General features: G+C 74.3%; 47 protein-coding genes (1 of these 47 only partly in view). 17 read left to right on the top strand and 30 right to left on the bottom strand.

Annotated elements, in window-relative coordinates:
- From ACZ6EJ_RS18085 to eccB, 3 genes are all read right to left on the bottom strand, one after another.
- Positions 1-128, bottom strand: the 5' portion of a protein-coding gene (locus ACZ6EJ_RS18085; protein WP_469268185.1) for a hypothetical protein. 205 nt of this gene lie to the left of the window's left edge; only the first 128 of its 333 coding nucleotides appear in the window; it begins with the start codon at positions 126-128; its stop codon lies off the left edge, out of view.
- Positions 129-378: 250 nt separating this feature from the next.
- Complete coding sequence (gene mycP / locus ACZ6EJ_RS18080) at positions 379-1,608, bottom strand: type VII secretion-associated serine protease mycosin (RefSeq protein ID WP_469268183.1); 1,230 nt, start codon at positions 1,606-1,608, stop codon at positions 379-381.
- Between the two features lie 72 nt (positions 1,609-1,680).
- Positions 1,681-3,228, bottom strand: coding sequence for a type VII secretion protein EccB (gene eccB, locus ACZ6EJ_RS18075; RefSeq protein WP_469268182.1), 1,548 nt, complete (start codon positions 3,226-3,228; stop codon positions 1,681-1,683).
- Positions 3,229-3,455: 227 nt separating this feature from the next.
- Between eccB and eccE the strand changes: the two genes are divergently transcribed.
- From eccE to ACZ6EJ_RS18035, 8 genes are all read left to right on the top strand, one after another.
- The gene (eccE, locus tag ACZ6EJ_RS18070; protein WP_469268180.1) at positions 3,456-4,805 is read left to right on the top strand and encodes a type VII secretion protein EccE; all 1,350 of its coding nucleotides are present in this window, start codon (positions 3,456-3,458) and stop codon (positions 4,803-4,805) included.
- Between the two features lie 88 nt (positions 4,806-4,893).
- Positions 4,894-5,631 carry a hypothetical protein gene (locus tag ACZ6EJ_RS18065; RefSeq protein WP_469268178.1) on the top strand — a complete coding sequence of 246 codons (738 nt, stop codon included), beginning with the start codon at positions 4,894-4,896 and terminating at the stop codon, positions 5,629-5,631.
- A gap of 348 nt (positions 5,632-5,979) precedes the next feature.
- Positions 5,980-8,577 carry an SCO5717 family growth-regulating ATPase gene (locus ACZ6EJ_RS18060; RefSeq protein WP_469268177.1) on the top strand — a complete coding sequence of 866 codons (2,598 nt, stop codon included), beginning with the start codon at positions 5,980-5,982 and terminating at the stop codon, positions 8,575-8,577.
- Positions 8,578-8,773: 196 nt separating this feature from the next.
- Positions 8,774-10,645: an ABC transporter substrate-binding protein gene (locus tag ACZ6EJ_RS18055; protein WP_469268175.1), complete on the top strand. Its 1,872-nt coding sequence runs from the start codon at positions 8,774-8,776 to the stop codon at positions 10,643-10,645.
- 3 nt (positions 10,646-10,648) lie between these two features.
- Positions 10,649-11,740 (top strand): ABC transporter permease, encoded by a 1,092-nt coding sequence (locus ACZ6EJ_RS18050; protein WP_469268173.1) that lies wholly within the window; start codon positions 10,649-10,651, stop codon positions 11,738-11,740.
- Complete coding sequence (locus tag ACZ6EJ_RS18045) at positions 11,737-12,729, top strand: ABC transporter permease (RefSeq protein ID WP_469268172.1); 993 nt, start codon at positions 11,737-11,739, stop codon at positions 12,727-12,729. The genes ACZ6EJ_RS18050 and ACZ6EJ_RS18045 overlap by 4 nt, the downstream gene beginning before the upstream one ends.
- Positions 12,726-13,781 (top strand): ABC transporter ATP-binding protein, encoded by a 1,056-nt coding sequence (locus tag ACZ6EJ_RS18040; protein ID WP_469268170.1) that lies wholly within the window; start codon positions 12,726-12,728, stop codon positions 13,779-13,781. The genes ACZ6EJ_RS18045 and ACZ6EJ_RS18040 overlap by 4 nt, the downstream gene beginning before the upstream one ends.
- Positions 13,778-14,791 carry an ABC transporter ATP-binding protein gene (locus ACZ6EJ_RS18035; RefSeq protein ID WP_469268168.1) on the top strand — a complete coding sequence of 338 codons (1,014 nt, stop codon included), beginning with the start codon at positions 13,778-13,780 and terminating at the stop codon, positions 14,789-14,791. Before ACZ6EJ_RS18040 ends, ACZ6EJ_RS18035 begins: the two co-directional genes overlap by 4 nt.
- Positions 14,792-14,801: 10 nt before the next feature.
- On the opposite strand, the gene ACZ6EJ_RS18030 is transcribed toward ACZ6EJ_RS18035, so the two are convergent.
- The 8 genes from ACZ6EJ_RS18030 to rimP all read right to left on the bottom strand — a co-directional run bounded on the left by ACZ6EJ_RS18030 (position 14,802) and on the right by rimP (position 23,702).
- Positions 14,802-15,758: a bifunctional riboflavin kinase/FAD synthetase gene (locus ACZ6EJ_RS18030; protein ID WP_469268167.1), complete on the bottom strand. Its 957-nt coding sequence runs from the start codon at positions 15,756-15,758 to the stop codon at positions 14,802-14,804.
- An 868-nt stretch (positions 15,759-16,626) separates the two neighbouring features.
- Entirely contained in the window at positions 16,627-17,526 is a 900-nt protein-coding gene (gene truB, locus ACZ6EJ_RS18025; RefSeq protein ID WP_469268166.1) for a tRNA pseudouridine(55) synthase TruB, read from the bottom strand.
- On the bottom strand, positions 17,523-17,999 hold the full coding sequence (gene rbfA / locus ACZ6EJ_RS18020; protein ID WP_469268164.1) for a 30S ribosome-binding factor RbfA: 477 nt from the start codon (positions 17,997-17,999) through the stop codon (positions 17,523-17,525). Before rbfA ends, truB begins: the two co-directional genes overlap by 4 nt.
- A gap of 37 nt (positions 18,000-18,036) precedes the next feature.
- The gene (locus ACZ6EJ_RS18015; protein ID WP_469268163.1) at positions 18,037-18,330 is read right to left on the bottom strand and encodes a DUF503 domain-containing protein; all 294 of its coding nucleotides are present in this window, start codon (positions 18,328-18,330) and stop codon (positions 18,037-18,039) included.
- 166 nt (positions 18,331-18,496) lie between these two features.
- Positions 18,497-21,610, bottom strand: coding sequence for a translation initiation factor IF-2 (gene infB / locus ACZ6EJ_RS18010; protein WP_469268161.1), 3,114 nt, complete (start codon positions 21,608-21,610; stop codon positions 18,497-18,499).
- 153 nt (positions 21,611-21,763) lie between these two features.
- Positions 21,764-22,042, bottom strand: coding sequence for a YlxR family protein (locus tag ACZ6EJ_RS18005; RefSeq protein WP_469268159.1), 279 nt, complete (start codon positions 22,040-22,042; stop codon positions 21,764-21,766).
- Between the two features lie 113 nt (positions 22,043-22,155).
- Positions 22,156-23,196, bottom strand: coding sequence for a transcription termination factor NusA (gene nusA / locus ACZ6EJ_RS18000; protein WP_469268158.1), 1,041 nt, complete (start codon positions 23,194-23,196; stop codon positions 22,156-22,158).
- A 2-nt stretch (positions 23,197-23,198) separates the two neighbouring features.
- On the bottom strand, positions 23,199-23,702 hold the full coding sequence (gene rimP / locus ACZ6EJ_RS17995; protein WP_469268156.1) for a ribosome maturation factor RimP: 504 nt from the start codon (positions 23,700-23,702) through the stop codon (positions 23,199-23,201).
- Between the two features lie 176 nt (positions 23,703-23,878).
- On the opposite strand from rimP, the gene ACZ6EJ_RS17990 reads away from it, so the two are divergent.
- The 3 genes from ACZ6EJ_RS17990 to ACZ6EJ_RS17980 are packed head-to-tail and all read left to right on the top strand — an operon-like array spanning position 23,879 to position 25,884.
- On the top strand, positions 23,879-24,424 hold the full coding sequence (locus ACZ6EJ_RS17990) for a hypothetical protein (RefSeq protein ID WP_469268155.1): 546 nt from the start codon (positions 23,879-23,881) through the stop codon (positions 24,422-24,424).
- Entirely contained in the window at positions 24,421-24,930 is a 510-nt protein-coding gene (locus ACZ6EJ_RS17985) for a ferritin-like domain-containing protein (RefSeq protein WP_469268154.1), read from the top strand. The genes ACZ6EJ_RS17990 and ACZ6EJ_RS17985 overlap by 4 nt, the downstream gene beginning before the upstream one ends.
- A 30-nt stretch (positions 24,931-24,960) precedes the next feature.
- On the top strand, positions 24,961-25,884 hold the full coding sequence (locus ACZ6EJ_RS17980; protein ID WP_469268152.1) for an aminoglycoside phosphotransferase family protein: 924 nt from the start codon (positions 24,961-24,963) through the stop codon (positions 25,882-25,884).
- 64 nt (positions 25,885-25,948) lie between these two features.
- On the opposite strand, the gene ACZ6EJ_RS17975 is transcribed toward ACZ6EJ_RS17980, so the two are convergent.
- The 11 genes from ACZ6EJ_RS17975 to ACZ6EJ_RS17925 form a co-directional block, all read right to left on the bottom strand.
- A complete protein-coding gene (locus tag ACZ6EJ_RS17975; RefSeq protein WP_469268150.1) occupies positions 25,949-27,652 on the bottom strand; it encodes a proline--tRNA ligase in 1,704 nt (567 codons plus the stop codon).
- A gap of 69 nt (positions 27,653-27,721) precedes the next feature.
- Positions 27,722-28,291 (bottom strand): GNAT family N-acetyltransferase, encoded by a 570-nt coding sequence (locus tag ACZ6EJ_RS17970; protein ID WP_469268148.1) that lies wholly within the window; start codon positions 28,289-28,291, stop codon positions 27,722-27,724.
- Positions 28,292-28,375: 84 nt separating this feature from the next.
- Complete coding sequence (locus ACZ6EJ_RS17965) at positions 28,376-29,221, bottom strand: GNAT family N-acetyltransferase (protein ID WP_469268147.1); 846 nt, start codon at positions 29,219-29,221, stop codon at positions 28,376-28,378.
- 151 nt (positions 29,222-29,372) lie between these two features.
- Complete coding sequence (gene ispG, locus ACZ6EJ_RS17960) at positions 29,373-30,527, bottom strand: flavodoxin-dependent (E)-4-hydroxy-3-methylbut-2-enyl-diphosphate synthase (RefSeq protein WP_469268145.1); 1,155 nt, start codon at positions 30,525-30,527, stop codon at positions 29,373-29,375.
- Between the two features lie 172 nt (positions 30,528-30,699).
- Positions 30,700-32,010, bottom strand: a complete 1,311-nt coding sequence (locus tag ACZ6EJ_RS17955; protein WP_469268144.1) for a M50 family metallopeptidase — start codon at positions 32,008-32,010, stop codon at positions 30,700-30,702.
- Positions 32,007-33,260, bottom strand: coding sequence for a 1-deoxy-D-xylulose-5-phosphate reductoisomerase (gene dxr / locus ACZ6EJ_RS17950; RefSeq protein WP_469268143.1), 1,254 nt, complete (start codon positions 33,258-33,260; stop codon positions 32,007-32,009). The genes ACZ6EJ_RS17955 and dxr overlap by 4 nt, the downstream gene beginning before the upstream one ends.
- A 283-nt stretch (positions 33,261-33,543) precedes the next feature.
- Entirely contained in the window at positions 33,544-34,989 is a 1,446-nt protein-coding gene (locus ACZ6EJ_RS17945) for an aldehyde dehydrogenase family protein (protein ID WP_469268141.1), read from the bottom strand.
- A gap of 134 nt (positions 34,990-35,123) precedes the next feature.
- Positions 35,124-36,314, bottom strand: coding sequence for an MFS transporter (locus ACZ6EJ_RS17940; RefSeq protein ID WP_469268140.1), 1,191 nt, complete (start codon positions 36,312-36,314; stop codon positions 35,124-35,126).
- Between the two features lie 99 nt (positions 36,315-36,413).
- Entirely contained in the window at positions 36,414-37,010 is a 597-nt protein-coding gene (locus ACZ6EJ_RS17935) for a TetR/AcrR family transcriptional regulator (RefSeq protein ID WP_469268138.1), read from the bottom strand.
- Between the two features lie 9 nt (positions 37,011-37,019).
- Positions 37,020-38,639: a PucR family transcriptional regulator gene (locus tag ACZ6EJ_RS17930; protein WP_469268136.1), complete on the bottom strand. Its 1,620-nt coding sequence runs from the start codon at positions 38,637-38,639 to the stop codon at positions 37,020-37,022.
- Between the two features lie 166 nt (positions 38,640-38,805).
- Positions 38,806-41,223 (bottom strand): ATP/GTP-binding protein, encoded by a 2,418-nt coding sequence (locus ACZ6EJ_RS17925; protein ID WP_469268134.1) that lies wholly within the window; start codon positions 41,221-41,223, stop codon positions 38,806-38,808.
- A gap of 266 nt (positions 41,224-41,489) precedes the next feature.
- On the opposite strand from ACZ6EJ_RS17925, the gene gabT reads away from it, so the two are divergent.
- Positions 41,490-42,830, top strand: a complete 1,341-nt coding sequence (gene gabT / locus ACZ6EJ_RS17920; protein WP_469268131.1) for a 4-aminobutyrate--2-oxoglutarate transaminase — start codon at positions 41,490-41,492, stop codon at positions 42,828-42,830.
- A 148-nt stretch (positions 42,831-42,978) separates the two neighbouring features.
- Positions 42,979-43,827, top strand: a complete 849-nt coding sequence (locus tag ACZ6EJ_RS17915; RefSeq protein WP_469268129.1) for a phosphatase PAP2 family protein — start codon at positions 42,979-42,981, stop codon at positions 43,825-43,827.
- Here ACZ6EJ_RS17915 and ACZ6EJ_RS17910 read toward each other — a convergent pair.
- The 7 genes from ACZ6EJ_RS17910 to ACZ6EJ_RS17880 all read right to left on the bottom strand — a co-directional run bounded on the left by ACZ6EJ_RS17910 (position 43,778) and on the right by ACZ6EJ_RS17880 (position 53,015).
- Positions 43,778-45,595 (bottom strand): chitinase, encoded by a 1,818-nt coding sequence (locus ACZ6EJ_RS17910; RefSeq protein ID WP_469268127.1) that lies wholly within the window; start codon positions 45,593-45,595, stop codon positions 43,778-43,780. The two genes, ACZ6EJ_RS17915 and ACZ6EJ_RS17910, sit on opposite strands and share 50 nt — an antisense overlap.
- Positions 45,596-45,755: 160 nt before the next feature.
- Positions 45,756-47,171, bottom strand: coding sequence for an NAD(P)/FAD-dependent oxidoreductase (locus ACZ6EJ_RS17905; RefSeq protein WP_469268125.1), 1,416 nt, complete (start codon positions 47,169-47,171; stop codon positions 45,756-45,758).
- Positions 47,172-47,235: 64 nt separating this feature from the next.
- A complete protein-coding gene (locus tag ACZ6EJ_RS17900; RefSeq protein WP_469268123.1) occupies positions 47,236-48,054 on the bottom strand; it encodes an ABC transporter permease in 819 nt (272 codons plus the stop codon).
- Positions 48,054-48,995, bottom strand: coding sequence for an ABC transporter permease (locus ACZ6EJ_RS17895; protein ID WP_469268121.1), 942 nt, complete (start codon positions 48,993-48,995; stop codon positions 48,054-48,056). Before ACZ6EJ_RS17895 ends, ACZ6EJ_RS17900 begins: the two co-directional genes overlap by 1 nt.
- Positions 48,992-50,143, bottom strand: coding sequence for an ABC transporter ATP-binding protein (locus ACZ6EJ_RS17890; protein ID WP_469268119.1), 1,152 nt, complete (start codon positions 50,141-50,143; stop codon positions 48,992-48,994). The genes ACZ6EJ_RS17895 and ACZ6EJ_RS17890 overlap by 4 nt, the downstream gene beginning before the upstream one ends.
- Positions 50,144-50,207: 64 nt before the next feature.
- A complete protein-coding gene (locus tag ACZ6EJ_RS17885) occupies positions 50,208-51,455 on the bottom strand; it encodes a polyamine ABC transporter substrate-binding protein (RefSeq protein ID WP_469268117.1) in 1,248 nt (415 codons plus the stop codon).
- Between the two features lie 45 nt (positions 51,456-51,500).
- Positions 51,501-53,015 carry a gamma-aminobutyraldehyde dehydrogenase gene (locus ACZ6EJ_RS17880; protein ID WP_469268115.1) on the bottom strand — a complete coding sequence of 505 codons (1,515 nt, stop codon included), beginning with the start codon at positions 53,013-53,015 and terminating at the stop codon, positions 51,501-51,503.
- Between the two features lie 204 nt (positions 53,016-53,219).
- On the opposite strand from ACZ6EJ_RS17880, the gene ACZ6EJ_RS17875 reads away from it, so the two are divergent.
- Positions 53,220-53,777 carry an NADAR family protein gene (locus tag ACZ6EJ_RS17875; RefSeq protein ID WP_469268113.1) on the top strand — a complete coding sequence of 186 codons (558 nt, stop codon included), beginning with the start codon at positions 53,220-53,222 and terminating at the stop codon, positions 53,775-53,777.
- 85 nt (positions 53,778-53,862) lie between these two features.
- On the opposite strand, the gene ACZ6EJ_RS17870 is transcribed toward ACZ6EJ_RS17875, so the two are convergent.
- Positions 53,863-54,543, bottom strand: coding sequence for a DUF4190 domain-containing protein (locus ACZ6EJ_RS17870; protein ID WP_469268110.1), 681 nt, complete (start codon positions 54,541-54,543; stop codon positions 53,863-53,865).
- A 183-nt stretch (positions 54,544-54,726) separates the two neighbouring features.
- Here ACZ6EJ_RS17870 and ACZ6EJ_RS17865 point away from each other — a divergent pair, with 183 nt between their 5' ends.
- The 3 genes from ACZ6EJ_RS17865 to ACZ6EJ_RS17855 all read left to right on the top strand — a co-directional run bounded on the left by ACZ6EJ_RS17865 (position 54,727) and on the right by ACZ6EJ_RS17855 (position 57,376).
- A complete protein-coding gene (locus tag ACZ6EJ_RS17865) occupies positions 54,727-55,761 on the top strand; it encodes an adenosine deaminase (RefSeq protein ID WP_469268109.1) in 1,035 nt (344 codons plus the stop codon).
- 22 nt (positions 55,762-55,783) lie between these two features.
- Positions 55,784-56,497: a glycerophosphodiester phosphodiesterase gene (locus ACZ6EJ_RS17860; protein WP_469268108.1), complete on the top strand. Its 714-nt coding sequence runs from the start codon at positions 55,784-55,786 to the stop codon at positions 56,495-56,497.
- A 78-nt stretch (positions 56,498-56,575) separates the two neighbouring features.
- Entirely contained in the window at positions 56,576-57,376 is an 801-nt protein-coding gene (locus ACZ6EJ_RS17855; RefSeq protein WP_469268106.1) for an SAM-dependent methyltransferase, read from the top strand.
- The last annotated feature ends 98 nt before the right edge of the window (positions 57,377-57,474 follow it).

The following is a 57,474-nucleotide window of genomic DNA, read 5'->3' as shown; positions in this document are numbered from 1 at the left end:
GCCGTGGCGAGGATGTCGGCGAGCTCACGGGACTGCCGGGAGACGGCGTTGGCCGTTTCGATGATCTTGTTCTGCGCCTTGACGACCGGATCGTCGGCCAGTCCGAATCCACCGTTGGGGCTGCTCATCCGAGGGTCCTCTCGATCACTTTCCGGACCTGTCCGCGCTGCGCGGCAGGTCTTCCCTGTCCCCCGTGTGATCCGGATCAGGAGTGGGGTCCGGGAGCGGTCCCGCGGTGCGCGGCACCGCTCCCGGAGGCGGACTCGGCCACTTCTCGTTCCCCCGTCACACACGTGAAGTCTGCTACCACCCTAGCCACTTCGCCCTCCCGCCCCAACCGCCTTCGCGCCAAGAGAGCTACCTCACCCGGCGGCTGTCTCAGCGCGGGGTGCGCCGCCGCCGGACGTCGCGGAGGACCGTGGCGACGCCCGCGACGACCGAGACGAGCACGGCCGCGAGGGCGAGCGCGTAGGTGGCGTACCGCTCGTCGCGCTCCTGGGGGGTCTCGGACAGGGCCAGGTGGGCGGGTTCGGGGGCGGGCGGCTTCGGCAGGGGCGGGTCGGGGCGCGGGGACGGGATCGGGGCGTCGTCCTCGTCGCCGGCGAGGGCGCGGACCGGGTCGACGACGCCCCAGCCGACGAACGGGTCGTGGCCGGTGATGGAGCGCTCGGCGGTCTGCTCGATGCGCGCGATGATCTCGGCGGGCTTCCAGGCGGGGTACTTGGCGACGAGGAGGGCGGCGACCCCGGCGACGTACGGGGCGGAGAAGCTGGTGCCGTTGTCGGTGCACTGGCCGAAGCCGGGGACGGTGGAGACGATGTCGACGCCCGGCGCGGCGACCCCGACGAACGCGCCGGCCTGGGAGAAGGGCGCCCGCTCGTTGTTGCGGTCGGAGGAGGCGACGGCGAGGACGCCGTCGAAGGCCGCCGGATAGGTGTTCTTCTGCCTGCCGTCCATGCCGTCGTTGCCGGCCGAGGCGACGACCACGACGCCCGCGGCGATCGCGCGGGCCACGGCCCGGCCCAGGGCGGAGTCGGGCGAGAGCGGTTCGGCGGTGTCCTGGGAGATGTTGATGACGTCGGCCTTCTGGGCGATCGCGTGGTCGATCGCGGTGGCCATGGTGGTGTCCTTGCCGCTGTTCCTCTCGTCGTTCTGCCGGATCGGGATGATGGTCGCTCCGGGGGCGAGGCCGACGAACCCGGTGCCCCTGGCGGGCCGCGCGGCGATGATGCCGGCGACCTTGGTGCCGTGGCCGATCTCGTCGGTGGTGCCGTCCGCCTCGCCGCCCTTGAGGAGGTTGCGGCCGGCGCGGGTGTCGACGGCGGTGCGGAGCTGCGGGTTGGCGTCGTCCACGCCGGTGTCGATGACGGCGACCCTGACGCCCTCGCCCCTGGTGTCCTGCCAGAGTTCGTCCAGCAGCACGCGCTGGAGCGACCAGGGGCGCCCCTCGAACTGCTTCTTCATGGGGAAGGTGCACTCGCCGCCGCCGTCGATGCCCAGCTCCGCGGCGGCGGGATCCCCGCTCGCGTGGGCGGCGTGCGGAGCGGCCAGCACCGCGAGCGCTGCGGCGGCCGCCACCGGGAGGCGTGCGGTCTTCCGGTACGCCATGTGTTCCTCTCCCCCGAGTCGTACGTCGGTCCGGCGCGCGTCGTCCCGACGGCCCGCCGGGGCGGTCAGTGGTCAGGAGCCCTGCGGCTGCCGGGCGCTGTTGGTGTCGAGCCGGGGGCCCTTGGCCAGCCAGTCGGACCACTCGATGGGGACGAGCGCGGGCGTCACCTTCTCGTAGCCGAGGCGTATCTGGGCCTGGCTGGGCTCGGGCCTTCCGTCCTGGCTCTTCTGCTGGCCCGCGCCGATGTCGGAGCGCTCGGCGTCGCTGTCGCCGTTGGCCTGCACCGCGTACCGCAGTCCGGTGTCGGTGACCAGGAACAGCGACCCGTCCGGGCGGGACTGCCCGGTGCGCACCTGCGTGTAGAGGAGGCCAGTGCCGGGGGTGACGTAGGTGCTGGTGCCCCCGGCGTTGATGTCGGCCGGATAGCCGGTCCCGGCCCAGGTGGACAACGTGGTGCGCCCCCGCTCGTCGACCCCGGTGAGCACGTTGCAGACGGTGTCCCGAGCGGCGGCGCCCCCGGTCGCGTTGGCCTGGACCGCCTTGCGCTCGGGCCAGCGCGGGGCCTGCCCGGCGAACGGCCGCCCGTCGGGGACGAAGTCCTGCAGGCCCACGGCGCGGGCCTCGCTGTCCAGGTTGAGCCGCGCGGTCTGCGGGGAGTTGATCAGCAGCCAGGCGGTGAACTCGGAGACCGGCCGGACCGTGCGCTCCAGCACCACGTAGTGCTGGGCGCCCTCGCCCGTACGGGTCCTGAGGACCATGCCGACCCTGTTCTCCTCGGCCGACAACTGGCCCGGCACCCGCGCGGGCGCGCCGACGGCGCCGGGGATGCGCGGGAAGGCGATGGGGTCGCCCTCGTGGAGGGTGGCCAGCCAGTCGTCGGTGACGGGCTGCGGAGTGCGGCTGCCGACCAGGGCGTTGGTGAGGTGGCCGTTGTCGGCGGCGGTCTCGTGCACCGGGTAGCGGGTGCCGCTCGCGTCGACGAGGTAGCGCGCCCGGCCCTTCTGCCCCTGGACGTACAGCACATGTCCCCCGGTGAGCCGCTCCTCGCCCTCGGTGCGCCCGCCGTCGCGGTCCGCGAGGACGAAGGCCGCCTTCTGCACCGTGTCGCCCTTGCCGCCGGGCTGCACGCAGACCGCCCACCGCTTGGCGGCGCCCGCGTCGTCCGGCTCCGGGAGGCGGTCGGGGGCGTAGGGGATGCCCAGGATCGGGCCGCGCGGCGGCTTGCCCGCGTCGAGGACGTCGTCGGCGACCTGCACGACGCCGAACCGCTGCGGGGTGAGCAGGAGGCGGGCCGAGGCCAGGTTCAGCACGGGGTGGAGGAGGTTCCTGCGGTCCTCGCCCTTGCCGGTGGGGAGCACCACGTACCGGGTGGTGGACTTCTTGCCCACGATCACCTTGGCGCCGGGCTCGTCCCACCCCTTGGGGGCGGTCGGCTTGAACATGCCCCAGGCGCCGAACCCCGCGAGGATCAGCGCGCCGACGATCAGGCTCGGGAGCACCGCCCGCAGGGGTCGGGGGGCGCCCTCCTCGCTGCCGGTGGCGGACGGTTGGAGGAATGCGGCGACCGTGCGCTTCTTCGCAAAGGTGTACGCGTTGAGCTCGTCCCGCCGTGATGCCATGAGTCTGTCCGTCCCCCGTGTCTCCCCGCGCGGTACGGGAGGGGGCGCGCGCCCCTCGCTCCCGTGCCGGACCTCCGATGCCGGACCCTGCCGCCGGACCGGCCCCTACTATGCCTGCCGGCGCCGGGCCGCGGCGGGCCGGGTAGGGTGATCCAGCCCCCAAGCCCCCGGCGGGCGGGGGCGATCGGGTTGACCGTGGGGCTGACGAACGGGGGGAGAGCCGGATGATGGCTTCCGCGACGCGGACGCGTCGGACCGGGCGCGGGGCCTCCTCGGGGGCCCGCGGAGCGGGGTCGCCGCCGCAGCGGCGCCGGGCCGCGAGGACCGCGCCGGACGCGTCCGCCGGGCCGGGCGGATCGGCCGTCCCGCGGCGGTCCGGGCGCGCCGGGGCGTTCGGTTCGTTCCGATTGCAACAGCTCGTCCTCATCGAGGCGGCCGCCGCCCTGCTGCTCACCGCCTGGGTGACCGAGCCCCTGCTCCTCGCCCCGGCCGGGGTGGTCGCCGCGGTGCTGGTGCTGCTGGCCGTGGTCCGCAGGCAGCGGCGTTCGCTGCCGGAGTGGTTGGGCACGGTCGTCGCCCTGCGGGCGCGCACCCGGCGGGCCGCGGCCCTCGTGCTCCCGCCGGACGTGGAGCCGGGGTTCGCGCCCGCGGTCGAGTGCGATCCGGCGCTGTCCACCAGTTCCTTCAGCGACCGCGACCGGCGGCCGGTCGGGCTGGTCGGCGACGGGACGTTCCTCACGGCCGTCGTCCGGGTCGAGGCGGACGGGACCGCGCTGCGGCCGGACCGCTCGGCCCGCCCGCTGCCGCTGGCCCTGGTCCGGGACGTCCTGGAGGTCGACGGCATCCGGCTGGAGTCCGCGCAGATCGTCCAGCACACCCAGCCCGCCCCCGCACCGCACCTCCCGCCGCAGTCCGTCGCCGTGCGCAACTACGCGCCCCTGCAGGCCCGGACCGGGTCGCCGGCGCTGCGGATCACCTGGATCGCGCTGAAGCTCGATCCGGAGCTGTGCCCGGAGGCGGTGGCGGCGCGCGGCGGCGGACTCCTGGGCGCGCAGAAGTGCGCGGTGCGCGTGGCCGACCAGTTGGCGAGCCGGCTCACCGGCGCCGGCTTCCGGGCGACGGTGCTCACCGAGCAGGAGCTGACGCAGGCCGTCGCCACGTCGGCGTGCGTCAGCCCGATGGCGATGGCGCAGGCCGGGCGGGCCGGGGCCACGGCCCGGCGCACACGGGAGACGGCGCGCACCTGGCGCTGCGACGACCGGCGGCACACCACGTACTGGGTGGCGCGCTGGCCGCAGTTGGGCGGCGGCGGTGCGTCGATGCCGCAACTGGTGGCGCTGCTCACCTCGCTCCCGGCGCTGGCCACGACCTTCAGCCTGACGCTCGGGCGGGGCGACCGGTCCGAGGTCGAGGTCGCCGGGCACATCCGCGTCACCGGCCGCAGCGACGAGGAACTCGTCGCGTCGCGCCATGAGTTGGAGCGCACCGCGCGCGGGGTGAGGACCGCCCTGGTGCGGCTCGACCGGGAGCAGGCGCCCGGCGTCCTCGCCACCCTGCCGCTGGGCGGCACGCGGTGACGCCGGGCGCGGTGGTGCGGGCGCGCCCGGCGGCCCCGGTGCGCGCGTACGGGAAGACGGCCGGCGGGACGCAGAGGAGCAGGTGCTGATGTCGACTCCTTCGGGGTCCGGGACGGCGGGCGGGCGGGCCCGCCGCGGTTTCGGGCTGATCGGTCCGCGGCGCGGCCGCCACACCCTCTCCCTGGACGAACTGGGCTCGCTGGGGCTGCCGGTGGGCGACGACGGCGTGGTGATCGGGGTGGACGCCGAGGACCGCCCCGCCGTCCTGGGCCTCAACCGGCCCACCCCCTACGAGGTCACGCTGATCGGCGGCCTCTGGACGGCCCAGGTGCTGGCGCTGCGCGCCGCCGCGACCGGCGCGCGGATCGCGGTGGAGACCGGCCGGGCGCAGACGTGGACCACCCTGGCGCAGGCGGCGGGCGGCGGCCAGCCGTGCGTCTCACTGCACGACGTCGGCCGGGTGCCGCCGCAGGGCGCGTCCGCCGGTTCGCCGGTGGTCGTCGTCCGCGACTGCGGGATGCGGCCGCCGAGGGGCCGGGTGGTGTCGGGGCCCTGGCAGTCCGTGGTGACGCTGCTGCCCTATCTCAGCCCGGTGGCGCCCCGCCTGATGAAGAAGTCGGCGCTGGTGGGCGTCCAGCGGGTCTCCCCGGACGAGGCGGCGCAGATCGGCCGCATCCTGAACCTGTCGCCGACCGAGTCCGAGGCGCTGTCCACGCTGGCCGACGGGGTCACCCTGTGGTGCGCCGGGCAGGACCGGCAGTTCGTGATGACACGGGCCACGGACGCCGAGACGGGCCTGCTGGGCGGCGCGCGCCGGATGGACTGACCCGCGTGCGCCGGACGGGCCGGGGCCGCGCCCGCGCGCGTACGATCCGCCGAAATGCGGCGCTCCGCGCGCCCGCTTGTCCGCACCTGCGCGCTTTCGTCCCGCTCTCCGCCCGCCGCCGTCGCGCACCCGGCCCGCCGGCGGTCGGCGGGCGGTCCGGCGGGCCGGTCGTACGGGGGCGAACGCCCTGCCTGAGTTCGCCCGATGGCGATTAGGGTGGGTGGGGCGCGGAAGAACCACGAGCGGGTGACGCGCGTCGCAAGGGGGAGAGCCGGGCGGACCGGACATCGGTAGCGGTCGCCCCCGCCCACCACGGCACAAGGGTGCTCGACCACACCAGGAGGCAAAGTGAACGGCGATCGGGACGAGATCCGCGGCCGATGGGACGTGCCCGTCGACGAGTCGTCCGACGCAGAACCCGCAGAGATGACGGGTGAGTTCACCATCGACTACACCCCTCCCGCCTGGTACACGCAGAACGCGGCGGGGGACGCGTCGGGGGGCGCCGGCTCGCATCTGGCGCCGCCGCCCCCGACCGGCCCGCCCCTGGACGCGCCCGGCCTGCCCGCTCCGGGCGTGCTCGGACCCGACTGGACGGCCGCGCCGCCGGCCACCGCCGAACCGGCCGCCGATGACTCCGACCGCGCCGGCGCGTCCGGCGACTCCGGCTCGTTCGGCGGCGGTGACGTGGAGAGCGGCGCCACCATGCGGTTCTCGCCCGACGCGCTGCGGCGGGAGATCGCGGAGCGCGATGCGGCGGCCCGGCTGGACGGTGCGGGCGCGAGCGACGACGACGTGGCGGACCCCGCCGGACCCGACGCGTCCGGTGCCGGCGCGGAAGCCGGGGCCGGGCTCCCCGCCCGCACGGAGACGGACGGCGCGGACGCCACCGGCGCGGACGCCGACCGGGAGGAGCCCGCGGGCGACGACGCGTCCGAGGAGGCCGAGCCCCCCGCCGACGACGCGGACGCGCTCCGGCCGGATGCCGTGCCGCCGGCCGCCCCGGACGTCCCGCAGGCCGCGGCGGCGTCCGCGCCCTGGTCCCCGCCCGCCCAGGGCGGCGCGCTGCCGCCGCTGCCGCCCGCCTTCCAGCCGGCGGCCCCGCACGCCGCCGCACAGTGGCCCGCCGCACAGTGGCCCGCCGGGACGGCCGGCCAGGGTCCGGGCGGTTACGGCTTCCCGTACGCCCAGGCCCCCGAGCAGCCCCCGGCCCCCCAGCACCAGGCCCCGCAGCCCCACCCCTACCCGGCCCACCCCGGCCAGGGCGCGCCGCTGCCGCCGCAGGGCGCGGGGGTCCACGGCTTCCCGCCGGTCCACCCGGACCAGGCCCGGCCGGGACCGACTCCCCCGCAGCCGGGCCAGGCCGCGCCGTACGCGCACGCGCCGTACCCCGCCCAGGGAGCGCCGCGGCAGCCCGCCCCGGCCGGGCCGTACCAGCCGCCCCACCTCCCCGCCCAGCAGCAGGGCGGGCCCGGCGCGCCGCAGCACCCCGTCGATCCGCGCACGGGCGGGTCCTGGCCCAGCCCGGTCGCGCACGACCAGCGCGAGCGTTCGGTGCCGGGCGCGCCGCTCGGGTACACGGCCGCCGTCGAGCTCTCCTCCGACCGGCTGGTGCGGGGCAAGCAGAAGGCCAGGAGCAGCCGCACCCCCTCGGCGGCCTCCCGGTTCAAGCTGGGCGGCAAGAGGGAGGAGATGGAGCGGCAGCGCCGGCTGGAGCTGATCCGCACCCCGGTGCTCTCCTGCTACCGGATCGCCGTCATCAGCCTCAAGGGGGGCGTCGGCAAGACCACCACGACGACCGCGCTGGGCTCGACGCTGGCCACCGAGCGGCAGGACAAGATCCTCGCCATCGACGCCAACCCGGACGCGGGCACGCTGGGCCGCCGGGTGCGGCGCGAGACCGGGGCCACCATCCGCGACCTGGTCCAGGCGATCCCGTACCTCAACTCGTACATGGACATCCGGCGGTTCACCTCGCAGGCGCCCTCCGGGCTGGAGATCATCGCCAACGACGTGGACCCGGCGGTCTCGACGACGTTCAACGACGAGGACTACCGGCGCGCGATCGACGTGCTCGGCAAGCAGTACCCGATCATCCTCACCGACTCGGGCACCGGGCTGCTCTACAGCGCGATGCGCGGGGTGCTCGACCTCGCCGACCAGTTGATCATCATCTCGACCCCGTCGGTCGACGGCGCGTCGAGCGCCTCCACCACGCTGGACTGGCTGTCGGCGCACGGGTACGCGGACCTGGTGCAGCGTTCGCTGACCGTCATCTCCGGGGTCCGCGAGACCGGCAAGATGATCAAGGTCGACGACATCGTGCAGCACTTCGAGACGCGGTGCCGGGGCGTCGTGGTGATCCCGTTCGACGAGCATCTGGCGGCGGGCGCGGAGGTCGACCTCGACATGCTGCGGCCCAAGACCCGCGAGGCGTACTTCCACCTCTCGGCACTGGTCGCCGAGGACTTCGCGCGGGCCCAGCAGCAGCAGGGGCTGTGGACCTCCGACGGGCAGAACCCGCCGCCGCAGTACGCCCCGCCGATGCCCGGCCACCAGGGCCACCCGGTCCCCGGACAGCAGCCGTACGCGCCGCAGCAGCCCGGTCCCGGCCAGCCCTATCCGCCGCAGCACCCCGGACAGCAGCCCTACCCCCAGCAGCCCTACGGCGGACAGCCGCCGTACGGGGGATATCAGGCGGCCGGTCAGCCGGGCGTCCCGCCACAGTCCCACGCCCCGCGGCCCGCGCCCGGCGGCCCGGGCGACGGGTGGCAGCAGGCGCCCGTCCCGCCGGGGCCGGCCGGTGGGCCGGAGGCCGGCGCGGAGTGGTCCGAGCAGCGGGGCGGGCCGGCCGACCCGGCGGGACGGCCCGGTCCGCCGGGCCCGATGCCTCCCGCGGGCGGCCCGCAGACGCCTCCGCGACCGCCGTCGCCGCCTCGGCAGTGAGGCCGGGGGAACACAGGCCCGGAAGGGCCCGTACCGCTCGCGCGGTGCGGGCCCTTCCGCCGTTCTCGGAGCGCACACGCGGCGTCACAGACCGTTGACGCGGCTCGGCCACCGCTGATAGACCTTCGCATCATCGTCTGGCGAACATGAGATCTACCCGCCTTCTCCCAGCGAGTGATGACGCGAGGTCCCGTTCATGGTCACTAGAGTCCCCACCCGCTCCCTCCGGCCGCGGCGGCTGCGCCTCCTGTCGGCCTCCGGCGCGGTCGCCCTGGCGCTCGTCGCCGGGTCCGCCGTGCCGGGGAACCCGTTCGCGCCGGAGCCCGCCGAGGCCCGCGCCGACGAGGGGCGGACGACGCTCACCGTCGCCGTCGCGCAGAGCGTCGACTCGCTCAGCCCGTTCCTCGCGCAGCGGCTGGTCAGCACGTCCGTCCTCCGGCTGATGTACGACTACCTGACCAACTACGACGTCGAGGACAGCCGCGCGATTCCGGGCCTGGCCACGCGGTGGGAGCCGTCCGCGGACAAGCTGACCTGGACGTACACGATCCGGACGGATTCGCGCTGGTCCGACGGGCGGCCGGTGACCGCCGAGGACGCGGCCTGGACGTTCAACAAGATCATGGCGGACGAGGGGGCCGCGACCGCCAACGGCAGCTTCGTCGGCAACTTCGCGAAGGTGACCGCGACCGGCGCGGACAAGCTGGTCGTCCGGTTGAAGCAGCCGCAGGCCACGATGGCCGCCCTCGACGTGCCGATCGTCCCCCGCCACGTCTGGGAGAAGGTCGGCGACTTCTCGAAGTTCAACAACGACCAGGAGTTCCCCGTCGTCGGGAACGGCCCGTTCATCCTGACGGACTACAAGGTCGACAGCTTCGTGAAGCTCAAGGCCAACAAGGACTTCTGGCGCGGCGCGCCCAAGTTCGACGAGCTCGTCTTCCGCTACTACAAGGACCAGGACGCGGCCGTCGCCGCCCTGCGCAAGGGCGAGGTGTCCTTCGTCGCGGGCAGCCCGAGCCTCACCCCCGCCCAGGCCGCCTCGCTGGAGGACGCCCCGGACATCGAGGTGAACGACGCGCCGGGACGGCGCTTCTTCGCGCTCGCCGTCAACCCCGGCGCCCGCACCAAGGACGGCAGGAGGTTCGGCGACGGCCACCCGGCGCTGCTGGACCGCAGGGTGCGGCACGCGCTGTTCATGGCGGTGGACCGGAAGGCCGTCGTCGACAAGGTCTTCCGGGGCCACGCCGTCGAAGGCGAGGGGTACATCCCGCCGCGCTTCGCCGACTACTTCTGGAAGCCCTCCGCCCGCCAGCGGCTCGCCCACGACCCGGCGAAGGCCGCCGCCCTCCTGGACCAGGCCGGATACCGGAAGAACGGCAGCGGCAAGCGCGTCGGCAAGGACGGCAGGCCGCTCGACCTCCGCATCCTGTGCCACGCCACCGACCCCAACGACAAGGCGGTCGGCAAGTACCTCCAGGAATGGTGGGGCGACCTGGGCATCGGCCTGGAGGTCGAGTGCCTCGACAACGTCTCCGACCCCTGGTACGCCGGGGAGTACGACCTCGCCTTCGACGGCTGGTCCGTCAACCCCGACCCCGACTTCGTCCTGTCGATCCACACCTGCGCCGCGCTGCCGAGCAGGCCGAAGGAGACGGCCGCGACCGACAACTTCATCTGCGACGAGGAGTACGACGGGCTGTACGCGAGGCAACTGGCCGAGTACGACCCCGCCAAGCGGGCGGATCTGGTGCGCCGACTGGAGTCGCGGCTGTACGACACCGGGTACATGAACGTCATGGCGTATCCGAATGCCGTCGAGGCCTACCGCACCGACCACATCGCCTCCATCACCACCATGCCGTCGGCCGCGGGGAACATCTGGGGCCAGGACGGCTACTGGAGCTGGTGGTCGGCCGTCCCGGCGGACGGGGCCTCCTCCTCGGCCTCCTCCGACTCCGCGAGCTCCACCGGGGTGCTGGTCGGGATCGGCGTCGCCGCCGTCGTCCTCGCCGGCGGCGGGCTCCTGTTCGCCCGGCGGCGCCGCGCCACAGCGGAAGACCGCGAGTAGCCCATGAGCATCGAGAGCACTCCCGCGCCCCGCGCGGACGGGGCGGGCGCGGACGGCGCGGAACCGGGCGGCCCGGTCCCGGCCGGTGCGCCGGCCCGCGGCCCGCGCTCCCGTACGACGGCCGCGTACGCCCGCTACACCGCGGGCAAGCTCGCCGGCGCGGCCGTCTCCCTCTTCGCCGTCCTCGTCACCAGCTTCTTCCTCTTCCGGCTGATCCCCGGCGACCCGGTCAAGCAGATGACCGGCGGCCGCCAGGTGTCGACCGAGCAGATCGCGGCGATGCGCCGCGAGTTCGGCCTCGACCTGCCGCTGTGGCAGCAGTTCACCCAGTACTGCGGCAAGGCGCTGACCGGCGACTTCGGTACGTCGTACCAGTTCCGCGCCCCCGTGGTCGACAAGATCGCCGAGGCGCTGCCCGCCACCCTGCTGCTCACCGGCACCGCCTTCGTCCTCTACACGCTGCTCGGGATCTGGCTGGGCGCGCGGTCGGCCTGGCGCCACGGCTCCACCGGGGACCGGGTCGGCACCGCGCTCGCGCTCACGCTGTACTCGGTGCCCTCGTTCTGGCTCGGCCTGCTCCTCATCATCACGCTGTCCGTGGGCGTCGGCCCGATCCCCGGCCTCTTCCCGACCGGCGGCATGGAGTCCGGCACCACGACCGGCTTCGACCGGGCCCTGGACATCGCCCACCACCTCGTGCTGCCCGTCGTGACGCTCGTCGCCGTGGAGTACGCGCGCACCCTGCTGGTGATGCGCTCCTCCCTGCTGGACGAGATGGGCGGCGACTACCTGACGACGGCCCGCGCCAAGGGGCTGCGCGACGATCTCGTACGCCGCCGGCACGCCGTGCCCAACGCGATGCTGCCGACCGTGACCCTGATCTTCGTGAACCTCGGCACGACGGTCGCGGGGGCGATCCTGGTGGAGACGGTGTTCTCCTGGCCGGGGCTCGGGGGCCTGTTCTACCAGGCGCTGAGCGTGCCCGACCTGCCGCTGGTGCAGGCCCTGTTCTTCGTGTTCGCCTCCGCGGTGATCCTGGTGAACACGCTCGCCGACGTGATCTATCCGCTGCTCGATCCACGGGTGGGCCGATGACGACCTCCACCGAGACGCCCGATCCGCCCAAGGAGCCCGAGACGGGGAGGCCCGCTGCCGCGGAGTCCGCCGTCCGGCCGCCGGGCTCCGCGGGGCCCGTCGGCCCGCGGGCCCTCGCCCGGGCCCGGCGGCGCGGGGCCGCGCTCCGCTTCTGGCGGCAGTACCGCACGCACCGGGCCGGACTCGCCGGCCTCGCCGTGCTCGTGGTGATCGCCCTGCTGGCGCTCGCCGCCCCGCTGCTGGTGGGAGCCGACGCGCGCAGCGTCACCGGCGCGCAGGGCTCCCCGCTGGAGGCCCCCAGCGGCGACTACCCCCTCGGGACCGACCAGTTCGGGCGCAGCCTGCTCGCCCTGATGCTCTGGGGCACCCGCGTCTCGCTGACCGTGGGACTGCTCGCCGCGTTCCTGTCGGTGGCCATCGGCACCCTGGTCGGCATCACCGCCGGCCACTTCAAGGGGTGGTACGCCACCGTCGCCATGCGGATCACGGACTGGTTCCTGGTGATGCCCACGCTGGTGCTGGCCATCGCGCTGGCCACCGTGTTGTCGCGGTCGGTGTGGACGACGGTCCTGGCGATCGGCGTCACGACCTGGCCGACGACCGCCCGCCTGGTGCGGGCCCAGACGCTCGCCGTCGAGTCCCGCCCGTACATCGAGCGGGCGCGGGCGCTCGGCGGCGGGCACCGGCACATCATGTCCCGGCACGTGCTGCCCAACGTGATGCCGCTGGTGCTCGCCCAGACCACGCTGGTGATCTCCACCGCCATCCTCACCGAAGCGACCCTCGCCTTCCTCGGGCTCAGCGACCCCACCGTCGTCTCCTGGGGCGGGCTGCTCCAGGACGCCCGCGAGGCCGGCGCGGTCAGCTCCGGCAAGTGGTGGTACCTCGCCCCGCCCGGACTCGCCATCGCAGCGGTCGCCCTCGCCTTCACGCTGTGCGGCCGGGCGATCGAAGCCGTGCTCAACCCCAGACTGGGAGCGTCCCGTTGACCGCCACGACGAGCACGACCGCCTCCCGCGGCCCCACCGGGCCGGTCGGCGACCCGCCCCTCCTGGAGGTGCGGGACCTGCGGGTCGTCTACGGCGACGGGGACGGCGCCGTCCCCGCCGTGCGGGGCGTCGACCTGCGGGTCGAGGCCGGGCAGAAGCTCGGCATCGCCGGGGAGTCCGGCTGCGGGAAGTCGACGCTGGCCCTCGCGCTGCTGCGGCTGCTGCCCGCGACCGCGCGTCTGTCCGGCGAGATCCTGCTGGACGGCGAGGACGTCCTCGCCATGAAGTGGGGGCGGCTGCGCGCCGTGCGCTGGGCGGGGGCGTCGATCGTCTTCCAGGGCGCGATGCACTCGCTCAACGCGGTCCACCGGATCGGGGACCAGATCGCCGAACCGATCCTGCTCCACAGCGCGGCCTCCCCCGCCGCCGCCCGCACCCGCGCCGGCGAACTGCTGGAGCGGGTCGGGCTGCCCGCCGCCCGTGCGCGGGCGTACCCCCACGAGCTGTCCGGCGGGCAGCGCCAGCGGGTGATGATCGCCATGGCGCTGGCCTGCGACCCCCGGCTGATCGTGGCGGACGAGCCGACGACCGCGCTCGACGTGATGATCCAGGCGCAGATCCTGCGCCTGATCGAGCGGTCGGTCGCCGACCACGGCGTCGGGCTGATCATGATCAGCCACGATCTGGCGGTGCTCGCGGAGACCTGCGACCGGCTCTCGGTGATGTACGCGGGCCGCGTCGTCGAGGAGGGCCCCGCCCGGCTGGTGTACCGGAGCGCCCGACACCCGTACGCCCGTGCGCTCTCCGCCGCCTTCCCGAGGATCGGGGACCCCGCCTCCCGGCACGCCCCGCGCGGGCTGCCCGGCGATCCGCCGGACCCGGCGGCGCTGCCGGGGGGCTGTGCGTTCCACCCCCGGTGCCCGGTGGCGCGGGGCACGTGCGCGACCGAGGACCAGGCGCTGCGGGACGCCGGCGAGGGGCGGCGGGCCGCCTGCGTGCTGGTGGAGGCCGGCGGCGCGCCCGCCGCGGACGACACGGAGGGCACGCCATGAGCACGATCCCGGTGGTCGGCACCGCGCCCCTGCTCAGCGCCGAGGCGCTGGAGGTCGCCTTCCCCGGCCGGCGCGGGGCCGCCCCCGCCCGCGCGGTGGACGGCGTCGACCTCGCCATCCGGCCCGGCGAGATCGTCGCGCTGGTCGGTGAGTCGGGGTGCGGCAAGACGACGCTGGCCCGGACGCTGCTCGGCCTCGTCCCGCCCACCTCCGGGCGGGTCGTCTTCGGCGGGAAGCCGCTCGCGTACACCGGCCGCGCCCTCAAGGCGTACCGCAAGCGGGTGCAACTGGTCCTCCAGGACCCCAGCGGCTCCCTCAACCCCCGGCACACCGTGTACGAAGCGGTGGCCGAGGGGCTGCGCATCCACGGGTACGCCGGGGACGAGCCGGCGGCCGTCTCCCGCGCCCTGGCGCGGGCGGGGCTGCGTCCGCCGGAACGATTCCTCCTGCGCTACCCGCACGAGCTGTCGGGCGGTCAGCGCCAACGCGTCGTGATCGCCGGGGCGCTGGTGCTGGAGCCGGAGCTGATCGTGGCCGACGAGCCGGTGGCCTCGCTGGACGCGTCGGTGCGGGGCGAGATCCTGGCGCTCCTGCTGCGGCTCCGCGACGAGTCGGGGCTCTCCGCGCTGGTGGTCACCCACGACCTGGGGCTCGCCTGGAACATCGCGGACCGGGTGGCGGTGATGTACCTCGGCCGGATCGTCGAGTCGGGGCCGGTCGAGCGCCTGCTCACCGCCCCCCGGCACCCGTACACGCGGGCCCTGCTCTCCGTCCTCCCGGAGGCACGGGAGGAGCCGGTCGTGCTGGCCGGGGAGCCGCCGGACCCCTCGGACGTGCCGTCCGGCTGCCGGTTCCACCTCCGCTGCCAGGTCCTCGCCTCGGGCGGGGCGGAGCGGGCGGGGGTGGCCGGGGCGTGCCGGAGCGTGGACCTCCCGGTGCTGGACGGGGGGCCGCGGGCCCAGGTCGCGTGCCACTGGGCGGCGGCGCGCGGTGACGGGGCCCCGGACTGAGGGCCGTGCGTCAGCGCGTGCGGTCGTACGCCGCGATCAGCTCGCCGGAGCGCTTCACGTCGGCGGCCATCGCCACCAGCAGGTCGTCGACGGAGGCGAACGCCGCCATGCCGCGGACGTAGGCGAGGAAGTCCACGGCCACGTGCAGCCCGTACAGGTCCAGGTCGACCCGGTCGATGGCGTACGCCTCGACGGTGCGCTCGGTGCCGTTGAACTGGGGGTTGGAGCCCACGGAGATGGCGGCGGGCATCGACTCGCCGTTCGCCTCCAGCCAGCCGGCGTAGACGCCGTCGGCGGGGATCGCGGTGTGCGGGAGGGTCTCGACGTTGGCCGTCGGGTAGCCCAGCTCGCGGCCGCGCTGCGCGCCGCGCACGACGATGCCCTCGACCCGGTGCGGGCGGCCGAGGATCTCGGCCGCGCCGGCGACGTCGCCCTCGGCGACCAGCCGGCGGGTGAGAGTGGAGGAGAACGGCTCCCCGCCGCCCGCCTCGCCGCACACGAAGAGGTCCACGACCTCGACGGTGTAGTCGTACTCGGCGCCCAGCTCGGTCAGCAGGGCGACGTTCCCGGCGGCCCTGTGGCCGAAGCGGAAGTTGGGGCCCTCGATGACGGCCCGCGCGTGCAGCCGGTCCACCAGGACCTTCGCGATGAAGGCGGTGGGCGAGAGCTGGGAGAACTCGGTGGTGAACGGCAGGATCAGCACCGCGTCCACGCCCAGTTCCGCCATCAGCTCGGCGCGGCGGTGGTGGGGGGCGAGCAGCGGGGGGTGGCTGCCGGGGCGGACGACCTCGCTGGGGTGCGGGTCGAAGGTCACGACGACGGCCGGGACGCCCAGTTCGCGGGCGCGCTCCACCGCCCGGCCGATGATGAGCTGGTGCCCGCGGTGCACCCCGTCGTAGGAGCCGATGGTGACGACGCTGCGTCCCCAGTCCTCGGGGATGTCCTCCAAGCCACGCCAGCGCTGCACTGTGACCGCTCCTCGCCCGAACCTGTGTACGTGTGTATGTCGATTACGCAGGTCTAAGACTGCCATGCTCACGTCCCGCGGCCCGCATCGGCACCGCCCCGGCCGGGCGCGGCCCGTCCAGCGCCTCGATCGCGCGCCGGACGTTCGGACCGGCGACCGCCGCCCGCACGTCGGGACGCCGGCCGGCCGGCGGAGGAGGAGGGCGGCGCATCCGGGATCGCTCCGGGCCGCATCGACCAGGCAGCGGTCGAAGCGGGCGGCGCCGTCCGGGGTGCGGACGAGCGCCGAGCCGTCGCGGTGGAGCGTCCGCGTACGCACCCTCGGAGGCGGCGGCGTCGCGCCGCAGCAGGGCGTCCAGGACGCCGTCCGCGCCGCGCGGCGTCCGTGCACGGCGATGTCGACGCAGCCCGCGGGCGGGGCCCCGTCCCGTACGGAGGCGGGCGGCGGCTCCACGGCCGGGGCGTCGGGGCGCGGCAGGGCGAGGCCCGGCGCGGTGATGTCGCCGGGCACCACGAGCCGGGTGCGGCCGCCGACTCCGCGGAGGAGGAACGGTCCGGAGCGGTGACGACCGTGCCCCGGTCGTCCGCGAAGAAGCCCGTGCCGCGCGGCCGGCCGACCTGGTCGCGGACCGCCGCCCGCATCGACCGGTCCCCGCTGCCCCTGGGCCGCCGGTGATCCCCCGGACCCGCACGGAGGGATATGCGCCCTCCGCGCCCCCGGCTTCACCCCGAGCGCCCGTCCAACGGGGTGAAGGGGCGTGTCGCGGTGGAAAGAGATGGGCCGGGGAGGGGCCGCGGAGCGGGCGCCAGGGGGGCGGGCGCCCGCTCCGCTCGCGGCACGGGGGCCGTCTCGGCGGGGAGGGGAGCGGTCAGGCGAAGACGGCCAGGCTCCTGGCCTTGCCCTTCTCCTCCTCGACGAGCACGAGGAACGTGCCGTCCGGCCCGAAGACCGCGACCGGCCCCGGCGGGTACGCCGGCATGTCGAGCCGTACGCCGTTGAGGAGCAGCTTGGCGCGCCGGTCGTCCACGTCCCAGCGGGGGAACGCGGCGGCGGCCGCCTCGGCGACCGGCATCACGGTCAGCGACTCCTGGTGGGCCTCCAGCGTCCGGGCGGCGTCCAGTCCGTACGGCCCGACCCGGGTGCGGCGCAGCGCGGTGAGGTGGCCGCCGACGCCCAGCCCGGCGCCGAGGTCCCGCGCGAGGGCGCGGATGTAGGTGCCCGAGGAGCAGACGACGGAGACGACCAGGTCCGTGACCGGGGTGCCGTCCTCGGCGACGGCCGCGCGGACGTCGTGGACGCGGAAGGCGGAGACGGTCACCGGGCGGGCCGGGATCTCGAACTCCTCGCCGCCGCGCACCCGCGCGTACGACCGCTTGCCGTCGATCTTGATGGCGCTGACCTTGGACGGCACCTGCATGATGGGCCCGGTCAGGGCGGCCACCCCCGCGTCGACGGCCTCGCGGGTCACGCCGGAGGCGTCGGTGGACGAGGTGGTCTCGCCCTCGGCGTCGTCGGTGACGGTGTCCTGGCCGAGCCGGATCGTGCCCAGGTACTCCTTCTCGGTGAGCGCGAGGTGGCCCAGCAGCTTGGTGGCCCGCTGCACGCCGAGGACGAGGACCCCGGTCGCCATCGGGTCCAGGGTGCCGGCGTGGCCGACGCGCCGGGTGCGGGCGATGCCGCGCATCTTGGCGACGACGTCGTGCGAAGTGAAGCCGGACGGCTTGTCGACGATGACAAGGCCGTCCGGCGTCGTGGTCTGCTCGGTCATGCGGAGGCCGGGCCCTCGTTCTTCTCGGAGGGGCCCTCGGCGTCGTCGTCCTCGTCCTCGGGCTTGCGGTACGGGTCGGCGTCGCCGGCGTAGCTCGCACCCGTGGACACCTGGCGCACCTCCGCGTCCTTGGCCCGCGCCTTGTCGAGGAGGTCCTCGATGGTGCGGGCGTTGTCCGGGAGGGCGTCGGGCACGAAGGCCAGGGACGGCGTGAACCGGACCCCGGTCTGCCGCCCGACCTCGGAGCGCAGGACGCCCTTGGCGCTCTCCAGCGCGGCGGCGGAGGCCGCGCGCTCCTCGTCGTCGCCGTAGACCGTGTAGAAGACCGTGGCCTCCCGCAGGTCGCCGGTGACGCGGGCGTCCGTGATCGTCACGAATCCCAGTCGCGGATCCTTGATTCGCCGGTCCAGGGTCTCCGCGACCACGACCTGGATGCGATCGGCCAGCTTGCGGGCCCGCGCGTTGTCGGTCACCGGTCCGTCCCTCTTCCTTCTGGTTCTCGCTTGCGTGTCAGTCTTCGTCAGTGTGCAGCCGCCGTCTCACCGACAGCAGCTCCACCTCGGGACGCGCGGCGACCAGCCGCTCGCACCGGTCCAGCACGTCCGAGAGGTGTCCGGTGTCACCGGAGACCACGGCAAGGCCGATCTCGGCCCTGCGGTGGAGATCCTGCCCGCCGGTCTCGGCCGCGCTCACCGCGTACTTGCGCTGGAGCTCGGCGACGATCGGGCGGACGACGGAACGCTTCTCCTTCAACGACCGTACGTCGCCGAGAAGCAGATCGAAGGACAGTGTCCCCACGTACATGTGTGTCCGGATGTCCCGCCGGTTCGGGTTCGCGCCCCGCCGGAGCTTGCCGGGGACATCAGAACCGTACCGGAACGGCCGGGGCCGATCGACGGAAATACGACCCGTCGACCGGCCCCGACCGTGGTGGAGGGGCCGGGGGCGGACCCCCGGCCTCACCTGCGGATCAGCCGCGAGGCTTCTCGCGCATCTCGTACGTCGCGATGACGTCGTCGATCTTGATGTCGTTGAAGTTCCCGAGGTTGATACCGCCCTCGAAGCCTTCGCGGATCTCGGTGACGTCGTCCTTGAAGCGGCGCAGTCCGGAGATGTTGAGGTTCTCCGCGATGACCTTGCCGTCGCGCAGCAGGCGCGCCTTGGTGTTGCGCTTGACCTCGCCGGAGCGGACCAGCACACCGGCGATGTTGCCCAGCTTGGACGAGCGGAAGATCTCGCGGATCTCCGCCGTGCCCAGCTCGACCTCTTCGTACTCCGGCTTGAGCATCCCCTTGAGGGCCGCTTCGATCTCTTCGATCGCCTGGTAGATGACCGAGTAGTACCGGACGTCCACGCCTTCGCGCTCGGCCATCTGCTCGGCGCGCCCGGCGGCGCGCACGTTGAAGCCGATCACGATGGCGTCGGAGCCGGTCGCCAGGTTGATGTCCGACTCGGTGACCGCACCCACACCGCGGTGCAGGACCCGGATGTCGACCTCTTCACCGACGTCGAGCTGGAGCAGCGAGGACTCGAGAGCCTCCACCGAACCGGACGCGTCGCCCTTGATGATGAGGTTGAGCTCCTGGACCAGACCGGCCTTGAGCGCCTCGTCCAGGTTCTCCAGGGAGAACCGGACGCCCTTGCGGGCGAAGTTGGCGTTGCGCTCACGGGCGGCACGCTTCTCGGCGATCTGACGGGCCGTACGGTCCTCGTCGACGACCAGGAAGTTGTCGCCGGCGCCCGGCACGTTGGTGAGACCGAGCACCAGGACGGGGGTCGAGGGACCCGCTTCCTGGACGTTGTTGCCCGTGTCGTCGAGCATCGCCCGGACCCGGCCGTACGCGTCGCCGACGACCATCGTGTCGCCGATGCGCAGCGTGCCGCGCTGGACGAGGACGGTCGAGACCGCACCGCGGCCGCGGTCGAGGTGGGACTCGATCGCGATGCCCTGCGCGTCCTGGTCGGGGTTGGCCCGCAGGTCGAGCGAGGCGTCGGCGGTGAGGACGACGGCCTCCAGGAGGGCCTCGATGTTGAGGCCCTGCTTGGCGGAGATGTCGACGAACATGGTGTCGCCGCCGTACTCCTCGGCCACCAGACCGAACTCGGTGAGCTGGCCGCGCACCTTGGTCGGGTCGGCGCCCTCGACGTCGATCTTGTTGACCGCGACCACGATCGGCACGTCGGCCGCCTTGGCGTGGTTCAGCGCCTCGATCGTCTGGGGCATCACACCGTCGTTGGCCGCCACCACGAGGATCGCGATGTCGGTCGACTTCGCACCGCGGGCACGCATGGCGGTGAACGCCTCGTGACCGGGTGTGTCGATGAAGGTGATCTTGCGGTCCTCGCCGTTGACCTCGGAGGAGACCTGGTAGGCGCCGATGTGCTGTGTGATGCCGCCGGCCTCGCCCGCGACGACGTTCGTCTTGCGGATCGCGTCCAGCAGCCGGGTCTTTCCGTGGTCGACGTGACCCATGACGGTCACCACCGGCGGACGCGAGACCAGGGCCTCTTCGCCGCCCTCGTCCTCGCCGAACTCGATGTCGAAGGACTCCAGCAGCTCGCGGTCCTCCTCCTCGGGGCTGACGATCTCCAGGACGTAGTTCATCTCTTCGGCGAGGAGCCGGAGCGTCTCGTCCGAGACGGACTGCGTGGCGGTGACCATCTCGCCGAGGTTCATCATCACGGCGACGAGCGACGCCGGGTTGGCGTTGATCTTCTCCGCGAAGTCGGTGAGCGAGGCGCCGCGCGACAGCCGGACGGCCTGTCCGTTGCCGCGGGGCAGCATGACGCCGCCGACCGACGGGGCCTGCATGGCCTCGTACTCCTGGCGCCTCTGCCGCTTCGACTTGCGACCGCGACGCGCCGGGCCGCCGGGACGGCCGAACGCACCCTGCGTGCCACCGCGGCCACCGGGGCCGCCGGGGCGACCGCCGAAGCCGGGACGGCCGCCGAAGCCGCCGCCGCCACCGGGACGACCGGCACCGCCGCCGCCACCGCCGGGACCGGCCGGACGGCCGGCGAAGCCGCCGCCGCCACCACCGGGACGGCCGGCGAAGCCGCCGCCACCGCCGCCGGGACGACCGGCGCCGCCACCGGGACGACCCGCGCCGGCGCCGGGACCGCGGCCGCCGCCGGGGCCACCGCCGGGACGCGGGCCCGCGGCGGGACGCTGCGGCATCATGCCCGGGTTCGGGCGGTTGCCGGCGGGACCGCCGCCGGGACGCGGAGCCTGCGGACGGGGCATACCGCTCGGAGCGGGACGCGCACCGCCCTGGCCCTGGCCGCCCTGCGGACGCGGGGCGCCGCCGGGGCCGCTGCCCTGCGGACGCGGGGCGCCGGGGCGCTCCGAACCGCCGCCGGGGCGCGGGGCGCCGCCGGGACGGGGCGCCGAGGGGCGCGCCATGCCGGTGGAACCGCCGGAGGTGAAGGGGTTGTTGCCCGGACGGGGACCGGCCGGACGGGCGCCGGGGCGCGGTGCGCCCTGGCCCGCGGGACGGGCGGGGCGGTCGCCGCCGCGCTCGCCGCCGCGGCCGCCGTCGCGCTGGCCGCCGGCCGGGGCCGGACGGGCGGAGCCGCCGGTGGGACGGGGGCCCGGAGTGGCTCCCGCGGGACGCGGGGCCTGGGGCTGCTGGGGGGCGGCCGGCTGGGCCGGCGCCGGGGCCGAGAACTCGGCGGCCGGGACCGGGGTCACCGGGGCCGCCTTCGGCGCGGGCTTCGGACCCGGCCGGGGGCCCGCCGACGGCGCGGAGGGCGCTGCCGGGGTGCTGCTCGCGGGGGCCTCGGACGCGGCCGGCTTGGGGGCCGGGGCGCCGGGCTTCGGGGCAGCGGGACGTGCCGAGGCGGCCGGGGAGGGCGCCGCGGGCTTGGCAGGCGTCGCCTTGCGGGGCGCGCCAGGCTTCGCAGCGGGCTTGCCAGCGTTGCCGCCGGGCCCCTGCAGTGCGTCGGTCAACTTGCGTACAACCGGCGCCTCGATCGTCGAGGACGCCGAACGGACGAACTCACCGAGTTCTTGGAGCTTGGCCATGACGACCTTGCTCTCCACTCCGAACTCCTTGGCGAGTTCGTATACCCGGACCTTAGCCACTTCGCTCCTTTGAGGTCCGGGTTACCGCCGGACCGTCGCTACTTCATGGGCGTACTCATCGCGTACTCATCGAGTGCTCATCGCAATCTCGACCTACTTCCAACTCGCGAGGTACCTGACCGCACGGGGTCCCGTGCCGTTCACTTTTCCTTCTTACGGTGTCAGCCGCTCGACGAACCGCGTCAGTGCCGCGGTGTCGAGCGGCCCCTCGGCCTTGAGGGACCGGGGGAATGCCCGGCGGCGGACCGCCAGGTCCAGACAGGCGGAGACGGGGTGCACGTAAGCACCCCGGCCGGGCAGCGTACCGCGTGGATCAGGGGCGCAGACGCCCTCGTCCACCACGATGCGCAGCAGCTCGCTCTTGCCCGCTCGCTCCCGGCATCCCACACAGGTTCGCTCGGGGCAAGCGTGTGCTTGCGTCCGGCCAGACACGGTTAAGTCTACCTCCCCGTAACGACCTCACCCCCGAGGGGCAAAAATCGAACGGATGTTGTCGTGATCTCAGCGGCGTACTGCTCAGATCTATTCCCTCGACCCGCTCCGGGTCAACGCCTTTCCGAGCGCTCCCGAGCCCGCTCGGCCCGGACGCGGTCGGCGCTCTCGCGCTCGGCGTCGGTCTCGGTGTCCGGCCGGATGTCGATGCGCCAGCCGGTGAGGCGGGCGGCGAGGCGGGCGTTCTGGCCCTCCTTGCCGATCGCCAGGGAGAGCTGATAGTCCGGCACGGTGACGCGGGCGGAGCGGGCGCCGAGGTCCACGACCTCGACCTCGCTCACCCGCGCGGGCGAGAGGGCGTTGGCGACCATCTCGGCCGGGTCGTCCGACCAGTCCACGATGTCGATCTTCTCGCCGTGCAGCTCGGCCATGACGTTGCGCACACGGGCCCCCATCGGGCCGATGCAGGCGCCCTTGGCGTTCAGGCCGGAGCGGGTGGAGCGGACCGCGATCTTGGTGCGGTGGCCGGCCTCGCGGGCGATCGCCTCGATGACGACCGAACCGTCCGCGATCTCGGGGACCTCCAGCGCGAAGAGCTTCTTCACGAGGTTCGGGTGGGTGCGCGACAGCGTCACGGACGGACCGCGCACGCCCTTGGCGACCCGGACGACGTAGGTGCGCAGGCGCAGCCCGTGCACGTACGCCTCGCCCGGAACCTGCTCCTGGACCGGGAGCATGGCCTCCATCTTGCCGATGTCGACCAGGACGTTCTTGGGGTCCTTGCCCTGCTGGACGACGCCGGTCACGATGTCGCCCTCGTGGCCCGCGTACTCCCCGAAGGTGCGGTCGTCCTCGGCGTCGCGCAGCCGCTGGAGGATGACCTGCTTGGCGGTGGTCGCGGCGATCCGGCCGAACCCGGAGGGGGTGTCGTCGAACTCCTTCGGCTCCTGGCCCTCCTCCAGGTCGGCCGGGTCCTCCTTGGCCCACACGGTGACGTGGCCGTTCTCGTCGAGCTTCACGCGCGCCCGGCGGTGGCTGCCGTCGGTGCGGTGGTACGCGATGAGGAGGGCCGACTCGATCGCCCCGACGAGCACGTCGAAGGGGATCTCCTTGTCCTGCGCCAAGCCCTTCAGAAGCTTCACATCGATGTCCACGGCTACGCCTCCTCTTCCTTCTTGTCCTTGCGGTTGAATTCGATCTCCACGCGCGCCCTGTCGATCTCGTCGAAGGAGAGGCGGCGGGCGGTGGGCTTGCGGCCCTTGACGCCGGGGACTTCCAGGTCCAGCCCGTCCTCGTCGACGGCGAGGATGCGGGCGACCAGCTCACCGGAGCCGTCGCCGGCCAGGCGGAACCTGGCCAGCCGGCCGGTGGCGCGTACGTAGTGGCGGTGCTCGGCCAGGGGGCGGTCCGCGCCGGGGGAGCTGACTTCCAGGACGTACTCGTCGTCGCCCATCGCGTCGGTCTCGTCCAGCTTCGCGGAGATCGCGCGGCTCAGCTCCGCGCAGGCGTCCAGCTCGACGCCCTCGTCCGAGTCGACGATGATCCGCAGCACTCCGCGGCGGCCCGCCCGTGTCACCTCGATCTCCTCGAGGTCAAGCTGCTGCGCGCTGACGAGCGGTTCCAGCAGCCCGCGCAGCCTCTCGCTCTGGGTGGTGCTCATCCGGGTGACTCCTCGGCCGCGTGTGCTGTTGTGGGGATCTTCGTGCGTCAGGTCAAAGGGTATCCGGTCGCCAGGGGTGTTGCCGTCCGCCTGCCCAGCCGCCGCGGGTACGCTCACGTGCGGTGATCACTTCAGGACAGATCCTGTCAGGATCGGTCCAGGCCCGAAGGAGAAGCGTGCATCGCACGGGGACGACACGCAGGGGGGCGCTCACCGCCACGGGGGCCCTGGCCCTGGGCGCGGTGCTGACCGGCTGCGGAGGCGGTGACGGGGCGGCGGATGGCGGACGGCCCGCGCACGCCGGCGCACGGGCCGCCGCCGACCGGGCCGGGACGGCGGTGCGCGAGAGGGCCGCGCGCGACGGCGCCCTTCTGCTCGCCCGCTACGACCTGGTCGCCGGGGCCCACCCGGCCGCCGCTGCGCGCCTGGCGCCCCTGCGGGCGGCCGTGCGGGAGCACCGCGAGGCGCTGGCGCCGCCCGGCGTCGCGAAAGGCGCGGGCGGCGCGGCGAGCGCCCCGCCCGCTGCTCCGGGACCGGCGCCCGCCGATGTGAGGGCGGCGGTGCGGGAGTTGGCCGCCGCCGAGCGCCGCCGGGCCGACGCGCACACCGAGGCCCTGCTGACCGCCGAGCCGGAACTGGCCCGGCTGCTGGCCTCGGTGGCGGCGGCCGCGGCGGCGCACGCCTATCTGCTGACCGAGCTGGCCGAGGAGGCCGCCGCATGAGCGTCCCCGCGACCCGCCCCGCCGCCCCCTCCCCCGCGCTGACCGCCGCGCAGGCGGCGCTGGCCGCCGAGCACGCGGCGGTGTACGGCTACGGCGTGCTGGGCGGCCGGCTCGGCGGGAAGCGGCGCGCCGAGGCCGACGCGGCGTACGCCGGGCACCGCGCGCGCCGCGACGCGCTGGCGCGCACCGTGCGGGAGCTGGGCGGCGCGCCGGTCGCCGCGGCCGCCGCGTACGCGCTGCCGTTCGCGGTCGGGGACGCCTCCTCGGCGGTGCGGCTGGCGGCGCTGCTGGAGGACCGGGTGGCGGGCGTCTACTCCGACCTCGTACGGGCAGCCGAGGGCCCGCTGCGCCGGGAGGCCGCGGGGGCGCTGCGCGAGGCAGCGGTGCGCGCGGCCCGCTGGCGGGGCGGCAACGTAGCCTTTCCTGGGCTCGCCGAGCGGGCGCGGGGCGGCGATCGGGCCGCGACGGGGCCGGTGGAGGCCGCGGGTACGGACGGCGGACGCTGACCGAGGGACCGGAAAGGGAACACACGACGTATGGGTTTCGAACCGCCGCAGCGCCTGGTGCGCGCGCTCGGTGAGATGTACGGGGACGCCGGGACGGCCGCATGGCTCGACCGGCTCCCGGCACTGGCCGAACGGGTGCTGGACGCCGCCGGGGACGGCCTCGTCGTGGAACGGGTGGCCGCTCCGGGCGGGCGCAGCTCCCTCGTCCTCCTGGTGCGCGGCGCCGACGGGACGCCGGCGGCGTTGAAGTTCGCCCCGCCGGCCGCGGAGCCGGAGCGGGAGCGGGCGGCGCTGGAGCACTGGGGCGGCTGGGGCGCGGTGAAGCCGCTGGACGCGCCGGCCCAGGGGCCCGACGCGTCCGGGGCGCTGCTGCTGGAGCGGCTGCACCACGAGGTGTCGCTGCGTTCGCTGCCGGAGGCGAAGGCGCTGCTGGAGGCGGCGGGCACGGTGCGGCGGCTGTGGGTGGAGCCGCCGGCCGGGCACGCCTTCGAGAGCGTGGCGGAGCGGACCGGGCGGCAGACCGGCGGGATGCGGGCGGCCGCCGGGGCCGACCCCGAGCTGGCGCCGCTGGTCGACGCGGCGCTCGCGGCACGCGCCGAGCTGGTGGCGGCCTCCCCCGAACACCTGCTGCTGCACGGCAACTTCCGGCAGAGCAAGGTCCTGGCCGGGGAGCGGGCCCCCTGGCTCGCGGTGGGCCCGGAGCCGGTGGTGGGCGAGCGCGCCTACGACCTGGCGCGGCTGGTGCGGGACCGGGTGGAGGATCTGATCGCCTCCCCCGGCGGCCCGGCGACGGCGCGGCGGCGGGTCAGGAAGCTGGCGGAGTCCCTGGAGGTGGAGCAGGCCCGGCTGCACGGCTGGACGCTGTTCCGGGCAGTGGAGTCGGGGACCCGCGCGCTGGCCGAGGGCAGGCGGCAGACCGGCGAGCTGGCGCTGGAGTTCGCGGGCTGGCTGTAGGCGGGCCCGCGCACACGCCGGAGGGCTCCCGCGCGGTGCGCGGGAGCCCTCCGGTGCGTACGGGTCAGCCGAGGTCGGCGGTGAGGCGGGCGATCGCCTCGTCGGCGGTCAGCTCCTCGCGCTCGCCGGTGCGCCGGTCCTTGAGCTCCAGGACCCCTTCGGCGGAGCGGCGGCCGGCGACGAGGATCTTGGGCACGCCGATCAGCTCGGCGTCGGTGAACTTCACGCCGGGCGAGACGCCGGGACGGTCGTCGACCATGACGCGCAGTCCGGCGGCGTTGAGCCGCTCGGAGACCTCCAGGGCCAGCTCCGTCTGCAGGGCCTTGCCGGCGGCGACGACGTGGACGTCGGCCGGGGCGACCTCGCGGGGCCAGCACAGGCCCTTGTCGTCGGCGGTCTGCTCGGTGAGGGCGGCCACGGCGCGGGAGACGCCGATGCCGTACGAGCCCATCGTGACGCGGACGGGCTTGCCCTGCTGGCCGAGGACGTCGAGCTGGAAGGTGTCGGCGTACTTGCGGCCGAGCTGGAAGATGTGGCCGATCTCGATGGCGCGGTCCAGCGTCAGGCCGGCGCCGCACCGCGGGCAGGGGTCGCCCTCCTCGACGACGACGACGTCGAGGTACTGGTCGACCTCGAAGTCGCGGCCCGCGACCACGTTCCTCGCGTGCTTGCCCTCCTTGTTGGCGCCGGTGATCCAGGAGGTGCCGGGGGCCACGCGCGGGTCGGCGACGTAGCGGACCTTCTCCAGGCCCTGGGGTCCGACGTAGCCGCGGACCAGGTCGTCGCGGCCGACGAAGTCCTCCGCGGTGACCAGCTCGACGACGGCGGGGGCGAGGTGCTCGCCGAGCTTGCCGAGGTCGACCTCGCGGTCGCCGGGGACGCCGACGGCGGTGATCTCGCCGTCCACCTTGACCAGCAGGTTCTTCAGGGTCGCCGAGGCGGGGACGCCCAGGTGCGCGGCGAGCGTCTCGATGGTCGGGGTGTCGGGGGTGTCCAGCTCCTCGACCGCGCCGTGCGCCGAGCCCTCGACGGGGGCGAGCGGGAAGGTCACGGCCTCGGTGTTGGCGGCGTAGTCGCAGTTCGGGCAGTCGGCGAAGGTGTCCTCGCCGGCGGCGGCGGGGGCCAGGAACTCCTCGGAGGCGGAGCCGCCCATCGCGCCGGAGACGGCGGAGACGACGCGGTGGTCCAGGCCCAGGCGCTCGAAGATCCTGATGTACGCGGCCCGGTGCAGGGCGTAGGAGTGCGCGAGGCCCTCGTCCGTGGTGTCGAAGGAGTACGAGTCCTTCATCTGGAACTCGCGGCCGCGCAGCACGCCGGAGCGCGGGCGGGCCTCGTCGCGGTACTTCGTCTGGATCTGGTAGAGCATCACCGGCAGGTCCTTGTAGGACGTGCACTGGTCCTTGACGGTCTGGGTGAAGATCTCCTCGTGGGTGGGGCCGAGGAGGTAGTCGCCGCCCTTGCGGTCCTTGAGGCGGAAGAGCAGGTCGCCGTACTCCTCCCAGCGCCCGGACGCCTCGTAGGGCTCCCTGGGCAGCAGGGCGGGCAGCAGGACCTCCTGGGCGCCGATGGCGTCCATCTCCTCGCGCACGACGTTGGAGATGTTGTCCAGGACCTTCTTGCCGAGCGGCAGCCAGGACCAGACGCCGGCCGCGTTGCGGCGCACGTATCCGGCGCGGACCAGCAGCTTGTGGCTGAGGGTCTCGGCGTCCGCCGGGTCGTCGCGCAGTGTCTTGATCATCAATCGGGACATGCGCTGGACCTGGGCCATGGTGAACTCCTGCTCGCAAGGGTGGTGAGCCCGAGGTTAACCGGGCGGTGCGCGCGGGCGGAAATCGCTTCAGCCGGTGCGCGGCAGCGGCAGGGGCGCGCCCATCACCGCGTAGGGCTGCGGTGCGCCGGGGAAGACGACCTGGCGGGCCAGGTCGCGGTAGCCGAGCGAGCGGTACAGGGCGCGGGCGGGGGTGTCCCGGTCGATCGCCGAGAGGATCGAGCGGGGGTGGCCGACGGCGTCGGTGGCGGCGGTGATCAGGGTGCGCCCGATGCCGCGGTGCTGGTGGTCGGGGTGGACGTGCAGCTCGGTGATGACGAAGGAGTCGTCGAGCCAGCCGTCGGAGCCGGTGGCCCGCAGATAGGGCTCGACGACGGTGGACCACCACTGGGAGCGGTCGTTGGGCAGCCCGTAGACGAAGCCGACGAGCCGTCCGGCGGGGTCGACGGCGCCCAGGGCGCGGGCCCGCGGGTGCTCCAGGTGCCGCAGGACGATGTGGCGGCGTACGTCGATCTCCTCCCGCGTCAGTCCGAAGGCGGCCGCCTGGACCAGCAGGGCTTCGTCGACGCGGGCGGCCAGGTCGACGGGGCCGATCTCGACGTCGGACGCTGCGGGGCCGTTCGCGGGGGCTGCTGCCATGCGGGAACCCTACTGGCCGGGGCGGGCGGGGCGGGGCGCGGGCTCAGAAGAGGACGCTCATGCCGGGGCGGGCGGGGCGCGGGCTCAGAAGAGGACGCTCATGAAGGCGCCGACCTCGCGGAAGCCGACGCGCTGGTAGGCCCTGCGGGCCGGGGTGTTGTAGTCGTTCACGTACAGGCTCACGATCGGGGCGACGTCGGCCAGGGCGTAGCGCAGGACGGCGGCCATGCCCGTCTCGGACAGGCCCTTGCCCCGGTGCTCGGGGGCGACCCAGACGCCCTGGACCTGGCAGGCGCGGGAGGTGGCGGCGCCGATCTCCGCCTTGAAGACGACCTTGCCGTCGTCGATGCGGGCGAAGGAGCGGCCGGCGCCGACCAGTTCGGCGACCCGCGCCTGGTAGAGGAGGCCGCCGTCCCCGGCGAGCGGGGAGACCCCGACCTCCTCGGTGAACATGGCGACGCAGGCCGGCATCAGCACCTCCGTCTCGTCCTTGCGGATGCGGCGGACGAGCGGGTCGGGGGTGACGCAGGCGGAGGGGCTCTCGGTGACCATGAGGGGCTGGTGGGCGCGGACCTCGCGGGCGGGGCCCCAGCTCGGTTCGAGGAGCCGCCAGAGCTGGGCGGTGGGTTCGGCGGGGCCGACGATGGAGGAGCAGCGGCGGCCGGCCCGGCGGGCGCGGTCGGCGAAGGCGCGGACGGCCTCGGGTCCGGCGCAGACGGGGACGAGGTTGGCGCCGGAGTAGCACAGGGCGCGGAGCGCGCCGTCGGCGTACCAGCCCCACATTTCGCCGCCGAGGCGCCAGGGGTCGAGCCCGGCCACCTGCACGCGGGAGGTGACGAAGGCGTTGGCCACCGGCTCGCTCTCCAGGATGGCGAGTGCGGCGTCGAGGTCGCCGGGTTCGAGGACCCGAGTGGTGGTCTGCGTCAACACGAGGGGGCCTCACCATGCGGTCTGCTGATTTCCGCACTGTACCCAACAAGCCCGCGGGACGCCGCTCCAGTCCGGGAACCGGCCGGTGCACAGGCCGCCGCCCCGCCGGGCGCGAGGCCTGACGGGGCGGCGGACACCGGGGCGGGGCGGGTCAGCGGATGGAGACCTCGGGCTCGCCGGACGGGATGCCGTCCTTCTCCATCTGCTCGGCGATCTTCAGCGCCTCCTCGATGAGGGTCTCGACGATCTTCGACTCGGGGACGGTCTTGATGACCTCCCCCTTGACGAAGATCTGGCCCTTGCCGTTGCCGGACGCGACGCCGAGGTCCGCCTCGCGGGCCTCGCCGGGGCCGTTGACGACGCAGCCCATCACCGCGACCCGCAGCGGGACCTCCATGCCCTCCAGGCCGGCGCTGACCTGGTCGGCAAGCTTGTAGACGTCCACCTGGGCGCGGCCGCAGGAGGGGCAGGAGACGATCTCCAGGCGGCGCTGGCGCAGGTTCAGCGACTCCAGGATCTGGATGCCGACCTTGACCTCCTCGGCGGGCGGGGCCGAGAGCGAGACCCGGATCGTGTCGCCGATGCCCTCGGAGAGCAGCGCGCCGAACGCGACGGCCGACTTGATGGTGCCCTGGAACGCCGGCCCGGCCTCGGTGACGCCGAGGTGCAGCGGGTAGTCGCTCTGGGCGGCGAGCTGGCGGTAGGCGTTGACCATGATCACCGGGTCGTTGTGCTTGACCGAGATCTTGATGTCGCGGAAGCCGTGCTCCTCGAAGAGCGACGCCTCCCACAGGGCCGACTCCACCAGCGCCTCGGGGGTGGCCTTGCCGTACTTCCTCAGCAGGCGCGCGTCCAGGGAGCCGGCGTTGACGCCGATGCGGATCGGGGTGCCGGTCTCGCCGGCCGCCTTCGCGATCTCCTTGACCTTGTCGTCGAACTGCTTGATGTTGCCGGGGTTCACCCGCACCGCCGCACAGCCGGCGTCGATGGCCGCGAAGACGTACTTCGGCTGGAAGTGGATGTCGGCGATCACCGGGATCTGCGACTTCCGCGCGATGGTGGCGAGCGCGTCCGCGTCGTCCTGGGTGGGGCACGCCACCCGTACGATCTGGCAGCCGGACGCCGTCAGCTCGGCGATCTGCTGCAGCGTGGCGCCGATGTCGGAGGTCCGGGTCGTCGTCATCGACTGCACCGAGACGGGCGCGTCGCCGCCGACCGCGACCGAGCCGACCTGGATCTGGCGGCTGACCCGTCGGTCGGCGAGCTTGGTCGGAACGGCCGGCATTCCGAGAGAAATCGCAGTCATGCGCTGTGCATCCCCAAGGTGTGGATCAAGGTCCCGAGATCGGCGGGCTCCAGGCTTCGAGGTTACGGCACGGGGGCCGGTCCGGACGCACCGTGTCGACATGTCCACCGCTCGGTGAGCGGCCGGACACGAGGGGTGCGCCCGGCCGCCGCCGGGGCGGCGGCCGGGGCGTTCAACTGATCTTGACCGGGTTCACGATGTCCGCCACCAGGACCAGCAGGGTGAAGCAGATGAAGAGCCCGGCGACCACGTAGGCGACCGGCATGAGCCGGGCCACGTCGAAGGGGCCGGGGTCGGGGCGGCGGAAGACCCTGGCCACGTTGCGCCGCAGGGACTCCCACAGCGCGCCCGCGATGTGCCCCCCGTCCAGCGGGAGCAGCGGGAGCATGTTGAACAGGAACAGCGAGAGGTTGAACCCGGCGAGCAGGAACAGCATCATCGCGACCTGGTTCTGCGCCGGGATGTCGAGGTTCATCACCTCGCCGCCGATCCGGGCCGCGCCCACCACGCCGACCGGCGAGTCGTCGGCGCGTTCGCCGTCGCCGAAGGCGGCGTCCCACAGGGCGGGGATCTTGGAGGGCAGGGCGATGATCGAGTCCACACCGTTCTCGATCATGTCGCCCATGCGGACGACGGAGTCGCCGAAGGTGAGGGGCACGATCTCGGTGCGGGCGGCGAAGCCCAGGTAGCCCGCCCTGACGAACTGGTCGGGGACGACCTCCCCCTTGGCGTCCTTCTTCGCCACGGCGTTCTCGCGCAGGACGGCGTTCAGCGTCAGCTCGCGCCCGTCGCGCTCGACGACGAGGGTGGCGGGGCCGATGGTGTCGCGGATGCGGTCCGAGAGCGTCGCCCAGTCGTCGACCGGCTGCCCGTCGAAGGCGGTGATCCTGTCGCCCGCCCGCAGGCCGGCGGCCTTCGCCGGGGAGACCGGGTCGCCGCTGCGGCAGGTGTCGCGTTCGTCGCTCTGCGCGATCACGCACTGCTGGACGCCGGCGACCTCGGTGGTCTGGGTCTGGAAGCCGAAGGTCATCGCGACGCCCATGAAGATGGCGACGGCCAGCACCAGGTTCATGAACGGGCCGGCGAACATGACGATGACGCGCTTCCACGGCTTGCGCGTGTAGAAGAGCCGCTTCTCGTCGCCCGGTTGCAGCTCCTCGAAGGCGGCGGACCGGGCGTCCTCGATCATGCCGCGCCACGGCGAGGTGGAGCGCGCCTCCAGGCGGCCGTCGGGGCCGGGCGGGAACATGCCGATCATGCGGATGTAGCCGCCGGCCGGGATGGCCTTGATGCCGTACTCGGTGTCGCCTCTCCTGCGCGACCAGAGCGTCGGGCCGAAGCCGACCATGTACTGCGGGACCCGGATGCCGAACATCTTGGCCGTGGAGAGGTGGCCCAGCTCGTGCCAGGCGATGGAGAAGAGCAGGCCCACGACGAAGACGGCGATGCCCAGGACCGTCAGCAGGATCGAGGTCAGACTCATGCGCGCGCCTCCGCTGTCGCTTTCGCCGAGAGTTCCCGCGCCCGTGCGCGGGCCCAGGTCTCCGCTTCCAGGACGTCCTCGACGGTGAGCCGGGTTCCCGGAGCGGGGGCGCCGTGTTCGGACACCACAGCGGTGACCGTATCCATGATTCCGTTGAAGGGCAGCCGTCCGGCGAGAAAGGCGTCGACGCATTCCTCGTTCGCGGCGTTGAACACGGCGGGCGCGGTGCCGCCGAGCCCGCCGACGTGCCGGGCCAGGTCCACCGACGGGAACGCCTCGGCGTCCAGCGGGAAGAACTCCCAACGGGAGGCCGTCGTCCAGTCGAAGGCGGGCGCGGCGTCCGGGACGCGCTGGGGCCAGCCCAGGCCGATGGCGATGGGTCCGCGCATGTCCGGCGGGGTGGCCTGGGCGAGGGTGGAGCCGTCGCTGAACTCGACCATGGAGTGGACGTAGGACTGCGGGTGGACGACGACCTCGATCCGGTCGAACGGGATGTCGTAGAGCAGGTGCGCCTCGATGACCTCCAGCCCCTTGTTGACCAGGGTCGCGGAGTTGATCGTGATGACCGGGCCCATGGCCCAGGTGGGGTGGGCCAGGGCCTGCTCCCGCGTGACGTCGGCCAGCTCCGCGCGCGAACGGCCCCGGAAGGGGCCGCCGGAGGCGGTGACGACGAGCCTGCGGACGTCGGCGCGGGTCCCGGCGGCCAGCGCCTGGAAGAGCGCGGCGTGTTCGGAGTCGACGGGGATGATCTGGCCGGGGGCGGCGAGCGCCTTCACCAGCGGGCCGCCGACGATCAGCGACTCCTTGTTGGCGAGGGCCAGCGTGCGGCCCGCCTCCAGCGCGGCCAGGGTCGGGGCGAGGCCGATGGAGCCGGTGATGCCGTTCAGCACGGTGTGGCAGCCGCTCGCGGCGAGGGCCGTGGCCGCGTCGGGCCCGGCCAGGATCTCGGGCAGCGGCTCGCCCGGTCCGAACTGCCCCCGCAGCGCCTCGCGAAGGGCGGGGACCGCGTCCTCGGCGGCGACCGCGACGGTGTCCACCCGCAGCCTGCGGGCCTGTTCGGCCAGCAGGGCGACCCGGCCGCCGGCGGCCGAGAGCGCGGTGACCCGGAAGCGGTCGGGGTTGCGCAGGACCAGGTCGATGGCCTGGGTGCCGATGGACCCGGTGGAGCCGAGGATCACGAGATCGCGGCGGCCGTCCGCGGCGTCGAAGACGAGGTGCGGATCGGCGAGGGGGGCGGGACTGTCGCTCATGGCCCCCATTGTCGCCGCTCCCCTCGCGGGCGAGGACAGCGCGTCCCGGTGCGCGGGGCGCGGTGCGGACAACACGGGCATCGGGGGCGCCGGCCCGCCGTGCGGCGAGGGGCGAAAGCGCCGACGGCCCGCCGCCGCTCCGCTCCGTACGCGGCTCCGGCGGCGGTCGGGCGCCCGCAGCGCCCCCCGGCGCGCGAGGGGCGGGGGGCGGACTCCGTGTCCGACGGCGTCCCCGCGGGCACCGCCCCCGGCGCGCGAGGGGCGGGGGCGGTGCGGGCGCGTGCTACAGCGCGAGGCCGGTGAGGACGAGGACGCGCTCGTAGGTGTAGTCGTCCATGGCGTAGCGGACGCCCTCGCGGCCGACGCCGGACTCCTTGGCGCCGCCGTACGGCATCTGGTCGGCGCGGTAGGAGGGGACGTCGCCGATGATCACGCCGCCGACCTCCAGGGCCCGGTGGGCGCGGAAGGCGGCCTGGAGGTCGTGGGTGAAGACCCCGGCCTGGAGGCCGTACTTGGAGGAGTTGACGGCGGCGAACGCCTCCGCCTCGCCGTCCGCCTTCTGCAGGGACATGACCGGGCCGAAGACCTCTTCGCAGGAGAGCGCCACGTCGTCGGGGAGGCCGGCGAGGACCGTCGGGGCGTAGGTGGCCCCGTCGCGCTTGCCGCCGGTGAGCAGCTCCGCGCCGCCCTGGACGGCCTCGTCGACCCAGGACTCCACGCGCCGGGCGGCGTCCTCGCTGACGAGCGGGCCGACGTCGGTGGCGTCGTCGGCCGGGTCGCCGGTGGCCAGGGCCTCGACGGCGGCGACGATCCTGGGGACCAGCCGGTCGTAGACGGAGGCGTCGGCGATGACGCGCTGCACCGAGATGCAGGACTGGCCGCCCTGGTAGTTGGAGAACGTGGCGATCCGGGTCGCCGCCCAGTCCAGGTCCTCCTCGGAGGCGTAGTCGCCCAGGACGACCGCCGCGCCGTTGCCGCCCAGCTCCAGGGTGCAGTGCTTGCGGGGCACGGACTCCATGATCGAGTAGCCGACCGGGCCCGAGCCGGTGAAGGAGATGACGGGCAGCCGCTCGTCCTGGACCAGGGCGGGCATCTTGTCGTTGGGCACCGTCAGGACGGACCAGGAGCCGGTCGGCAGGTCGGTCTCGGCCAGCAGCTCGCCCAGGACCAGCGCGGAGATCGGGGTGGCCGGGGCGGGCTTGAGGATGATCGGGGCGCCGACGGCGATGGCCGGGGCGACCTTGTGGGCGCTGAGGTTCAGCGGGAAGTTGAAGGGCGCGATGCCGAGGACCGCTCCGCGCGGGAAGCGCCGGGTCAGCGCGAGGCGGCCGGTGCCGCCCGCGTCGGTGTCCAGCCGCTGGGCGTCGCCGCCATTGAAGCGGCGGGCCTCCTCGGCGGCGAACCGGAACACGGACGCGGCGCGGCCGACCTCGCCGCGGGCCCACTTGATCGGCTTGCCGTTCTCCGCCGAGATCAGTCGGGCGATCTCCTCGGTGCGCTCCGTCAGCCGCCGTACGACGTGGTCGAGCGCGGCGGCCCGTACGTGCGCCGGGGTCGCGGCGAACTCGTCGCGCACGGCGTGGGCGGCGGCGACGGCCTCCTCGACCTGGGCGTCGGTCGGCACGCTGACGGTGCCGACGAGGCGTCCGTCGTACGGGTTGGTGACGTCGAAGCTGTCGGCGCCGGTGGCCTGGCGGCCGGCCACCCAGAAGGCGTGGGGCGAAGTCATGGAGGTTTCGGCCCTTCGGAGGTCGTGAGGGAGGTGGTGGACGCCCGAGAGGCCCACCGCTGTGGTCCCACCGTAGGGCGGCCGGGCGCACCGGGCGCTTGTCCGGCATGGAGCGGAGGGGGCGCCGGGTGCTCCTAATTGGCGGAGGCGGTGTCGCCGGACCGCTCCGGCGCGGACGCCCCGCGGTTCCCCGTACGCCGGACGAGATCCGGTACGAGGGTGAGCAGGCCGGCCACCGCGAGTCCCGCGCCCAGCCAGAGGGGGGCCCGCAGGCCGAACCGGTCGACGCCCACGCCGCCCAGCGCCGAGCCGAGGACCACGCCGAGGGTGATGAAGGAGCTGTGCACCGTGTTGACGAGCGGCCGGGCGTTGGCCCTGCGCTGCACCCGCGTGACCAGGGCCGGATTCATGGTGACCCCGACGAGGCCGACGCCCGTCATGCAGAGCACCGCCCAGGTCGCGGACCCGGCCAGCAGGGCGAACGCGGCCAGGAACACCACGTTCAGGGTCAGGCCGCCGAGCAGGACCGGCAGGGCGTACCGGTCGGCGAACCGGCCGACGACGGTGTTGCCGATCACCGTGGCGGCGCCGTACGCCAGGAGCAGCAGCGGGACCGTGCCCGAGGAGAATCCGGTGACCTCGGTGAGGATCGGGTTGAGGTAGCTGAAGGCGGAGAAGGTCGCGCCGATGACCATGGTGCTGGTGAGCAGGGCGAGCCAGAGCCGAGGAGCACGGAAGGCCGTCAGTTCGGAGCGGAACGTGCCGCTGCCCTCCGGCCGGTCCGTCCGGTCCACGCCGATCAGGGTGCACAGGGCGGCGGCGACGGTGAGCGCGGAGATCGCCCAGAACGCGGCGCGCCAGCCGAACCGTTCGCCGACCAGGGTGGCCAGCGGCAGCCCGAGCAGGGTGCCGAGCATCAGCCCGTTGAGGATGACCGCCACGGCCCGGCCGCGTATCTCGGGGCGGGTGAGCTGGGAGCCGAGCGAGATCGCGACGCCGAAGAAGCCCTGCGAGGCGACCCCGGTGATGACGCGGGCGACCAGCATGGCCGGGTAGCCGGAGGCGGTGGCGGCGAGCACGTTGCCGGCCAGGAAGACCGGGAAGAGGACCATGAGCGCGGTCTTGGGCGCGAGCCGCAGCAGGGCGACGGAGAGCAGCGGTCCGCCGAGCGCCATGGACAGGGCGAAGACGGTGATCAGGTAGCCGATCTGCGGGACGGTGACGCCCAGCCCGCCGGCCATCTGCGGCATCAGTCCGGCGACGACGAATTCACTGGTGACCATGGCGAAGATGCCGAAGGCCAGTACGTGGACGGCACGAGGCACAGTGGGCCCCCCTTGTGGGTGCGATGAGGTTTTGTATTGGTCAGTTCAAAACTTGGGCATGGGCCGGCCGCCTCACCCGGCGCGACGGGATGGGGGCGTTCAGCGGATCAGGGCGTCCAGCGCGGTGTCGGCGACGGCCTGGACGGCGGCGCGGTCGGCTCCGCCCTGGGCGGTGACGCGCATACCGCCGATGACGGCGTTGACGTAACGGGCGAGAGCGTCGGAGCTCCGCGCGGAGGCGATGGAGCCGTCGCGCTGGCCGGCGGCGATGACCCCGGACAGGCTCCGCAGCCTGCGGGCGGTGTCCCGGTCCAGGAGCCGGGCGGCCCGCGGGTCGCGGGACGCCAGCTCGACCGTGGAGTTGACCCCCAGGCAGCCCAGGCTGCGCCCGCCGGGGCGGTGGTCGAACTCGTCGGCCACGATCTTGTCGAGCAGCGCGCGCACCCGCTCGCCGGGGGAGCGGGACTCGTCCTCGAGTACGGCGTCCTGGGCGTCGGCCATGGCGTCCAGGTAGCGCGCCAGCGAGCGCGCGAACAACTCCTGCTTGCTCTGGAAGGTGTTGTAGACGCTGCTGCGCCCCAGCCCCGTGGCGTCGCACAGGTCCTGGGTGGAGGTGGCCTCGTAGCCGTGCTCCCAGAAGGTGCGCATCGCGGCGTCCAGGGCCCGTTCCTCGTCGAACTGTCTCGGTCGGGCCATGTCAGCACTCTAGGGTTTTGGACCGCTCGATGCAATACGGGGCCGGGCCCGGCGCCCGCTCGCGGCGGGCGCCGCCGCCGCGGTCGTCTTGAGGGCCAGCCACAGCTCCATGCGGACGTCCGGGTCGTCCAGGGAACGGCCGAGAATCTCCTCGACCCGGCGCATCCGGTAGCGCAGCGTGTGGCGGTGCACGCCCAGGTCGGCGGCGGCCGCGTCCCACTGGCCGTGCCGGGAGAGCCACGCGCGCAGGGAGGCGACGAGGTCGCCGCGGCCCTTGGCGTCGTGCTCGTACAGCGCGCGGAGCATCCCGTCGGCGAAGGCCCGTACCGCGTCGTCGGCGAGCAGCGGCAGCAGCGAACCGGCGGCCAGCTCCTCGTGCTCCACCAGCGCCCTGCCCCGGCGGCGGGCGACGGAGAGGGCCTGTTCGGCCTGCTTGTACGCGGCGGAGACGGCGATCGGGCCGGCGGGGGCGGAGAGGCCGACCACGACGTCGCTGTCCTCCGCGCCCCCTTCGCGCGGGCCGCGTCCGTCCTGGGCGGCGGCGTAGGCCGCGCAGGCGGCGACGGCGGCCCCGCCGTCCGCCGCCAGCACGACGACGCGCTCGGCCTCGGGGACCAGCAGCAGCGCCTCGCCGCGGCGGGCGGCGGCGGCCTCCATCGTCTCGGTCAGCAGCTCGGGCCCGGCGGGGGCGGCGGCCTCGGCGATCAGCAGCCGGAACGGGGCGTCCAGCAGCCCGCCGTAGAGGTCGCCGGCGACCGCCCGCGCGTGGTCGGGCTGCCCGGCCAGCAGCATCCGCAGGACGGCCGCGCCCAGGCGCTGCTCGGCGCCCTGGAGGGCGCGGGAGCGGGCGGTGGTCAGGGTGAGCAGGGCGACGGCGGAGTGCACGGCGTACCGCTCGGCGGTCCCGAGCGCCGCTCCGGTGCCGACGGCGAGCGCGCCGCGCACCCGGCGGCCGGTGCCCAGCGACTGGAGCTCGACCCGGTCCGCGCTGTCGCCCACGACGACGCTGGCGGGGGCGGGCCGGTCCCGCAGGCGCAGGACGTCGGGGGTGAGCCGGGCGGCGCGGCGGGCGGCCCAGTCGGGGGCGGCGGCGAGCACCGCGCCGGAGGCGTCGTACAGGGCGGCCCAGCCGTCGACGTGGGCGGCGAGCCGGGCCAGGAGGTCGGCGGGGCCGTCCCCGGCGAGCGCGGCCCTCGTCAGCTCCCGCTGGGCCTCGAAGCCCGCGGTGACCGCGCGGTACTGGTCGGCGGCGATGGCGGCGGAGACGGCCTTGCTGATGGCGAGGAACGGGGTGCGGCGGGGGACCTCCAGCAGCGGCAGGCCGGCCTCCTCGGCGGCCTCGACGAGGGCGGCCGGCACGTCGTCGTAGTTCACCCCGACCGCGAAGCCGACCCCGGCGACCTGGGCCCCGGCGAGCCGCCGCACGTACCGCCGCATGGACTCGGGGTCCTCGGCGTCGAGGTTGGTGGCGGTCACCAGGAGGAGTTCGCCGCCGTCCATGTACGGGACGGGGTCGGCCAGCTCGCTGGCGTGGGCCCAGCGCACCGGGGTGTCGAGCCGGTCCGCGCCCGCCCGCACCTTGAGCTTGAGCGCCGAGTGCTGGACGAGGGAGGCGAGCGTGGGGGGCATGGGGCGGGAACCCTCGGGGTCGGGGACAAGGCCGGCCGGCCGCCGCCGCGGGCGGCCTTCACGGACTTCGCCGTCCCGTATGAACGGCTTCCTCCGATTCTGCCAGGGCGGCAGGATCGCGGGGACCGCTCTCGGCCACGGCCGGCCCGGCCCCTCCCCGACCGCCTCAGCCGCCCAGCTCCACCAGCAGCGGGGGGGCGTGCTCCCCGTCGACCGCGGTGACGGAGAGCACGGCGTGCCCGGCCGGGACGGAGTACGCCAGCTCCGAGGCCGACCACCGCTCCCGTTCGACCTTGCGCACGGTCACGGCGTCCGTGGTCACGGCCTTGCCGGTGACGAGCTTGCGCAGGGCGTGCAGGGCGCGGGTGAAGGGCTGGTCGGCGAAGACGGTGTGCTGGGCGACCTCGCGGGTCTCGACCCACTCCTTGCCCCAGGCCTCGGCGAAGCGCTTGCCGTCCCAGGTGGTGATGCCGGAGAAGGCCGCCGTGCAGCCCACCGCTCCGAGCAGCGGGGTGTGCAGGGCCTCGGGCACGTCGTCGACGGTGCGCAGGGCCAGCACCGCCCCGGCGTTGACCGAGCGCAGCCGCCGGATGCCGCGGACGGTCTCCGCAGTCACCGCATGGGTGGCGTCGTCCAGGACGAGGCAGGCGAAGAGCGCGGTGTCGGCGCGGGCCGCGGTGATCGCGGTGAACTGGGCGAGGAGCAGCCGGGTGAGCAGGCGCGACGCCTCGGCGTGACCGCGCTCGGGCAGGTCCACGCGGACCCGCAGCGGATACCGGCCGAGCGCGCGCAGCTCGAAGGGCCGGGCGTCGTGGCCAGTGGCGAAGAACCCGGCGAAGGCCGGCCGGTCGAGCAGCGCGACCCGGTCGGCGAGGACCGGGGCGGGATCGCCGGCGCCGCCCGCCTGGCGGGCTCGGGCGTCCAGTTCGCGGAGCATCGCGTGGTGCCCGGCGGCTTCCAGGGCGGCGCGCAGGTCCCGCAGCGCGGCCGGCGTCCCGTCGAGGAGTTCGCGCAGTGCGGCCACGGAGGGGAAGTGGCCGTGGGCGGCGCGGTAGGGGCCGAGCAGTTGGGCGAGGACGGTGGCGGCGCGGCGGCTGTCCAGGCTGCCGACGTCGCCGACGAGCCCTTCCGCCAGGACGGCGGCGGCCTCGTCGGGGTCGGTGGTGCCCCCGTACAGGTCGATGTCGTGGGCGGAGGCCGGGTCGCCGACGCGGACGATGACGTCGAAGGCGTCGTCGGGGCCGAGGGGCTCCCCCGCCCCGCCGACCGCGAGCACGGCGGCCTGCCCGGCCAGGGCGCGCAGGGACAGGGCCTCGACGACCGGCCGGATGAGCCGGGCGGACTTCCCGGCGCCGGGCGGTCCGACCGCGAGCAGGGAGGTGCCCAGCAGCGCGGGGTCCAGGGCGAAGCCCGCACCCCTGCGGACGTAGGGGTTGTGCGGGTCCGCGGCGCACCGGCCGATCCTGACCTGGCCGGTGAGGACGTCGTGGCGGGCGGTGCGCCGGGGCAGATCGCGTTGGCCGGAGGGGTGGGGGGCGGCGGCTCCCCCGCTGCGCAGGACGGCCTCCGCGAGCCCGGCGAGCCGGTCCGGCCGTGCGGTGGCGCGTGCCCACGCGTAGCGCAGCCGGGCCACGTCCACGTCGTTCATCCGGCCGGTGCGGACCTCCGCGGTGAGGGTGTCGGCCGCGTCCGTCCAGCCCGCGGCGCGCAGCTCGGGCCACGGGTCGGTGGAGTCGTCGGGGGCCGGGGACGGCGAGCCGTCCGGCGCCGCGGCGGGGCCGCCGCGGCGGGCGGCCGGCAGCTCGCGCCAGCGGCCCAGCCGGGCGAAGGGCCAGAGGACGGCGGCGGCGATCAGGACGTAGACCACGTTGACGACGGTCTGGCTCTGGTAGATCTCGCCGCCGGCGACGGAGGCGACCAGGATGAGGACCGGGCGGACGACGGGCAGGACCTCCTTCCACACGAGCAGTTGGGCCAGGCCCGCGGCAGCGGCGGCGGTGAGGGCGAGGAAGGGCTGCCCCCGCTCGACGACATGGCGGCGGAACAGCTCCGACCAGTTGCCGATCCGGCCGCAGCCGTAGGCCAGGAGCCCGAACAGGACCGCCTCGTACACGGTGAGCGCGTCGCTGCCCTCGATGGTGCGGGGGCCGCCGGACGTGCCCGCGTACCACCACTCCGCCGGAGTGAAGAGCTTCAGCGGGACCAGCCGATAGGGGAGGTAGCCGTTGCGCCACAGCGACCAGAGCAGCAGGGCGCAGAGGAGCGAGATCAGGGCCCCGACCAGCAGGGACCGGTCGGATACGCCTTCGGGTTCCTCCGGCGGGGGCGGGGTGTACCCGTACCGCCAGACGCCCGGCGCCTGGGGCGGACGGGGTGTGCGCAGCCACACGGCCAGGGCGGGGGCCCCGGCCGCGGGCTGTCCGAGCGGCGGGGCCGGGTGGGCGGCGGCACGGTGCGCCCCGGCCGCCGGCCGGGCGGCGGAGGGCGGCACGCGGGGCGGGGCCGCGGGCGGCGGCGGAACGGCCGGTGGGCGGAGCCCGCCCGCGCTCGTGCCCGGTACGCCCCGCGTGCGGTCGTCGTCCATGAACCACTGCCCCCTTGACCTGCCGGTCCGTGCGCTGCCCCGGTCAATCTAGTGCGCGCGCGCGGGGAGTTCAGCAACGCGCCGGGACCGGGGGCCTCCGGCGCGCCTCGGCCGGTCCCGCCCCGGCGGGCCGGACGGGCACCACCACCTGTCCGCCAAGGACAAGGACACGCCCCCACCACTCCCGATCGGAGCATGACCGCGCCCCTCCCCCGCCCCTAGCCTGCAGAAGAGAGAAGCGTCCGCGACACCCCCAGGAGCCCCGCATGACCGCCCTTCCGCAGGAGCGCCGCCTCGTCACCGCCATCCCCGGCCCGAAGTCGGTCGAGCTGCAGGCTCGCCGCACGGCGGCCGTCGCCGCGGGTGTGGGCTCCACGCTGCCCGTGTTCACCGCCCGTGCGGGCGGGGGGATCATCGAGGACGTCGACGGCAACCGCCTGATCGACTTCGGCTCCGGCATCGCCGTGACCTCCGTGGGCGCCTCCGCGGAGGCCGTCGTGCGCCGGGCGTCCGCGCAGCTCGCGGAGTTCACCCACACCTGTTTCATGGTCACGCCGTACGAGGGGTACGTCGAGGTCTGCGAGCGGCTCGCGGAGCTGACGCCGGGCGACCACGCGAAGAAGTCGGCGCTGTTCAACTCGGGCGCGGAGGCCGTCGAGAACGCGGTGAAGATCGCGCGCGCCCACACCGGGCGCACCGCCGTCGTCGTCTTCGACCACGGCTACCACGGCCGCACCAACCTGACCATGGGCATGACGGCGAAGAACATGCCGTACAAGCAGGGCTTCGGGCCGTTCGCGCCCGAGGTGTACCGCGTCCCCGTCGCGTACGGCTACCGCTGGCCGACCGGTGCGGAGAACGCCGGGGCCGAGGCGTCCGCGCAGGCCATCGACGCGATCACCAAGCAGATCGGCGCGGAGAACGTCGCCGCGATCGTCATCGAGCCGCTGCTCGGCGAGGGCGGGTTCATCGAGCCGGCCAAGGGCTTCCTTCCGGCCATCGCGCGGTTCGCCGCGGACCACGGGATCGTGTTCGTCGCGGACGAGATCCAGTCCGGCTTCTGCCGCACCGGCCAGTGGTTCGCCTGCGAGGACGAGGGCATCGTCCCGGACCTGATCACCACCGCCAAGGGCATCGCGGGCGGCCTGCCGCTGTCCGCCGTGACCGGGCGCGCCGAGATCATGGACGCCGCCCACGCCGGCGGCCTCGGCGGTACGTACGGCGGCAACCCGGTCGCCTGCGCCGGTGCGCTCGGGGCCATCGAGACGATGCGCGAGCTGGACCTGAACGGGAAGGCCCGGCGGATCGAGGAGGTCATGAAGGGCCGTCTCGCCGAGATGCGGGCGAAGCTGCCCAACGGCGACGTCATCGGCGACATCCGCGGCCGCGGCGCGATGATCGCGATCGAGCTGGTGAAGTCCGGGACCAAGGACCCCGACCCGCAGGCGGCGGGCGCGCTCGCGAAGGCGTGCCACGCGGAGGGCCTGCTGGTGCTCACCTGCGGCACGTACGGCAACGTGCTGCGCTTCCTGCCGCCGCTGGTGATCGGGGAGGACCTGCTGAACGAGGGCCTCGACATCATCGAGCAGGCGTTCGGCCAGCTCTGATTCCTCGAACACGGTGACGGTCGGGGGCGGGGTCGCCCCGCCCCCGACCGGCGTCCGGGTGAGGGCCTGTGAAGAAGGTGTGCGAGGGCGATGGCGGGTCGCGGCGGCGGCTGTCCGCCGGCGACGCGCTGCCGTACGGTTTCTGCAGATGAGAGAGACGCCTCGTCGGCGGGAGACCGTCGGCGATTCCGGGCCGGGGCTTCCCCTGCGCCGTCCCGGTCGTGCCGCCGCGCACGCCGGAGCCTTGCGCTCCGGGGCTCCTCACCGATCGGACGGCCGCCCGCCCCACACCCCCCGGGGTGCGCGGCGGACCGATCCCGCCGGCCGTCCCGGAACAATCCCCCCTGTTCCCGGACGGCCGGCCTTTCTCCTCCCCGTCCTCCTCGGCGCCCTGGGCGCGCTCTTCGCGCTGATCACCTGGCAGATCGCCGTCCGGGGCCCCCTCGTCCGGTGGGACGAACGCGTCGGCGCGGAGCTGTTCGGGCGCGGCCCGGCGGCGCTGACCCAGCTCCTCTCCGACCTCGGCGGCGTGCCGGTGGCCGCGCCGGTCCTCGCCTGCGCGGCCGGGTACGCGCTGTGGCGCCGCGCCCGCCGGCTCGCCGTGTACGCGGTCCTCACGCTGGCGGCGGTGCCCGCGCTGGTCGTCCCGCTGAAGGCGGCCACCGCCCGCCGGGGGCCGCTGACCGACGCGGTCGGGTACTACCCGTCCGGCCACACGGTGACGGCCGCCGTGGCGTACGGGGCGGCCGCCCTGCTGCTGTCGGCGCTCCCCCGCTCCCGGCGGCCGCGCCGGTTCCCCCGGTTCCGGGCGTGGATGACGCCCGTCGCCGCGGTTCTGCTCACCGCGGCGACGGGCGTCGGTCTGGTGCTGCACGGCTACCACTGGCCGCTGGACGTGCTGGCCGGTTGGTGCCTGGGGCCGTTGGTGCTGGCGCCCCTGTGGTGGGTCAGCCGCCGAAGTAGGCGTCGAAGTTCTTCGAGAACTCCCAGTTGTTGAACCGGTCCCAGTTGATGGACCAGGTCATCAGGCCGCGCAGGTCCTTCCAGGTCCCGTGGGTCTGGTACGGGCCGCAGTCGGTCTTCTTGGTCAGGCAGTCGAGCGCCTTGACGACCTCGGACGGGGAGGTGTGGCCGTTGCCCGCCTGGGTGGAGGCCGGCAGGCCGATGGCGACCTGGTCGGGGCGCAGCCCCGGAAAGACCCGGCTCGTGTTGCCGGCGACGGGGAACCCGGCGAGCAGCATGTCGGTCATCGCGATGTGGAAGTCCGCGCCGCCCATCGTGTGGTACTGGTTGTCCAGGCCCATGATCGGGCCGGAGTTGTAGTCCTGGACGTGCAGCAGGGTCAGGTCGTCGCGCAGCGCGTGGATGACCGGCAGGTACGCGCCGGCGCGCGGGTCCTGCCCGCCCCAGGGGCCGGAGCCGTAGAACTGGTAGCCGAGCTGGACGAAGAAGGTCTCCGGGGCCATGGTGAGGACGAAGTCCGGGCCGTACTTCGCCTTCAGGGACTTCACGGCGGAGATCAGGTTGACGATCACCGGCGAGGTGGGGTTGCGGAAGTCGGTGTCGCCGGTGTTGAGGGAGAGGGAGTGGCCCTCGAAGTCGATGTCCAGGCCGTCGAGTCCGTAGGTGTCGATGATCTTCGAGACCGAGGTGACGAAGGCGTCCCGCGCGGCGGTGGTGGAGAGCTGCACCTGGCCGTTCTGGCCGCCGATGGAGATCAGCACCTTCTTGCCGGCGGCCTGCTTGGCCTTGATCGCGGCCTTGAACTCGGCCTCGGTCTCGACGTTCGGGCACTCCTTGGCCGGGCAGAGGGAGAAGCGGATGTCGCCGGAGGTCACGGAGGTGGGCTCGCCGAAGGCGAGGTTGACGACGTCCCAGGAGTCGGGCACGTCGGCCATCCGGGTGTAGCCGGAGCCGTTGGCGAAGCTGGAGTGCAGGTAGCCGACGAGCGCGCGGGCCGGGAGCTGGGGGTTCCCGCCGCCCGCCGTCGTGGTCGCGGCGACGGCGGCGGACCGGGCGGACTCGCCCGCCGTGTTGGCGGCGGCGACCTGGAAGCTGTACGCGGTGGAGGCGGCCAGGCCCGTGACGGTGGCGGAGGTCCCGGTCACCGAGGCGGCCTTCGCGCCGTCGCGGTAGACGTTGTAGCCGCTCGCGCCGGGGACGGCGTTCCAGGAGAGGGAGACCGAGGAGGACGTGGTCCCGGTCGTCTTCAGGCCCGCGGGGACGGCCGGGACGACGACGGGCTCGCCGCCGGGGCCGGTGAGGGAGAGGTCGTCGGCGTAGTAGGCCGGGGTGCCGTACCAGCCGTGGGTGTAGACGCTGACGGAGGTGGTGGAGGGGCCCGTGGTGAAGCTGGTGGTGATCTTCTTCCACGCTCCGGGGGACTGGGTCCAGGTGGAGACGTCGGTGGTGCCGGTGCCGGACGCGCCGAGGTAGACGTAGCTGCCCTGCACCCAGGCGCTCAGGGTGTAGGCGGAGCCGGGCTTGACGGCGATGGTCTGGGAGCACTTGGCGTGGTCGCCGCCGGCCGGGGCGGCCTTCAGCGCGGCGGCGCCGCCGTGGGTGGGCGTGGAGACGACGGAGCCGCTGCCCGCCGAGCAGGTCCACCCCTCCAGGCCCGCCTCGAAGCCGCCGTTGCGGGCCAGTTCGGTGTCGGCCGCGCTCGCCGCCGGGGCCGTGGCGACCAGGGCGCCGGCGGCGAGCAGCGCGGCCGAGAAGGCGGCCAGCAGGCCGGTGAGTCTGGCGGTCGGTCCGGTGCGTTCCACAACAGCCTCCGTGCGGGGGGAAATTGGGGCGTGGCGTGCGCACAACATGGTCCAGACCAATGAGGTTGTCAAGACCTCTGGCGGCCACCGCGGCGTTCCGGGCCGTGGAGCGGACCGCGGTCGCCGGGGCGGTGGGGCGGGCCCCCGCCCCGGCGGCGGGTCAACTGTCGAAGCCGAGGCCCAGCCGGTCCATGGCCCGCAGCCACAGGTCACGGCGTCCGCCGTCGCGGTCGGCGCGGGCGAGGGACCGCTTGGTGCGTTCGATTCCGGCCCAGGCGAGGGGCTCCGGCGGGAACGGCAGCGGCTTGGAGCGGACCATGTCCAGCCGGGTCAGCTCGGTCTCCTCGCCGGCGAGCAGGTCGAGCATCACCCGCGCCCCGAAACGGGTCGAGCCGACGCCCAGGCCCGTGTATCCGGCGGCGTACGCCACCCGCCCCCGGTGGGCCGTGCCGAAGAAGGCCGTGAAGCGGGAGCACGTGTCGATCGCGCCGCCCCAGGCGTGCGAGAAGCGCAGGCCGGACAGTTGCGGGAAGCAGTCGAAGAACTGGCCCGCGAGCTTCAGGAACGTCTCCGGGCGCTGGTCGAGGTCGGCGTCGAGCCGGCCCCCGTACGGGTAGACCGCGTCGTACCCGCCCCACAGGATCCGGTTGTCGGCGGAGAGCCGGAAGTAGTGGAACTGGTGGGCGCTGTCGCCGAGCCCCTGGCGCCCGCGCCAACCGATCGACGCGAGCTGTTCGGGGGTGAGCGGCTCGGTCATCAGCGCATAGTCGTAGACCGGCACGGTGTACGGGCGGACCCGCCGCACGAGCGAGGGGAAGACGTTGGTGCCGAGCGCGACCCGGCGGGCGAAGACCCGGCCGTAGGGGGTGCGCACCGCCATCCCGGAGCCGGTGCGGGCGAGGTCGAGGCCGCGGGTGTGCTCGTAGATCCGCACGCCCCGCTCCCGGCAGGCCCGCTTCAGCCCCCAGGCGAGCTTCGCCGGGTGCAGCATCGCCACGCCGCGCCGGTCCCGCAGGCCGCCGAGGAAAGTGGGCGAGTCGACCTCGGCGCGCACGGCGTCCCGGTCGAGGAGGTCCACCCCGGTGATGCCGAGCGCTCGCGTCTGCTCGTGCCGCTCCCGCAGTTCCCGCAGTTGGTGGGGCTGGGTGGCGACGTCGATCTCGCCGGTCCGCTCGAAGTCGCAGTCGATGCCGTAGCGGGCGACGGCGGCCTCGATGGCGTCGAGGTTGCGCTCCCCCAACTCCTCCAGCCGGGCGATCTCGTGGGGCCAGCGCTCCAGGCCGTTGGCGAGCCCGTGGGTGAGGGAGGCGGCGCAGAAGCCGCCGTTGCGGCCCGAGGCGGCCCACCCCGCCTCGTGCCCCTCGATGAGGACGACGTCGCGGTCCGCGTCGCGTTCCTTGGCGATGAGCGCGGTCCACAGGCCGCTGTAGCCGCCGCCGACGACCAGCAGGTCGGCGTGCTCGTCACCGGCGAGGGCGGGCAGCGCCTCCGGCTTCGCGGGGTCGTCGAGCCAGTAGCAGACCGGCTTGGCGCCGGCGATCGATCGTGCGGCGCTGTGCGGGGCGGCGGGGGCCATGGCGTACGACTCCTTCGGGTGGCGGGGGGCCGGGGATGTCGGGCGGGACGCGGGCGGGGCCGGGTCACCCCCCGCCGGAGGCCCGGCCGGCGCTCTTCCCGCGCCGTGCGGCCACGAGCCGGCCGGCGAGGACCGCCAGGACCGCGAGGACGAACATCGCGGTGCCGACGACGTTGATCTGCGCGGGCGTGCCGCGCTGGGCCGAGCCCCAGACGAACATGGGGAAGGTGACGGTGGAGCCCGCGGTGAAGTTGGAGATGATGAAGTCGTCGAAGGAGAGGGCGAAGGCGAGCAGCGCCCCCGCCGCGATCCCCGGCGCGGCGATGGGCAGGGTGACCCGCAGGAAGGTCTGCACCGGCCCCGCGTACAGGTCGCGGGCGGCCTCCTCCAGTCGCGGGTCCATCGACATCACGCGCGCCTTGACGGCCGTCACCACGAAGCTGAGGCAGAACATGACGTGGGCGATCAGCACGGTCCAGAAGCCGAGCCGCGCGCCCATGTTCAGGAAGAGCGTGAGCAGGGAGGCGGCCATGACGACCTCGGGCATCGCCATCGGCAGGAAGATCAGCGCGTTGGCGGCGCCGCGCGCCCGGAAGCGGTAGCGGACCAGCGCGAAGGCGACCATCGTGCCGAGCACGGTCGCCGCGAGCGTCGCCCAGAAGGCGATCCGCAGCGAGAGGGCGAGCGAGCCGCACAGGTCCGCGACGCCGCAGGGGTCCGTCCAGGCGTCCAGCGAGAAGTCCCGCCAGGCGTAGTTGAAGCGGCCCTTCGGCTTGTTGAACGAGAACGCCATCACGACGACGTTCGGCAGGATGAGGTAGGCGAGGGTCAGCAGACCCGCGATGACGACCAGGTTCCGGCGGATGCGGCGCAGTACGGGCATCAGACCAGGTCCTCCGTCCCGGAGCGGCGGATGTACAGGGTGACGGCCAGCAGGACGACCGCCATGAGCAGGAACGAGAGCGCGGCGGCCGTCGGGTAGTCCAGGACCCGCAGGAACTGGCTCTGGATGACGCTGCCGACCATCTTGGTGTCGGTGGAGCCCAGCAGCTCGGCGTTGACGTAGTCGCCGCTGGCCGGGATGAAGGTCAGCAGGGTGCCGGAGACGACGCCGGGCATGGACAGCGGGAACGTCACCGTGCGGAAGGTGGTGGCGGGGGTGGCGTAGAGGTCGCCCGCCGCCTCGTGCAGCCGGCCGTCGATCCGCTCCAGCGAGGTGTAGAGCGGCAGGACCATGAACGGCAGGAAGTTGTACGTGAGGCCGCAGACGACCGCCATCGGCGTGGCCAGGACCCGGTGGGGGTCGGTCCAGCCGAGCCGGCTGGTGACGTCCAGGACGTGCAGGGCCTCCAGCAGGTCCACGACCGCCCCGCCGTCGGCGAGGATCGTCTTCCAGGCCAGTGTGCGGATGAGGAAGCTGGTGAAGAACGGGGCGATGACCAGCACGAGGACCAGATGGCGCCAGCGGCCCGCCCGGAAGGCGATGAGGTAGGCGAGCGGGTAGCCGAGCAGCAGGCACAGGAACGTGGCGGTGCCCGCGTACAGCAGGGACCGGACGAAGTGCGGGTGGTACTCGCGCAGCGCGTCCGTGTACGTCGCAAAGTGCCAGGTGACCTCGAAGCCCTGCTCCAGCGAGCCGGTCTGCAGCGAGGTGGAGGCCTGGTAGACGAGCGGCAGGGCGAAGAAGACGACCAGCCAGAGGACGCCGGGGAGCAGCAGCCAGTACGGGACGAGCCGTCCGCGGGCGGAGGGCTTGCGGAGCACCGGTGCGCCGGGATCGGCGGGGTCGGCGGGGGGCGCGGGCGGCGCCTGGGCGGGGCTCACGCCGCGCCCTCCACGCTCTCCACGCCCGCGTCGATGTCCTGGTCGGCGTCGAGGCCGAAGGTGTGGGCGGGGTTCCAGTGCAGGACGACCTCGGCGCCGGGGGCCAGGCCCTCGCGCCGGTCGATGTTCTGCTCGTAGACCTGGAGGACGTCGCCGGCGGGGCTCTCGACGACGTACTGGGTGGAGACGCCGATGAAGCTGGAGTCGACGACGCGGCCGGTGACGCGGTTGCGGCCGGTGGAGATGTCCGCCGCGTCGTCCGCGCGGACCAGGGACACCTTCTCGGGCCGTATGCCGAGGAGCAGGCGGCCGCCGGCGGCGGCGGGGACGGGACATCGCGCGCGGGGCAGCCTGAGCCTGCCGCCGGCCGCGGCCACCACCAGGTCGCCGCCGGTGGACACGATCTCGGCCTCGATGAGGTTGGAGGTGCCGAGGAAGTTGGCGACGAACGTGGTGCGCGGGTTCTCGTAGAGGTCGGCGGGCGCGCCCAGTTGCTCGACGCGGCCCCCGTTCATCACCGCGACGGTGTCGGCCATGGTCATGGCCTCCTCCTGGTCGTGGGTGACGTGCACGAAGGTGATGCCGACCTCGGTCTGGATGCGTTTGAGCTCGCGCTGCATCTGCCGGCGGAGCTTGAGGTCGAGGGCGCCGAGCGGTTCGTCGAGCAGGAGGACCTGCGGGTGGTTGATGAGCGCGCGGGCGACGGCGACGCGCTGCTGCTGCCCGCCGGAGAGCTGGTGCGGCCTGCGGCGGGCGAGGTCGCCGAGCTGGACGAGCTCCAGCATCGCGTCGACCTGCTTCCTCACCGACCTGATTCCGCGCCGCCGGAGCCCGAAGGCGACGTTCTCGGCGATGTCCAGGTGCGGGAAGAGCGCGTAGCTCTGGAAGACGGTGTTGACGGGGCGCCGGTGGGGCGGCAGGCCGGTGATGTCCCGGTCCCCGAGGAGGATCGTGCCGGTGGTGGCCTCCTCCAGGCCCGCGATCATCCTCAGGGTGGTGGTCTTGCCGCAGCCGGACGCGCCGAGCAGGGCGAAGAACGAGCCCTGGGGGACGGTCAGGTCGAGCGGCCGCACGGCGGTGAAGGAGCCGTAGGTCTTGCTGATCCCGGCGAGGCGGACGTCGCCGCCCGCGGTCTGCTGCTGTGTCATGGGTCGCGGTCCCAGGGGGTCGGGGGCGGTTCGGGGACAGGGGTGACCGGGCGCGGAGGTCCGGTCAGGCGCCGATGAGCCGGGCGAACTCCTCCTCGTACGCCGTCTCCTCCCGAGCGCTCAGGGAGCGGAAGGAGCGGGACTTCGCCGCCATGTCCTCGTCGGGGAGGATCAGCGTGTTGGAGGCCATGGACGCGTCGATCCGGGCGAGTTCCGGGCGGACGCCGTCGACCGGGCAGACGTAGTTGATGTACGCGGCGAGCCGGGCGGCGACCGGGGGCTCGTAGTAGTGGTCGATGAGCCGCTCGGCGTTGGCCTTGTGCCGGGCGTGCGCGGGGACCAGGAGGTTGTCGCTGGAGATGATGTATCCGGCGGCGGGGACGGCGAACTCGATGTCCGGGTTGTCGGCCTGGAGCTGGACGACGTCGCCGGCCCAGGCGACGCAGGCGGCGATGTCGCCCCTGCTGAGGTCGGCGGTGTAGTCGTTGCCGGTGAAGCGCCGGATCTGCTTGCGGTCGACGGCCTTCCGGAGGCGGCCGATCGCCGCGTGGAACTCGGCGTCGGTGAACGCGGCCGGGTCCGCGCCCTGGTCGAGCAGGGTCATGCCGACGGTGTCGCGCATCTCGGAGAGGAAGGAGACCCGGCCCTTGAGCTTCGGGTCGTCCAGGAGCTGGGTGACGGAGTCGACCCTGCGGCCGCCGGTCGCCTTCCTGTTGTACGCGATGACGGTCGGGATGCCGGTCCAGGGGTAGCTGTGGGCGCGGCCGGGGTCCCAGTCGGGGGTGCGGAACTGGGCCGACACGTTGGCGAACGCGTGCGGGAGGTTCGCCGGGTCGAGCTTCTGCGCCCAGCCGAGGCGGATGATGCGCGCGGCCAGCCAGTCGGTGACGCAGACGAGGTCGCGGCCGATGTCCTGCCCGGCCGCGAGCTGCGGCTTGACCTTGCCGAAGAACTCGACGTTGTCGTTGATGTCCTCGGTGTACCTGACCCTGATCCCGGTGCGCCGGGTGAACGCCTCCAGGGTGGGGCGGCTCCGTCCGTCCTCGCCGACGTCCATGTACTCGGTCCAGTTGGAGAAGACGACCTCCCTCTCCTTGGCCGAGTGGTCGTCGGCGGCCGTGCCGGCGGCCGCGCGCCCGGCGGGCGGGATCCCGCACGCGCCGAGCGCGGCCGTCCCGCCGAGCGCCAGGGCGCCGAGGCCGCCGGCGCGCAGCAGGGAGCGGCGGGTGAGGGCGCCCCGGCCGCCGGCCAGGGATCGTCTCATCGCCGCCAGCCGGGCGGGCGAGAGGTGCTCGGGCTCGTGACTCTCCATGCGCTGTGCCCTTTCGGGTGGGAGGCCGCTGGTCCGCGGCGGCTGCTATCGGTCCCCGAAGATCGTGCGGTGCCAGTCCTTCCGGGCAACCGCGGTGTTGTCGTACATGACGTGCTTGACCTGCGTGTACTCCTCGAAGGAGTACGCCGACATGTCCTTGCCGAAGCCGCTGGCCTTGTAGCCGCCGTGCGGCATCTCGCTGAGGATGGGGATGTGGTCGTTGACCCAGACGCAGCCCGCCCGGATCTCGCGGGTGGCGCGGTTGGCCCGGTACAGGTCGCGGGTCCAGACGGAGGCGGCCAGTCCGTAGGGGGTGTCGTCGGCGAGCGCGATGCCCTCGTCGTCGGTGTCGAACGGCAGGACCACCAGGACCGGGCCGAAGACCTCCGCCTGGACGATCTCGCTGTCCTGGGCGGCGTCCGCGATCAGGGTGGGCCGGTAGTACGCCCCGGCGGCGAGGTCGCCGCCGGGGGCCTCGCCGCCGGTGACGATCCGCGCGTGGGCGCGGGCCCGGTCGACGAAGGCGGCGACCCGGTCGCGGTGGGCGTGGCTGACCAGGGGGCCGAGGTCGGTGGCGGGGTCGAAGGGGTCGCCGAGCCGGACGGTCTCCATGAGCGCGGCGACGTCCCGGACGAAGGCCTCGTACAGGGGGCGCTGGACGTAGGCGCGGGTGGCGGCGGTGCAGTCCTGGCCGGTGTTGATGAGGGAGCCGGCGACCGCGCCGTGGACGGCGGCCTCCAGGTCGGCGTCGTCGAAGACCACGAAGGGGGCCTTGCCGCCCAGCTCCAGGTGGAGGCGTTTGGCGGTGGCCGAGGCGATCCGGGCGACGCGCCTGCCGACGGCGGTGGAGCCGGTGAAGGAGGCCATGACGACGTCGGGGTGGCCGACGAGGTGTTCTCCCGCGTCCGCGCCCGCGCCGGTGACGATGTTGACCACGCCGTCGGGGATGCCCGCGTCGGTGGCCGCGCGGGCGAGCATCACCGAGGTCAGCGGGGTGGGTTCGGCGGGTTTCAGGACGATGGTGTTGCCCGCGGCCACGGCCGGAAGGATCTTCCAGGCGGCCATCTGGAGCGGGTAGTTCCAGGGGGCGATGGAGCCGACGACGCCGAGCGCCTCCCGCCGTACGTACGAGGTGTGGTCGCCGTCGTACTCGGCGGCGGCCCGGCCCTCCAGGTGGCGGGCGGCGCCGGCGAAGAAGGCCGCGTTGTCGACGGTGCCGGGGACGTCGAAGCCGGTCGTGAGCCTGATCGGCTTGCCGCACTGGAGGGACTCGGCGTACGCGAAGTCGTCGGCCCGCTCGGCGAGGACGGCGGCGAGCCGGTGCAGCGCCTGCGACCGCTCGCCCGGGCTCGCACGGGACCAGCCGGGGAAGGCGGCGCGGGCGGCGGCGACGGCCGCGTCCACGTCCTCGGTCCCCGCCGGTTCGTAGCGCAGCACGCGCTCGCCGGTGGCGGGGTCCACCACGTCGTGGTGGCGGCCGGACGTGCCGGGGAGCTGCCTGCCGCCGATGTACTGCACACCTTCCGCGAAGCGGTCCCGCACCTGGAAGCCGTTGCCCATGACGCTCTCCTCCACGGCCGCGCCCGTCGGGCGGGCGGCGTCGCCTCGTCGTGAATGGAGTGCCGATCCTGACAGAGGAACCCCCGGCCAACAAGTGATTCCGTTGTTTCCTTTTGGTTACGCGACGGAATCTGTCGACCGTGGGTCGCGCCGGTACGGAAATCCCCTACGCGCCGCCCAGGACGGATGCCACACTCACCTGCCATGGGACCGATCGACGGACTTCTGGCGGACGTGGCGCGGGGCAGGCGGGTGACGTACCTGCCGTTCTGGGGCCATCGCCCGCGCCCGGACGGCCGGTTGGGCACGAGCTGCCTGAGCCAGTGGTGGCCCTCGCCGTTCACGGTGGACGGGGTCGCCTACGCGACCGCGGAGCACTGGATGATGGCCGCGAAGGCGCGCCTCTTCGGCGACGCGGAGGCGGAGCGGGCCGCGCTGTCGGCGCGTGGCCCGGCGGCGGCGAAGACCGCGGGGCGGCTGGTGCGCGGCTTCGACGAGGACGTGTGGGCGCGGGAGCGGTTCGCGCTGGTCGTGGCGGGCAGCGTGCACAAGTTCGGCCAGGACGCGGAGTTGGGCGGCTATCTGCTGTCCACCGGGGACCGGGTGCTGGTGGAGGCGTCCCCGGTGGACCGGATCTGGGGCGTCGGCCTCGCGGCGGACGACGAGCGGGTGGAGCGGCCGGAGCAGTGGCGGGGGCTGAACCTGCTCGGCTTCGCGCTCATGGAGGCGCGGGAGCGGCTGCGGGCGGAGACGACGGGCTGACCGGCCGGGCGGGCGCCAGGGCGCGGGGGCGTGGTCCCGCCCGGCCGGTCGGGGGCCGGGCGCCGGACGGGGCCGCCCCCGCTCCCTAGGAGCGCTCTTCGATCACCAGCGTCGTCGCGAACGGGTCGTCGTAGGAGCCGCCGTCCTCCTCGCCGCTGTCCGTGCCGTCGGTCGTCGCGGCCCAGATGACGAAGCCGAGAATGACCGCGCCGATGACGATGCCGACGGAGCCGAGGACGACCCCGGCGATCGCCATGCCCCGGTTGGTGGCCTCGCCGCGCCTGGCCCGGCCGAGGCCGATGATGCCGAAGACCAGGGCGAGGATGCCGAGGACGACGTTGAGCCCGTAGAGGCAGAAGCCGACCACCGAGACGATGCCGAGCACCATCGCGGCCGTGCCGAGCCCGTTGGAGGGCGGCGGCGACCAGGCGGACGGACCGGCGGGATAGGAGCCGTAGCCCGGATAGCCGCCGTAGGGCTGCGGGGGCGGCGCCGGGTAGCCGTAGGGCGGGGCGGGGTGGCCGGGACCGTGCGGGCCCACCGGGGGCGGCGGCACGTGCGAGGGCGCCGGGCCGAAACCGCTCGGCACGCCCGTCGGGCCGGTGTTCTCCCCGGCGCCCGGCATCGACACCATGGTCGGCTGGTCGTGGACCGCGGGCGGCGGGATGTGCGCACCCGCCTTGCGCAGGTCCGGCCCGCTGTCCGGCGGCGTCCACGGATCGCGCGGCGCGGCCCCGGCTCCGGGCTGCTCTGTGTGGTCTGACATGGCCCTCCCCCATCGTGTCCCGTCATGCTACGGGCCCGGTCCGACGGCCCCCGACCCCGCCTACGATGACCGGTGCGGCCGGCCGGGCCCCCGGTCCGGGCCGCTCCGGGACGCACGGGCCGGGAGCGGCCGCGGGGGGCGGGCGCCGGGGCAGGACCGCACCCATCGAACCGGGAGACACCGATGACCGACCTCCACCCCTTCATCGCGGGGCTGCCCAAGGCCGAGCTGCACGTCCACCACGTCGGTTCGGCCTCGCCCCGGATCGTCGCGGAGCTGGCCGCCCACCACCCGGACACCAAGGTCCCGACGGACCCCGAGGCGCTGGCCGACTACTTCACCTTCACCGACTTCGCGCACTTCATCGAGGTCTACCTCTCCGTGGTGGACCTGATCCGCACCCCCGAGGACGTGCGGCTGCTCACGTACGAGGTGGCGCGGGACATGGCCCGGCAGAACATCCGGTACGCGGAGCTGACGGTGACCCCGTTCAGCTCGACCCGCCGGGGCATCCCCGAGGTCGGGTTCATGGAGGCCATCGAGGACGCCCGCAAGGCGGCCGAGGCGGAGTTGGGCGTCGTCCTGCGCTGGTGCTTCGACATTCCGGGCGAGGCCGGGCTGCAGGCGGCCGAGGAGACCACCCGGCTGGCGGTGGAGCGGCGGCCGGACGGGCTCGTCTCCTTCGGGCTCGGCGGCCCGGAGATCGGAGTGGACCGCCCGCAGTTCAAGCCCTACTTCGACCGGGCCATCGCCGAGGGGCTCCACTCGGTCCCGCACGCCGGGGAGACCACGGGCTCGCGGACGGTCTGGGACGCGCTGACCGCGCTGCGCGCCGAGCGCGTCGGGCACGGCACCAGCTCCGTCCAGGACCCGAAGCTGCTGGAGCACCTCGCCGAGCACCGCATCGCCCTGGAGGTCTGCCCGACGTCGAACATCGCCACCCGCGCGGTCGCCGACATCGACCGCCACCCCGTGCGCGAGATGGTCGCGGCGGGCGTGCTGGTGACGATCAACAGCGACGACCCGCCGATGTTCGGCACCGACCTCACCAGCGAGTACGCGGTCGCCGCCCGGCTGCTGGAACTGGACGAGCAGGGCGTGGCGGCCCTGGCGAAGAACGCGGTGGAGGCGTCGTTCCTCGACCCGGCGGGCAAGCGGAAGCTGGCCGAGGAGATCGACGCCTACACGGCGCACTGGCTCCGGGGCCCCGCCCGCTGATCCCGGTCGGCACAATGGCCGCATGGATTCTGCCCTTCCGGCCGTCACCGCCGTGGCGCATCGCGGCGACCCGTACCGCGCCCGCGAGAACACCCTGCCCTCGATCCGCTCCGCCCTCGACCGGGGGGCGGACGCGGTCGAGATCGATGTGCGGGTCACCCGCGACGGCGTGCCGGTCCTGCTGCACGACGCGACGCTGGAGCGGCTGTGGGGGCACGACCTGCGGGTCGACCGGCTGGCGCACCGGGAGCTGGAGGAGCTGACCCGCGGCGGGGTGCCCACGCTCCGCGAGGCGCTGGCGGCCACCGGCGCGCACCGGGTGATGGTGGACCTGCCCGGCTCGACGGACGCCTCGGTGCGCAGGATCGTCGCCACGGTCCGGGAGTGCGGGGCGGGCGAGCGGGCGTACTACTGCGCGAGCGCGGACGCGATGCTGCGGGTGCGCGCCGCCGACCCGTCCGCCGAGATCGCCCTGACCTGGAACACCCTGGCGCCGCCCCGCCCGGAGCTGCTGGCCGCGGTGCGGCCGCGCTGGCTGAACTACCGGTTCGGGCTGGTGAGCCGGGAGTTGACGGACCGGGCGCACCGGGACGGGCTGCTCGTCTCCGCGTGGACGGCCGACACGAAGCGCACGATGCGCCGGCTGGTCGAGCGGGGCGTCGACTCGATCACCACCAACCGGATCGACGCCCTGCGCCGGCTGCTGGCCGACCCGTCCGCCCGCCGGGGCGGGTGACCGGTCCGGCATCATGGGCGCACCCGCACCGCCCGGCGCGGTACGCCGCGCCGGGCCCTCCGGCACCGAGGAGCCGATGTGACCGACGCGCGACCGCAGACCGCCCCCGCCCGGATACGCGCCGACATCGCGCACAACGCCCGCGTGTGGAACTACTGGCTGGGCGGCGAGGACAACTACCCGGTGGACCGCGCGGTGGGCGACCGGGTGACCGGGATGTACCCGAGCATCGGTGAAGTGGCGCGCGCCGACCGGGCGTTCCTCGGCCGGGCCGTGCGCCACCTGGCCGGTGACGCGGGCATCGACCAGTTCCTCGACATCGGCACCGGGCTGCCGACCGTCGACAACACCCATGAGATCGCCCAGCACGTCACGCCGCACGCGCGCATCGTGTACGTGGACAACGACCCGATCGTGCTGACCCACGCCCGCGCCCTGCTGACCAGTTCGCTGGAGGGCGCGACGGAGTACGTCGACGCGGACGCGCACCGCCCGCGGGACATCCTGCGGGCCGCGGAGCCCACGCTGGACCTGGAGCGGCCGGTCGCGGTGATGATGCTCGGCATCCTCAACTTCGTCCTCGACACGGACGAGGCGCTGTCGATCGTGCGCACGCTGATGGCGGCCGTGCCCTCGGGCAGCCACCTGGTCGTCACCCATCCCACCCTGGAGCTGGGCGGCGAGGGCAACGAGGCGGCGATGCGCTTCTGGAACGAGAACGCCACCCCGCCCATCAGGGCCCGCGGCCGCCGGGAGTTCGCCGCGTTCCTGGACGGGCTGGAGCTGCTGGAGCCGGGCGTGGTGTCCTGCTCCCGCTGGCGTACGGGCCCGCGGGAGCCGCAGGTCGCCCAGTTCGGCGCGGTGGGCCGCAAGCCCTGACCGGGAGCGGGGGGGGGGGGGGGGGGGGGGGGGGGGGGGGGGGGGGGGGGGGGGGGGGGGGGGGGGGGGGGGGGGGGGGGGGGGGGGGGGGGGGGGGG

It is taken from the genome of Streptomyces sp. NPDC041970, from assembly GCF_055588985.1.
This window is presented reverse-complemented; position numbering and strand designations above follow the sequence as displayed.

Coding starts and splice junctions, on each gene's coding strand:
- mycP (WP_469268183.1), bottom strand. CDS start 1,608: ATGGCGTACCGGAAGACCGCACGCCTCCCGGTGGCGGCCGCCGCAGCG.
- eccB (WP_469268182.1), bottom strand. CDS start 3,228: ATGGCATCACGGCGGGACGAGCTCAACGCGTACACCTTTGCGAAGAAG.
- eccE (WP_469268180.1), top strand. CDS start 3,456: ATGGCTTCCGCGACGCGGACGCGTCGGACCGGGCGCGGGGCCTCCTCG.
- ACZ6EJ_RS18065 (WP_469268178.1), top strand. CDS start 4,894: ATGTCGACTCCTTCGGGGTCCGGGACGGCGGGCGGGCGGGCCCGCCGC.
- ACZ6EJ_RS18055 (WP_469268175.1), top strand. CDS start 8,774: ATGGTCACTAGAGTCCCCACCCGCTCCCTCCGGCCGCGGCGGCTGCGC.
- ACZ6EJ_RS18050 (WP_469268173.1), top strand. CDS start 10,649: ATGAGCATCGAGAGCACTCCCGCGCCCCGCGCGGACGGGGCGGGCGCG.
- ACZ6EJ_RS18045 (WP_469268172.1), top strand. CDS start 11,737: ATGACGACCTCCACCGAGACGCCCGATCCGCCCAAGGAGCCCGAGACG.
- ACZ6EJ_RS18035 (WP_469268168.1), top strand. CDS start 13,778: ATGAGCACGATCCCGGTGGTCGGCACCGCGCCCCTGCTCAGCGCCGAG.
- truB (WP_469268166.1), bottom strand. CDS start 17,526: ATGACCGAGCAGACCACGACGCCGGACGGCCTTGTCATCGTCGACAAG.
- ACZ6EJ_RS18015 (WP_469268163.1), bottom strand. CDS start 18,330: ATGTACGTGGGGACACTGTCCTTCGATCTGCTTCTCGGCGACGTACGG.
- rimP (WP_469268156.1), bottom strand. CDS start 23,702: ATGAGCACCACCCAGAGCGAGAGGCTGCGCGGGCTGCTGGAACCGCTC.
- ACZ6EJ_RS17985 (WP_469268154.1), top strand. CDS start 24,421: ATGAGCGTCCCCGCGACCCGCCCCGCCGCCCCCTCCCCCGCGCTGACC.
- ACZ6EJ_RS17980 (WP_469268152.1), top strand. CDS start 24,961: ATGGGTTTCGAACCGCCGCAGCGCCTGGTGCGCGCGCTCGGTGAGATG.
- ACZ6EJ_RS17975 (WP_469268150.1), bottom strand. CDS start 27,652: ATGGCCCAGGTCCAGCGCATGTCCCGATTGATGATCAAGACACTGCGC.
- ACZ6EJ_RS17970 (WP_469268148.1), bottom strand. CDS start 28,291: ATGGCAGCAGCCCCCGCGAACGGCCCCGCAGCGTCCGACGTCGAGATC.
- ispG (WP_469268145.1), bottom strand. CDS start 30,527: ATGACTGCGATTTCTCTCGGAATGCCGGCCGTTCCGACCAAGCTCGCC.
- ACZ6EJ_RS17955 (WP_469268144.1), bottom strand. CDS start 32,010: ATGAGTCTGACCTCGATCCTGCTGACGGTCCTGGGCATCGCCGTCTTC.
- dxr (WP_469268143.1), bottom strand. CDS start 33,260: ATGAGCGACAGTCCCGCCCCCCTCGCCGATCCGCACCTCGTCTTCGAC.
- ACZ6EJ_RS17945 (WP_469268141.1), bottom strand. CDS start 34,989: ATGACTTCGCCCCACGCCTTCTGGGTGGCCGGCCGCCAGGCCACCGGC.
- ACZ6EJ_RS17935 (WP_469268138.1), bottom strand. CDS start 37,010: ATGGCCCGACCGAGACAGTTCGACGAGGAACGGGCCCTGGACGCCGCG.
- ACZ6EJ_RS17930 (WP_469268136.1), bottom strand. CDS start 38,639: ATGCCCCCCACGCTCGCCTCCCTCGTCCAGCACTCGGCGCTCAAGCTC.
- ACZ6EJ_RS17925 (WP_469268134.1), bottom strand. CDS start 41,223: ATGGACGACGACCGCACGCGGGGCGTACCGGGCACGAGCGCGGGCGGG.
- gabT (WP_469268131.1), top strand. CDS start 41,490: ATGACCGCCCTTCCGCAGGAGCGCCGCCTCGTCACCGCCATCCCCGGC.
- ACZ6EJ_RS17915 (WP_469268129.1), top strand. CDS start 42,979: ATGAGAGAGACGCCTCGTCGGCGGGAGACCGTCGGCGATTCCGGGCCG.
- ACZ6EJ_RS17905 (WP_469268125.1), bottom strand. CDS start 47,171: ATGGCCCCCGCCGCCCCGCACAGCGCCGCACGATCGATCGCCGGCGCC.
- ACZ6EJ_RS17900 (WP_469268123.1), bottom strand. CDS start 48,054: ATGCCCGTACTGCGCCGCATCCGCCGGAACCTGGTCGTCATCGCGGGT.
- ACZ6EJ_RS17890 (WP_469268119.1), bottom strand. CDS start 50,143: ATGACACAGCAGCAGACCGCGGGCGGCGACGTCCGCCTCGCCGGGATC.
- ACZ6EJ_RS17885 (WP_469268117.1), bottom strand. CDS start 51,455: ATGGAGAGTCACGAGCCCGAGCACCTCTCGCCCGCCCGGCTGGCGGCG.
- ACZ6EJ_RS17880 (WP_469268115.1), bottom strand. CDS start 53,015: ATGGGCAACGGCTTCCAGGTGCGGGACCGCTTCGCGGAAGGTGTGCAG.
- ACZ6EJ_RS17875 (WP_469268113.1), top strand. CDS start 53,220: ATGGGACCGATCGACGGACTTCTGGCGGACGTGGCGCGGGGCAGGCGG.
- ACZ6EJ_RS17870 (WP_469268110.1), bottom strand. CDS start 54,543: ATGTCAGACCACACAGAGCAGCCCGGAGCCGGGGCCGCGCCGCGCGAT.
- ACZ6EJ_RS17865 (WP_469268109.1), top strand. CDS start 54,727: ATGACCGACCTCCACCCCTTCATCGCGGGGCTGCCCAAGGCCGAGCTG.
- ACZ6EJ_RS17860 (WP_469268108.1), top strand. CDS start 55,784: ATGGATTCTGCCCTTCCGGCCGTCACCGCCGTGGCGCATCGCGGCGAC.